At 39.3% G+C, this 56,262-nt stretch carries 66 protein-coding genes and 13 tRNA genes (1 of these 79 only partly in view); 6 read left to right on the plus strand and 73 right to left on the minus strand.

The features are described 5' to 3' along the window. Window positions 1-6: 6 nt before the first annotated feature. The 17 genes from D8Q48_RS11995 to D8Q48_RS12075 form a co-directional block, all read right to left on the minus strand. Window positions 7-80: transfer RNA gene (locus tag D8Q48_RS11995), tRNA-His, on the minus strand. A 5-nt stretch (window positions 81-85) separates the two neighbouring features. Further along, a tRNA-Arg gene (locus tag D8Q48_RS12000) sits at window positions 86-159 on the minus strand. A 49-nt stretch (window positions 160-208) separates the two neighbouring features. After that, window positions 209-279: transfer RNA gene (locus D8Q48_RS12005), tRNA-Gly, on the minus strand. A gap of 4 nt (window positions 280-283) precedes the next feature. Continuing rightward, window positions 284-358, minus strand: a tRNA-Pro gene (locus D8Q48_RS12010). Window positions 359-422: 64 nt separating this feature from the next. Beyond that, window positions 423-503 (minus strand) — tRNA-Leu (locus D8Q48_RS12015). A 61-nt stretch (window positions 504-564) separates the two neighbouring features. After that, window positions 565-637, minus strand: a tRNA-Lys gene (locus D8Q48_RS12020). Window positions 638-668: 31 nt separating this feature from the next. Further along, window positions 669-740, minus strand: a tRNA-Gln gene (locus tag D8Q48_RS12025). 59 nt (window positions 741-799) lie between these two features. After that, window positions 800-873 (minus strand) — tRNA-His (locus D8Q48_RS12030). 5 nt (window positions 874-878) lie between these two features. Beyond that, window positions 879-952 (minus strand) — tRNA-Arg (locus D8Q48_RS12035). A gap of 49 nt (window positions 953-1,001) precedes the next feature. After that, window positions 1,002-1,072 (minus strand) — tRNA-Gly (locus D8Q48_RS12040). A gap of 4 nt (window positions 1,073-1,076) precedes the next feature. Continuing rightward, window positions 1,077-1,151 (minus strand) — tRNA-Pro (locus D8Q48_RS12045). Window positions 1,152-1,635: 484 nt separating this feature from the next. Continuing rightward, on the minus strand, window positions 1,636-2,121 hold the full coding sequence (locus D8Q48_RS12050; RefSeq protein WP_117990146.1) for a metallophosphoesterase: 486 nt from the start codon (window positions 2,119-2,121) through the stop codon (window positions 1,636-1,638). Next, window positions 2,118-2,732, minus strand: coding sequence for an XTP/dITP diphosphatase (locus D8Q48_RS12055; RefSeq protein ID WP_121056626.1), 615 nt, complete (start codon window positions 2,730-2,732; stop codon window positions 2,118-2,120). Before D8Q48_RS12055 ends, D8Q48_RS12050 begins: the two co-directional genes overlap by 4 nt. Window positions 2,733-2,734: 2 nt before the next feature. Beyond that, entirely contained in the window at window positions 2,735-3,901 is a 1,167-nt protein-coding gene (locus D8Q48_RS12060; protein WP_117990144.1) for a class I SAM-dependent RNA methyltransferase, read from the minus strand. Window positions 3,902-4,108: 207 nt separating this feature from the next. Then, the gene (locus tag D8Q48_RS12065) at window positions 4,109-4,303 is read right to left on the minus strand and encodes a hypothetical protein (RefSeq protein ID WP_117990143.1); all 195 of its coding nucleotides are present in this window, start codon (window positions 4,301-4,303) and stop codon (window positions 4,109-4,111) included. Between the two features lie 340 nt (window positions 4,304-4,643). Then, window positions 4,644-5,108, minus strand: coding sequence for a DUF1700 domain-containing protein (locus D8Q48_RS12070; protein WP_118688250.1), 465 nt, complete (start codon window positions 5,106-5,108; stop codon window positions 4,644-4,646). A gap of 145 nt (window positions 5,109-5,253) precedes the next feature. Continuing rightward, entirely contained in the window at window positions 5,254-6,033 is a 780-nt protein-coding gene (locus tag D8Q48_RS12075; protein WP_121056628.1) for a hypothetical protein, read from the minus strand. A gap of 327 nt (window positions 6,034-6,360) precedes the next feature. Between D8Q48_RS12075 and D8Q48_RS12080 the strand changes: the two genes are divergently transcribed. Continuing rightward, window positions 6,361-6,434 (plus strand) — tRNA-Arg (locus D8Q48_RS12080). A gap of 430 nt (window positions 6,435-6,864) precedes the next feature. On the opposite strand, the gene trpS is transcribed toward D8Q48_RS12080, so the two are convergent. From trpS to D8Q48_RS12130, 10 genes are all read right to left on the minus strand, one after another. After that, window positions 6,865-7,950 carry a tryptophan--tRNA ligase gene (trpS, locus tag D8Q48_RS12085; protein WP_117990140.1) on the minus strand — a complete coding sequence of 362 codons (1,086 nt, stop codon included), beginning with the start codon at window positions 7,948-7,950 and terminating at the stop codon, window positions 6,865-6,867. A 26-nt stretch (window positions 7,951-7,976) separates the two neighbouring features. Continuing rightward, window positions 7,977-8,654 carry a phosphatase PAP2 family protein gene (locus D8Q48_RS12090; protein ID WP_121056630.1) on the minus strand — a complete coding sequence of 226 codons (678 nt, stop codon included), beginning with the start codon at window positions 8,652-8,654 and terminating at the stop codon, window positions 7,977-7,979. Window positions 8,655-8,813: 159 nt separating this feature from the next. Then, window positions 8,814-9,743, minus strand: coding sequence for a diacylglycerol kinase family protein (locus tag D8Q48_RS12095; protein ID WP_117990138.1), 930 nt, complete (start codon window positions 9,741-9,743; stop codon window positions 8,814-8,816). A gap of 17 nt (window positions 9,744-9,760) precedes the next feature. Continuing rightward, window positions 9,761-10,363, minus strand: a complete 603-nt coding sequence (locus tag D8Q48_RS12100; RefSeq protein WP_117990137.1) for a TetR/AcrR family transcriptional regulator — start codon at window positions 10,361-10,363, stop codon at window positions 9,761-9,763. A gap of 140 nt (window positions 10,364-10,503) precedes the next feature. Next, on the minus strand, window positions 10,504-11,607 hold the full coding sequence (gene mutY, locus D8Q48_RS12105) for an A/G-specific adenine glycosylase (RefSeq protein ID WP_118688245.1): 1,104 nt from the start codon (window positions 11,605-11,607) through the stop codon (window positions 10,504-10,506). Between the two features lie 160 nt (window positions 11,608-11,767). Beyond that, window positions 11,768-12,514, minus strand: coding sequence for an amino acid ABC transporter ATP-binding protein (locus tag D8Q48_RS12110; protein ID WP_121056632.1), 747 nt, complete (start codon window positions 12,512-12,514; stop codon window positions 11,768-11,770). Beyond that, window positions 12,504-13,193, minus strand: coding sequence for an amino acid ABC transporter permease (locus tag D8Q48_RS12115; RefSeq protein ID WP_118688243.1), 690 nt, complete (start codon window positions 13,191-13,193; stop codon window positions 12,504-12,506). The genes D8Q48_RS12110 and D8Q48_RS12115 overlap by 11 nt, the downstream gene beginning before the upstream one ends. A 28-nt stretch (window positions 13,194-13,221) precedes the next feature. Continuing rightward, window positions 13,222-13,995, minus strand: a complete 774-nt coding sequence (locus tag D8Q48_RS12120; RefSeq protein WP_117990133.1) for a basic amino acid ABC transporter substrate-binding protein — start codon at window positions 13,993-13,995, stop codon at window positions 13,222-13,224. Between the two features lie 190 nt (window positions 13,996-14,185). Then, a complete protein-coding gene (locus tag D8Q48_RS12125) occupies window positions 14,186-15,013 on the minus strand; it encodes an undecaprenyl-diphosphate phosphatase (protein WP_121056634.1) in 828 nt (275 codons plus the stop codon). Continuing rightward, on the minus strand, window positions 15,007-15,846 hold the full coding sequence (locus D8Q48_RS12130; protein ID WP_243116292.1) for a Cof-type HAD-IIB family hydrolase: 840 nt from the start codon (window positions 15,844-15,846) through the stop codon (window positions 15,007-15,009). The genes D8Q48_RS12125 and D8Q48_RS12130 overlap by 7 nt, the downstream gene beginning before the upstream one ends. A gap of 143 nt (window positions 15,847-15,989) precedes the next feature. On the opposite strand from D8Q48_RS12130, the gene D8Q48_RS12135 reads away from it, so the two are divergent. Then, complete coding sequence (locus D8Q48_RS12135; protein WP_118688242.1) at window positions 15,990-17,159, plus strand: cell wall hydrolase; 1,170 nt, start codon at window positions 15,990-15,992, stop codon at window positions 17,157-17,159. Between the two features lie 96 nt (window positions 17,160-17,255). On the opposite strand, the gene D8Q48_RS12140 is transcribed toward D8Q48_RS12135, so the two are convergent. The 43 genes from D8Q48_RS12140 to selA all read right to left on the minus strand — a co-directional run bounded on the left by D8Q48_RS12140 (window position 17,256) and on the right by selA (window position 45,156). Continuing rightward, complete coding sequence (locus D8Q48_RS12140; RefSeq protein ID WP_121056636.1) at window positions 17,256-18,011, minus strand: aminoglycoside phosphotransferase family protein; 756 nt, start codon at window positions 18,009-18,011, stop codon at window positions 17,256-17,258. Between the two features lie 281 nt (window positions 18,012-18,292). Continuing rightward, window positions 18,293-20,911 carry a bifunctional acetaldehyde-CoA/alcohol dehydrogenase gene (gene adhE, locus D8Q48_RS12145; protein WP_117990130.1) on the minus strand — a complete coding sequence of 873 codons (2,619 nt, stop codon included), beginning with the start codon at window positions 20,909-20,911 and terminating at the stop codon, window positions 18,293-18,295. A 270-nt stretch (window positions 20,912-21,181) separates the two neighbouring features. Further along, complete coding sequence (locus D8Q48_RS12150; protein ID WP_022074471.1) at window positions 21,182-21,718, minus strand: L17 family ribosomal protein; 537 nt, start codon at window positions 21,716-21,718, stop codon at window positions 21,182-21,184. A gap of 116 nt (window positions 21,719-21,834) precedes the next feature. After that, on the minus strand, window positions 21,835-22,794 hold the full coding sequence (locus D8Q48_RS12155; protein WP_121056638.1) for a DNA-directed RNA polymerase subunit alpha: 960 nt from the start codon (window positions 22,792-22,794) through the stop codon (window positions 21,835-21,837). Between the two features lie 59 nt (window positions 22,795-22,853). Beyond that, window positions 22,854-23,447, minus strand: a complete 594-nt coding sequence (gene rpsD, locus D8Q48_RS12160; RefSeq protein WP_117990129.1) for a 30S ribosomal protein S4 — start codon at window positions 23,445-23,447, stop codon at window positions 22,854-22,856. Between the two features lie 33 nt (window positions 23,448-23,480). Then, window positions 23,481-23,876, minus strand: a complete 396-nt coding sequence (rpsK, locus tag D8Q48_RS12165) for a 30S ribosomal protein S11 (RefSeq protein WP_022074468.1) — start codon at window positions 23,874-23,876, stop codon at window positions 23,481-23,483. Window positions 23,877-23,912: 36 nt separating this feature from the next. After that, the gene (gene rpsM / locus D8Q48_RS12170) at window positions 23,913-24,281 is read right to left on the minus strand and encodes a 30S ribosomal protein S13 (RefSeq protein ID WP_022074467.1); all 369 of its coding nucleotides are present in this window, start codon (window positions 24,279-24,281) and stop codon (window positions 23,913-23,915) included. A 362-nt stretch (window positions 24,282-24,643) separates the two neighbouring features. Next, window positions 24,644-24,757, minus strand: a complete 114-nt coding sequence (gene rpmJ / locus D8Q48_RS12175) for a 50S ribosomal protein L36 (RefSeq protein ID WP_003497809.1) — start codon at window positions 24,755-24,757, stop codon at window positions 24,644-24,646. 118 nt (window positions 24,758-24,875) lie between these two features. Beyond that, the gene (gene infA / locus D8Q48_RS12180) at window positions 24,876-25,094 is read right to left on the minus strand and encodes a translation initiation factor IF-1 (RefSeq protein ID WP_005613024.1); all 219 of its coding nucleotides are present in this window, start codon (window positions 25,092-25,094) and stop codon (window positions 24,876-24,878) included. A gap of 82 nt (window positions 25,095-25,176) precedes the next feature. Beyond that, a complete protein-coding gene (locus D8Q48_RS12185; protein WP_118688240.1) occupies window positions 25,177-25,422 on the minus strand; it encodes a KOW domain-containing RNA-binding protein in 246 nt (81 codons plus the stop codon). A 3-nt stretch (window positions 25,423-25,425) separates the two neighbouring features. Continuing rightward, window positions 25,426-26,070 (minus strand): adenylate kinase, encoded by a 645-nt coding sequence (locus D8Q48_RS12190; RefSeq protein WP_022074465.1) that lies wholly within the window; start codon window positions 26,068-26,070, stop codon window positions 25,426-25,428. Between the two features lie 108 nt (window positions 26,071-26,178). After that, complete coding sequence (secY, locus tag D8Q48_RS12195) at window positions 26,179-27,531, minus strand: preprotein translocase subunit SecY (RefSeq protein WP_118688239.1); 1,353 nt, start codon at window positions 27,529-27,531, stop codon at window positions 26,179-26,181. Beyond that, entirely contained in the window at window positions 27,531-27,971 is a 441-nt protein-coding gene (gene rplO / locus D8Q48_RS12200; protein ID WP_022074463.1) for a 50S ribosomal protein L15, read from the minus strand. Before rplO ends, secY begins: the two co-directional genes overlap by 1 nt. A gap of 27 nt (window positions 27,972-27,998) precedes the next feature. Continuing rightward, window positions 27,999-28,181 carry a 50S ribosomal protein L30 gene (gene rpmD / locus D8Q48_RS12205; RefSeq protein WP_022074462.1) on the minus strand — a complete coding sequence of 61 codons (183 nt, stop codon included), beginning with the start codon at window positions 28,179-28,181 and terminating at the stop codon, window positions 27,999-28,001. Between the two features lie 44 nt (window positions 28,182-28,225). Next, window positions 28,226-28,735, minus strand: a complete 510-nt coding sequence (rpsE, locus tag D8Q48_RS12210) for a 30S ribosomal protein S5 (RefSeq protein ID WP_118688238.1) — start codon at window positions 28,733-28,735, stop codon at window positions 28,226-28,228. Between the two features lie 15 nt (window positions 28,736-28,750). Beyond that, a complete protein-coding gene (gene rplR / locus D8Q48_RS12215) occupies window positions 28,751-29,119 on the minus strand; it encodes a 50S ribosomal protein L18 (protein ID WP_022074460.1) in 369 nt (122 codons plus the stop codon). 18 nt (window positions 29,120-29,137) lie between these two features. Continuing rightward, entirely contained in the window at window positions 29,138-29,680 is a 543-nt protein-coding gene (rplF, locus tag D8Q48_RS12220; RefSeq protein ID WP_117990126.1) for a 50S ribosomal protein L6, read from the minus strand. Window positions 29,681-29,848: 168 nt separating this feature from the next. After that, window positions 29,849-30,250, minus strand: coding sequence for a 30S ribosomal protein S8 (gene rpsH, locus D8Q48_RS12225; RefSeq protein ID WP_022074458.1), 402 nt, complete (start codon window positions 30,248-30,250; stop codon window positions 29,849-29,851). An 18-nt stretch (window positions 30,251-30,268) separates the two neighbouring features. Continuing rightward, window positions 30,269-30,454: a type Z 30S ribosomal protein S14 gene (locus D8Q48_RS12230; RefSeq protein WP_004074866.1), complete on the minus strand. Its 186-nt coding sequence runs from the start codon at window positions 30,452-30,454 to the stop codon at window positions 30,269-30,271. Between the two features lie 13 nt (window positions 30,455-30,467). Continuing rightward, window positions 30,468-31,007 carry a 50S ribosomal protein L5 gene (gene rplE / locus D8Q48_RS12235; protein ID WP_022074457.1) on the minus strand — a complete coding sequence of 180 codons (540 nt, stop codon included), beginning with the start codon at window positions 31,005-31,007 and terminating at the stop codon, window positions 30,468-30,470. A 23-nt stretch (window positions 31,008-31,030) separates the two neighbouring features. Further along, window positions 31,031-31,342, minus strand: a complete 312-nt coding sequence (rplX, locus tag D8Q48_RS12240) for a 50S ribosomal protein L24 (protein WP_022074456.1) — start codon at window positions 31,340-31,342, stop codon at window positions 31,031-31,033. Window positions 31,343-31,355: 13 nt separating this feature from the next. After that, on the minus strand, window positions 31,356-31,724 hold the full coding sequence (gene rplN / locus D8Q48_RS12245) for a 50S ribosomal protein L14 (protein WP_117990125.1): 369 nt from the start codon (window positions 31,722-31,724) through the stop codon (window positions 31,356-31,358). 75 nt (window positions 31,725-31,799) lie between these two features. Next, a complete protein-coding gene (gene rpsQ, locus D8Q48_RS12250; RefSeq protein ID WP_022076247.1) occupies window positions 31,800-32,057 on the minus strand; it encodes a 30S ribosomal protein S17 in 258 nt (85 codons plus the stop codon). 16 nt (window positions 32,058-32,073) lie between these two features. Further along, entirely contained in the window at window positions 32,074-32,274 is a 201-nt protein-coding gene (gene rpmC / locus D8Q48_RS12255; RefSeq protein ID WP_022076246.1) for a 50S ribosomal protein L29, read from the minus strand. After that, the gene (gene rplP, locus D8Q48_RS12260) at window positions 32,264-32,701 is read right to left on the minus strand and encodes a 50S ribosomal protein L16 (RefSeq protein ID WP_117990124.1); all 438 of its coding nucleotides are present in this window, start codon (window positions 32,699-32,701) and stop codon (window positions 32,264-32,266) included. Before rplP ends, rpmC begins: the two co-directional genes overlap by 11 nt. Continuing rightward, entirely contained in the window at window positions 32,701-33,357 is a 657-nt protein-coding gene (rpsC, locus tag D8Q48_RS12265; RefSeq protein ID WP_117990123.1) for a 30S ribosomal protein S3, read from the minus strand. The genes rplP and rpsC overlap by 1 nt, the downstream gene beginning before the upstream one ends. Window positions 33,358-33,368: 11 nt before the next feature. Beyond that, window positions 33,369-33,755 carry a 50S ribosomal protein L22 gene (rplV, locus tag D8Q48_RS12270; protein ID WP_005612994.1) on the minus strand — a complete coding sequence of 129 codons (387 nt, stop codon included), beginning with the start codon at window positions 33,753-33,755 and terminating at the stop codon, window positions 33,369-33,371. 33 nt (window positions 33,756-33,788) lie between these two features. After that, complete coding sequence (rpsS, locus tag D8Q48_RS12275) at window positions 33,789-34,070, minus strand: 30S ribosomal protein S19 (protein ID WP_009267280.1); 282 nt, start codon at window positions 34,068-34,070, stop codon at window positions 33,789-33,791. A gap of 25 nt (window positions 34,071-34,095) precedes the next feature. Next, window positions 34,096-34,938: a 50S ribosomal protein L2 gene (rplB, locus tag D8Q48_RS12280; protein ID WP_117990122.1), complete on the minus strand. Its 843-nt coding sequence runs from the start codon at window positions 34,936-34,938 to the stop codon at window positions 34,096-34,098. Window positions 34,939-35,101: 163 nt separating this feature from the next. Next, complete coding sequence (rplW, locus tag D8Q48_RS12285) at window positions 35,102-35,401, minus strand: 50S ribosomal protein L23 (protein ID WP_022075339.1); 300 nt, start codon at window positions 35,399-35,401, stop codon at window positions 35,102-35,104. Then, on the minus strand, window positions 35,401-36,021 hold the full coding sequence (rplD, locus tag D8Q48_RS12290) for a 50S ribosomal protein L4 (RefSeq protein ID WP_022075338.1): 621 nt from the start codon (window positions 36,019-36,021) through the stop codon (window positions 35,401-35,403). Before rplD ends, rplW begins: the two co-directional genes overlap by 1 nt. A 29-nt stretch (window positions 36,022-36,050) precedes the next feature. After that, a complete protein-coding gene (gene rplC / locus D8Q48_RS12295; protein ID WP_117990121.1) occupies window positions 36,051-36,731 on the minus strand; it encodes a 50S ribosomal protein L3 in 681 nt (226 codons plus the stop codon). A gap of 94 nt (window positions 36,732-36,825) precedes the next feature. Further along, window positions 36,826-37,143, minus strand: coding sequence for a 30S ribosomal protein S10 (gene rpsJ, locus D8Q48_RS12300; protein ID WP_022075336.1), 318 nt, complete (start codon window positions 37,141-37,143; stop codon window positions 36,826-36,828). Window positions 37,144-37,383: 240 nt separating this feature from the next. Continuing rightward, a complete protein-coding gene (locus D8Q48_RS17240; protein ID WP_172696962.1) occupies window positions 37,384-37,521 on the minus strand; it encodes a hypothetical protein in 138 nt (45 codons plus the stop codon). A 482-nt stretch (window positions 37,522-38,003) separates the two neighbouring features. After that, complete coding sequence (locus tag D8Q48_RS12305) at window positions 38,004-38,240, minus strand: DUF3343 domain-containing protein (protein ID WP_022075334.1); 237 nt, start codon at window positions 38,238-38,240, stop codon at window positions 38,004-38,006. A 54-nt stretch (window positions 38,241-38,294) separates the two neighbouring features. Next, on the minus strand, window positions 38,295-38,498 hold the full coding sequence (locus D8Q48_RS12310) for a sulfurtransferase TusA family protein (protein ID WP_022075333.1): 204 nt from the start codon (window positions 38,496-38,498) through the stop codon (window positions 38,295-38,297). A gap of 20 nt (window positions 38,499-38,518) precedes the next feature. Further along, window positions 38,519-39,613: a YedE family putative selenium transporter gene (yedE, locus tag D8Q48_RS12315; RefSeq protein WP_117990120.1), complete on the minus strand. Its 1,095-nt coding sequence runs from the start codon at window positions 39,611-39,613 to the stop codon at window positions 38,519-38,521. A gap of 17 nt (window positions 39,614-39,630) precedes the next feature. After that, window positions 39,631-40,779, minus strand: coding sequence for an aminotransferase class V-fold PLP-dependent enzyme (locus D8Q48_RS12320; RefSeq protein WP_243116293.1), 1,149 nt, complete (start codon window positions 40,777-40,779; stop codon window positions 39,631-39,633). 126 nt (window positions 40,780-40,905) lie between these two features. Beyond that, window positions 40,906-41,955 (minus strand): selenide, water dikinase SelD, encoded by a 1,050-nt coding sequence (gene selD, locus D8Q48_RS12325; RefSeq protein ID WP_191855125.1) that lies wholly within the window; start codon window positions 41,953-41,955, stop codon window positions 40,906-40,908. Between the two features lie 19 nt (window positions 41,956-41,974). Next, window positions 41,975-42,583, minus strand: coding sequence for a sulfurtransferase-like selenium metabolism protein YedF (gene yedF / locus D8Q48_RS12330; RefSeq protein WP_117990118.1), 609 nt, complete (start codon window positions 42,581-42,583; stop codon window positions 41,975-41,977). 19 nt (window positions 42,584-42,602) lie between these two features. Further along, window positions 42,603-42,700: transfer RNA gene (locus D8Q48_RS12335), tRNA-Sec, on the minus strand. A gap of 101 nt (window positions 42,701-42,801) precedes the next feature. Further along, on the minus strand, window positions 42,802-43,707 hold the full coding sequence (locus tag D8Q48_RS12340) for a selenium metabolism-associated LysR family transcriptional regulator (RefSeq protein WP_117990117.1): 906 nt from the start codon (window positions 43,705-43,707) through the stop codon (window positions 42,802-42,804). Between the two features lie 39 nt (window positions 43,708-43,746). Continuing rightward, window positions 43,747-45,156: an L-seryl-tRNA(Sec) selenium transferase gene (gene selA / locus D8Q48_RS12345; protein ID WP_117990116.1), complete on the minus strand. Its 1,410-nt coding sequence runs from the start codon at window positions 45,154-45,156 to the stop codon at window positions 43,747-43,749. Window positions 45,157-45,360: 204 nt separating this feature from the next. Between selA and D8Q48_RS12350 the strand changes: the two genes are divergently transcribed. From D8Q48_RS12350 to hydF, 4 genes are all read left to right on the plus strand, one after another. Continuing rightward, window positions 45,361-46,221 (plus strand): class I SAM-dependent methyltransferase, encoded by an 861-nt coding sequence (locus D8Q48_RS12350; protein WP_117990115.1) that lies wholly within the window; start codon window positions 45,361-45,363, stop codon window positions 46,219-46,221. A 26-nt stretch (window positions 46,222-46,247) separates the two neighbouring features. After that, complete coding sequence (locus D8Q48_RS12355; RefSeq protein ID WP_121056640.1) at window positions 46,248-48,449, plus strand: DNA topoisomerase III; 2,202 nt, start codon at window positions 46,248-46,250, stop codon at window positions 48,447-48,449. A 106-nt stretch (window positions 48,450-48,555) separates the two neighbouring features. Next, window positions 48,556-49,977 (plus strand): [FeFe] hydrogenase H-cluster radical SAM maturase HydG, encoded by a 1,422-nt coding sequence (gene hydG / locus D8Q48_RS12360; RefSeq protein ID WP_118725094.1) that lies wholly within the window; start codon window positions 48,556-48,558, stop codon window positions 49,975-49,977. Between the two features lie 10 nt (window positions 49,978-49,987). Beyond that, window positions 49,988-51,187 carry a [FeFe] hydrogenase H-cluster maturation GTPase HydF gene (gene hydF / locus D8Q48_RS12365; protein WP_121056642.1) on the plus strand — a complete coding sequence of 400 codons (1,200 nt, stop codon included), beginning with the start codon at window positions 49,988-49,990 and terminating at the stop codon, window positions 51,185-51,187. Between the two features lie 94 nt (window positions 51,188-51,281). On the opposite strand, the gene D8Q48_RS12370 is transcribed toward hydF, so the two are convergent. From D8Q48_RS12370 to D8Q48_RS12380, 3 genes are all read right to left on the minus strand, one after another. Continuing rightward, window positions 51,282-52,778, minus strand: coding sequence for a hypothetical protein (locus D8Q48_RS12370; RefSeq protein ID WP_121056644.1), 1,497 nt, complete (start codon window positions 52,776-52,778; stop codon window positions 51,282-51,284). Between the two features lie 93 nt (window positions 52,779-52,871). After that, window positions 52,872-55,466 (minus strand): DUF4982 domain-containing protein, encoded by a 2,595-nt coding sequence (locus D8Q48_RS12375; RefSeq protein WP_121056646.1) that lies wholly within the window; start codon window positions 55,464-55,466, stop codon window positions 52,872-52,874. 20 nt (window positions 55,467-55,486) lie between these two features. Next, window positions 55,487-56,262: the 3' portion of an MFS transporter gene (locus D8Q48_RS12380; RefSeq protein WP_117990109.1), read on the minus strand. It continues 607 nt past the right edge of the window; 776 of the gene's 1,383 nt are visible here — the last part of the coding sequence; its start codon lies off the right edge, out of view — the gene reads right to left on this strand; the stop codon is at window positions 55,487-55,489.

The following is a 56,262-nucleotide window of genomic DNA, read 5'->3' on the forward strand; positions in this document are numbered from 1 at the left end:
GAAAAGGGTGGGTAGTGGGACTCGAACCCACGATATCCGGAACCACAATCCGACGCGCTAACCAACTGCACCATACCCACCATACCGAGCCTGGGGGGATTCGAACCCTCGACCTACGGCTTAGAAGGCCGTTGCTCTATCCAGCTGAGCTACAGACTCATATCATATTCCCCTTTTCTCTGGTTTCCTACGAAAACTCCGTAAGAAAAGCGGGTGATGGGAATCGAACCCACGTATCCAGCTTGGAAGGCTGGTGTTCTACCATTGAACTACACCCGCAGAGTCGGGGTGACAGGATTCGAACCTGCGACCTCCTGGTCCCAAACCAGGCGCTCTAGCCAAGCTGAGCCACACCCCGATATTAACATTTTTATTCAGATTCGCAACGTTCTTATAAACTCTATGTCACAAATCTGGCTTAGTGCGGATGACAGGACTTGAACCTGCACGTCGTAAACACTAGATCCTAAGTCTAGCGCGTCTGCCAATTCCGCCACATCCGCATATCTCCTCTAATATGTGATGGAGAAAAAAATAGAACAAACAGCACACTGCTTGTTCCAGTGAGCGTGCGGGGATTCGAACCCCGGACAACTTGATTAAAAGTCAAGTGCTCTACCACCTGAGCTACACGCCCTCATAAAACTATCCTAATTATTCAGGTAAAACTGGGCTAGCTGGATTCGAACCAGCGAATGCAGGAGTCAAAGTCCTGTGCCTTACCGCTTGGCGATAGCCCATCAAAGACTTCTATCGACACCGCTTATTTAACTGGTGTTTCATCCATTCTTAAGAAAAGGGTGGGTAGTGGGACTCGAACCCACGATATCCGGAACCACAATCCGACGCGCTAACCAACTGCACCATACCCACCATACCGAGCCTGGGGGGATTCGAACCCTCGACCTACGGCTTAGAAGGCCGTTGCTCTATCCAGCTGAGCTACAGACTCATATCACATTCCCCTTTTCTCTGGTTTCCTACGAAAACTCCGTAAGAAAAGCGGGTGATGGGAATCGAACCCACGTATCCAGCTTGGAAGGCTGGTGTTCTACCATTGAACTACACCCGCAAAGTCGGGGTGACAGGATTCGAACCTGCGACCTCCTGGTCCCAAACCAGGCGCTCTAGCCAAGCTGAGCCACACCCCGATATTGTGCTTTGTTTTCGTCTCATCCGTAAGACAAGAGTTATTATATTGCAAGTAAAAAGAAAAGTCAACACCTTTTTTTATTTTTTTTGTTTTTTGTTTTTCTGGCGTCTAATGTATCTATATCCTGGGTTTATTCATCGTCGTAGATGTTCTTTTGGCAACCGATGTATCTGCACTGCCTTGATATTTGCTTCCGCAGATACTCTTTTTCAGGCCAATGTATCTACAACTTGCTTTTCTTTGAACTTACAGATGCCTTTCAACTGGTCTGTCATGTACAATTGCATCTGCATTTTTCCCTTTCTAGGACTTGAGGATGCTTCTCATTGAAATTATGCATCCGCAACCTGCTCTTTCCATAACTTGCAGATACTCCCTTTCAAAATTTTGCATCCCCAATTTCCGAAAATCCATTGTCGCAGATATCCCCACAAAAATTCATATCTGATGTTTCTTATAAGACCTTATCGCTACTTAATACCCTAAATATCAAGATAACGCTCTTCAAAATTCATCTTCCCATCCGGTTTCACATCAAGAAGCATATAACTTCCCTTTCTTCCAATCTGTCTTGGGTACGACAGACTTCCCGGATTAAGAAGCGTAATTCCATCTTTCTGTTCAAAATACGGTTGATGCGTATGCCCGAACATTACAATATCCGCGCCTCGCACCTTTCCTTCTTCGAGAATCTGCTCTTTTGTCATAGATACAGAATAATTATGCCCATGCGTAATAAATGCTTTTTTCTTTCCTATATAGAACTCATCCTCTCGTGGCAGTTGTGAAAAAAAATCATTATTTCCTGCCACAATATGTTTTTCACATTCTACTACTGCTTCAATATAATCTTCTCCACCCTCTACATCACCAAGGTGGATAAACATATCAATTTTGCCTGCCTCTTCCAGTGCCCGGTCAAGATTGTAATGTTTTCCATGTGTATCACTGACAATTAATACTCTCATTCTGTTACCTTTCCGTATTTCTTTTCAATCACTTCACGCATTTTACGAAGTGCTTTCCCTCTATGACTCAATTCATTTTTCATCTCCGGATCCATCTGGGCTGTTGTACATTGACACTCCGGATAATAGAAAATCGGATCGTAACCGAATCCATTTTCACCCATAATTTCATGTGCAATTCTTCCCTCAATAGTTCCTCTGGCTGACTCTACTGCCCCATCAGGGAACACAGCGCAAATAACACATACAAAACGTGCAGTACGCTTCTCATCCGGAACGCCTTTCAATTTGTCCAGCAACAGATTATTTTTAATATCATAAGAAGTATCTTCTCCCGCAAAACGAGCCGAATAAACACCGGGAGCTTTATCCAGAAAATCAATTTCCAATCCAGAATCATCTGCCAGAATAATATCATTTGGCAAATGTTTCGCAATTGCTCTTGCTTTAATCTCTGCATTTGCTTCAAATGTTTCTCCGTCTTCTACAATATCTTCCTCAATTCCTAATTCCTTCATCGAATAGATTGGCATTCCCAAATCTTCCAGTATCATACGGATTTCTTTCATCTTATTTTGATTTCCTGTTGCAAAAACAATTCTTCTTTCCATATTTACGCCTCTCCTTCGTTCTTTACAGTACGTTTTGGTGGTCTTGGTCCAATAAACTGATAAAAATATGTCTTCAACATACCGTTATAAATTTTTCTATTCTTATCTGCTTTTCTTCCAAAATATCGTTCTGTATCTTCATAGCTTGTAATCATATAGGCAGACCAGCTATCCAGCTTCTGAAAACTTTCCCCAAATTCACTGTACAACTTCGGAAGTGCCTCTTTTTCTTCAAGACGCTCTCCATAAGGCGGGTTCGTAATTACAAATCCATATTTTTTCGGATGCCTAAGCTCACTGACCGGTCTTTGCTGGAAATGTATCAAATGTGCAACACCTGCATCTTCTGCATTTTGTCTTGCAGCACGAATCACATCTGCATCAATATCATATCCCTGAATATCCACTTCGATATCATCATTTACTAATTCATTTGCCTCATCAATCGTATCATACCACAGCTTTTTCGGAATCAGATTCGTCCAGCTCTCCGCTGTAAATGAACGATTCATTCCCGGAGCGATATTGGCAGCCATCATTGCCGCCTCTATTGGAAATGTTCCGCTTCCGCAAAATGGATCCACAAGAATTCTGTCTTTCTTCCATGGTGTAAGCATGATTAATGCTGCTGCCAGCGTCTCCGTAATCGGTGCTTTGCTTGAAAGCTGACGATATCCTCTCTTATGCAGAGATACTCCCGATGTATCAAGACCGATTGTCACAACATCCTTCATTAAGAATACACGCACCGGATAAGATGCTCCTGTTTCCTCAAACCACTTTTTATGGTATTGCATTTTCATTCTCTCAACCATCGCTTTTTTCATAATAGACTGAATATCCGATGGACTGAACAATTTACTCTTTACTGAAGCGGCCTTTGTAACCCAGAATTTTCCATCCGCAGGAATATAATTCTCCCATGGCAGACTCTTTGTTTTTTCAAATAATTCGTCAAATGTTCTCGCTTCAAATTCACCAACCTTCAGCAAAATTCTTTCCGCTGTTCTTAAAAATACATTTGCACGGCAAATTGCCTCAGCATCTCCTATAAATGTAACCCTTCCATCTTCTACTTTTGAAATCTCGTATCCAAGATCTATGATTTCCCTTTTCAGAACTGATTCCAGCCCAAAATGACAAGGGGCAATTAATTCTACTCTCTTCATTCGTTCCTCCACATCTAAATACATGCTCTTTTATGTGTGTTTATTTTGTTACTGTTCACTCCCAATGAACTGTAAACCCATTTTACTATAAAAAAAGGGCATAGTAAAGATTTCGCTTTATTCCTTCACAACCTTTACCATGCCCTTATCCTTTTTACATTTTCTTCTAGGAAATCACTCTCAGTAGTTTTTATTCTGATTCTCTACCTAATAGTTATCACGTACATCATACGCATTTTTACTCTGTGTATTTGATGCATTCTTGTTTTTTGAATTCACACTATTTTTGCTCTGTGTATTCGATGCATTCTTATTTTTGGATGATGTGTTACTTGCATTTTTGTTCTGTCCATCTGAAACATCATTTCTGCTTGTTTTTGGGTCACTATAATTTTTTGTCATTGTTTTTTCCTCCTAAAATATTGGTACATTGCTATTATGTCTTTTTTTACAAATATTATTCTCAACTTTACATATCTCTTTTATTTTTCACTCTTTTTCCTTTTTTTTCATATTTTGTCAAACTTTTCATGTTTTACTTGCATTTTTGAAAACTGTATATTATACTTAAACTCGTAGAAAGTTCACTTTCTACAACCCCTTATTAATTATTTATACTCCCCTCAAAAGACCGATGGCTCCCCCATCGGTCTTTTATTATTTTAAAATAAGACAAAAAAGCCCGGTATCACTTTTTTCAAAGAAATACCGAACTTTCATGTGTTTCACTATATTCTATTGTTCACGATCGAAGTCTTCCAATCAACCGAATAATAATCATCGCGATCAACAATGGTATCAAAACCGGTGCCAGAAAACTTACAATTCCGCTGACAATTGCTACGACCAATACAACAATCATCACAACAAATAAAACCAATAATAATTTCTTCCACCATGTATCAATTCCAAAAATATGAACATTTTGTCTAACATATGAATCCTCTTGTTCCGGTTCCGAATAATAACTTTTACGTCCGGACTCATATACAATCTCCTCATCCGTGCCATCTGATGCCGCGATAATCGTTTTCGCAAGGATCCATGGGTCCCCTAACATCTGAAGTACTTCTTCTTCACTTTTCCCCTTCTGCACTTCTTCGGATATATATTGATTATAATATGCCACATTTTCCTGAACTACATGCTCCTGCACATTTCCACTCAGAGCACTTCGCAGCTGTTCTAAAAATTCTGCTCGCGTCATATTTTCCGCCTCCTTCACTTTCGTTTAGAATAACATACTCTCGTATGCTTTCCAATAAAAGTTTTCTTAATTTTTCATAATATCTTAGATATTTGTTACTGCTCACAGTAACTGTGACTATCAACAAGTGTTTTTCCAAATCTTTTTATCGAACTTTTTCTTCCTGTGGTTCATTATACAGCACATTATTTTTTTCTTCTCCATTAATTGTTTTTTCTTTCATCTGTAATATTAATTTATCTCTCTGCTGTCGAAATACATTTGCCTGGATTGTCATAAATGTCCCATATCCTATTAATGATAATGTTATAATTCCCATCACTGCATATTTTCTTACCTGCTGCCCGCTTCGTTCTTTTATAACCGGGATGTCCCTCCTCACCTGAGAAAAATCATCATACTGCCTTTGTGCATTTTCTCCGATACACTTATCTATCATTTTTCCTATCTGATATATTTCTTTCCTGGTCAATGCAGGTTTAATCTCCGTATTTGCCATAATAAACTGAACTGTCTTCCCGTATCCATATAAATCCATGGATACTTGCGCATTTTGCTTCATCCGTACAATTGGCTTTACAAAATGACTTCTTACTGCCCGCTTCTGCAAATTTTTCATAACAAAAGCATTGCTCTCTGCCTCAAGATCCAACATTAATAATTTATCTTCCGCTGTCACAAGCACACTATACGGATTTAAGTAGCGATAGCCTTTATTATTTCTGCATCTTTGATATTGCTCTAATTGTACACCCAATTCCTTCAGCCAGGAAAATAACATTGCTTTCTCAATAACAGGCTCTCCCCGTAGTCTTTGTAACAGTAATTGTCCTTTCACGCAATCCATTGTTGGCCAACATCTTCCTCCATGCTCCACAAAACGAATCACCTCATAATTTGCCTCGATGTTAATCTCTCCTTTCATATTCTATATCAATTGTTCAAACTTGAAATTAGCTCGAATAATAAGCCAGATTACTATATTCAGTAATAGATCTTTAAAATGTTTAGACTGTACTATTCACATCATCTTGTAAATAGACTTCTAGTTTTATAATCAGAGTATTTGTATCATACTTTATTTACATGCCTTTTGCAATCGCTTTCACCAAATTCACATGAAAAATATATAGTGAAGGTCCCTCAAAATCCCGCTCAAAAAAATTTTTGTAATTTTTTTATTTTTTCTATTGACAAAACCATTCTTATGCACTATACTAGTTTTTGTTGTGAGCGACAAGTTCAACAGCATGTGCGATTAGCTCAGCTGGATAGAGCGTCTGGCTACGGACCAGAAGGTCGGGGGTTCGAATCCTCTATCGCACGTATTTAACCGTCTCTTCGGAGGCGGTTTTTTTGTATTCGATTGCAATACTATCCCTTCTAGAAAATATAGGCTGTGAATTTTTGTTCAGATTCCGTCAGAGGGAAATACATAAGGGTGTAAAATTTTGCTAAAAGCAATGAATTTGAACTCAAACTTGCTGCCTCGCAGCTTCAAACACGTTCGTTCAAATTCATTAACGCAAAATTTTACACCCTAAGTATTTCCAGCTCTTCCTTCATATTCACTAAAATTCACAGCCTATATTTTCTATCAGTACATTATCACAAACTTCATAAACAAAAGTGGAACCTTATTGGCAAGCGCTGGAAGGATTATGTATGTGATAGACTTCCTGTGCCATTACACGACTTGCAGAAATTATTATATAATAATTTCCGCAAGGACCATATAGGCAGTCAATCTCGTAAATTAAATAGAAAATCTCTCTGCCTGACTCTGAATCAGCTCTGCATCATCAAAATAATTAATCTTCATTGCAGCCTTTACTTCACTCAATGTCTGTGCTGCACGAGCTTCTGCTTTTTCACTACCTTTTTTAAGAATCTCATATACATACGGAATATCTTTCTGATATTCTTTTCTACGATTGCGGATTGGCTCAAGCTCTGCCTGGATCACATTATTTAAGAAACGTTTTACCTTCATATCCCCAAGACCGCCTCTTGTGTAGTGATCTTTTAATTCCTGTAAACATGCATACTCTGGAAGAAATTCTTCAAAATACTCTGGTCTGCAGAATGCATCCAAATATGTGAATACTGTATTTCCTTCCAATTTACCCGGATCTGATACCTTAATATGTGTAGGATCTGTAAACATACTAAATACTTTTCTCTGAATTTCGTCTGGCTCTTCTGACAGATAAATACAGTTTCCAAGTGATTTACTCATCTTTGCCTTACCATCAATTCCAGGCAGTCGCAAACATGCCTGATTCTCCGGAAGTAAAATATCCGGCTCAATCAAAGTATCGCCATATACAGAATTAAACTTTCTTACAATCTCTTTTGTCTGTTCAAGCATTGGAAGCTGATCCTCACCAACCGGAACTGTTGTAGCTTTAAATGCTGTAATATCTGCTGCCTGGCTAATTGGATATGTAAAGAATCCAACCGGGATACTCGCCTCAAAATTACGCATCTTAATCTCTGATTTTACTGTAGGATTTCTCTGTAATCTTGATACTGTTACCAGATTCATATAATAAAATGATAATTCACATAATTCTGGAATCTGTGATTGAATAAACAATGTCACTTTCTCAGGATCGAGTCCACATGCAAGATAATCCAATGCAACCTCAATAATGTTCTGACGCACTTTTTCCGGATTGTCCGCATTATCTGTCAATGCCTGTGCATCTGCGATCATGACGAACATATCGTCAAATCCTCCCTGATTCTGTAATTCCACTCTTCTTCTTAAGGAACCTACATAATGTCCCACATGTAATCTACCTGTAGGTCTGTCCCCTGTCAACATAATCTTTCCCATTAGTCTTTTTCTTCCTCCTAGTAACTTTATTTCACAAATAATGTCTGGCGTGCCGGCTTTCTGACTCCATTCGCCTCTGGTGCATATACGAATTGATACAATGTATATGCCATCAAAAATCCTGCCATAACATCAAGCACTGAATGCTGTTTCAAAAACATTGTCGCCATAATGATCAATGCAGTCAAAATATATGCTCCCATACATATAGCTTTATGTTCATTTAACCTCTTACTATTCCTGATCGCTATACATGCAGCAAGAGAATTAAACACATGAAGGCTTGGAAATACATTTGTCGGTGTATCTGTCTGATACAATGTCTTTACCAGATCAACAAATACATTCTCTCTCTCAAATACAACTGGACGGATTGCAAGTCCATTCGGCATAATTGTTGATATGATCAAAAATATGGTCATACCCGCAAAACTAAGCTTGGCAAGCTTGTAGAATCCATCTACATCTGTAAAAAAGAAATACGCAAAAACTACAGCTATGAAAACGAACCATAGTAAATAAGGTACAATGAAATATTCAATAAATGGTATCTTATCATCAATTGGTGAATGAATGATATGATATCCACTTGTCACATGTGTCTCTAAATAATAGAACCACGGTCCATAAAGCAGTGCATAGCTGAAAACCCAAGCATGTTTATATTTTTTGAAAAGATCCCCTATTTTTCTTTTTATGTTCATAACGAACACCCCTTTTTAATACACAAATGGATTAATCTGCTCTTTTACTGCTAAAGATTATAGCATGATTTTTATCCAACAACAAGGCGATTCATAAAAGCTTAACAATTCTTTTATACTCTATTTGTTACTGTTCACAGTACCTGTGAACAGTAACCTCTACTTTTCATCTGGGATTATAATTTTCACCTGTTTGTCAAGCAATCCCGCTTTTAGCTTACTTCCAATCGCAATCGGCTCTCCGTCTGCATGTATCGGAAATTCTGCTTCCATGCTGATTTCAACGTTTTTGCAACGGAATATATCAATTCCTTTTACCCCTACATGCTTCCCTTTAAACGCCAGAGGAAGCAAAAAAACAACTTTCCATCTCGGCAGTCCTGATACAACAATAACATCTAAATATCCATCGTCAACCTTTGCCTCCGGACAAAAGAAAAAGCCTCCGCCTTCATATGGATGATTCATAGCTGCTACAAAGTATGTATTTTCAAAGCTCTTCGTTTCTCCTCCATCCAGACACACACACGCTCTCGTATGTGCATCCCTGAACAATCTGCGAAGTGCTACTGCCAGATAACTCAGCTGTCCCAGCTTCACCTGATTCAATATTACCTTCAATTTAGAAACTGCTACCTGATGACATACCGCTGCATCAAATCCGATTCCGCTGCTGACTGCAAACCGATGCGTCATATCCTTGCAAGACATTACTCCAACATCCATCGACACTCTTTTTTTCGAATTCAAAATGTTATTCAATGCTTCCTGCGGATCTGTAGGAAGTTTCAACGCTCTCGTAAAATCATTCCCCGATCCGGTTGGGATATATCCAAGCGTAACCTTTGAGCAATCCCTAATTCCATTGATCACTTCATCCATCGTCCCATCCCCACCAAGGACTATAATCGTATATTCTTTCTCATCTTTCGTCAATTCCGAAGTAATCTTCGTTGCCTCTTTTTCATACTTTGTAAATCTCACCTGATACTGTATTCTTCGTTTTTTCAGTTCTGGCTCTACCTGATTCCAAATCAAACCCCCACGTCCTGATTTTGATTTTGGATTTACAATAAATGTATATTCCACTCTTTCACCTCCAGAGCTTATTCCATTGTACTATCCAGATATTTTCCAAGAGATCTTCTCATGTTCCCTGCAAAATCTGCCTCTCCCTTTCGTAAACACCATTCAAATACATTTCCTATTACGATCATTCGAATGTCTGTCGTAAACTCTTCCAGCTCTACATTTAAATGAACAACACCTGCCACAATTGCCCGCTCAATATAATTCTGTACCGTAACAATCGGATAAGGTCTTTCTGTACGGCTCACCGGATTCAATGCCTGATTCTTCGGATCATAGTATCCGGTCATAAATTCCACACCAAGTTCCTCGCAATATTCTACATAATTCAGATAAACTCTGATAACCGCAATTTTCGCCTCTTCCACACTGTTTGGTATATCCAGTAAATCCGGATTGATACTTGGCTGTTCTTCTATATAATATGATAACAGATCATCTTTTGTTTTAAAATGATGATAAAAACTTCCATTCGACACACCGGCTTCTTCACAAATGTTCTTAATAGATAATTCTTCGTATCCTTTTTTCTGTAATATATGCTTTGCCGCCCGAAAAATCCTCTCTTTTGTCTCTTTCGATTTCTGCTGTTGTTTTCCGAGTTCTATCTTTTCATCCATGTCTATAATTCCCTTCTGACGACCACTGCTTATTTCTTTATTATAGTAACACAAGCTGCACTTTTATTCAAGAAAACCGAGCGTACTCTACAGCTTTCATTTTACATCAAATACCTGATTATAATATCTTGGCAATTATCTTAGTTTTCCATGATTGAAAGTGCATATTGTGTGAATGCCGAAAATGCTGTCGGAATAGGATATTTTCCCATAACTTCTTTTTTATCAGCAAATATCATATCCGCACAACATGTTTTTTCTAATTCGTCAACAATAATCTCATATCCCGTCATATGCCATTCTACATGACTGAAAATGTGTTTTGCATTTTCCAGCTTCTTGATGCGAACCGGCATCATCCCAATAGATTTTGTATATTCGATAAGCTGCTTTCTTGTCAAATATCCCTCCAGATTTGGAAATTCATATAACCCTGCAAGGAGTCCTTTTTCCGGTCGTTTTTGAATCGCAATCTTTTCTTCGTCTTTAATGATCAATATCGTTCTTTTCTCAATCCTTCTGTCTTTTGCTTTTTTCTTCACCGGAAGCTCCATCTGTACCGACTTTTGATTTGCTTTACAAAGTTTTGCTATCGGACAAATATCACATTTTGGTTCTCCGTTTGGTACGCAGACTATAGCACCAAGTTCAATCAAGCCTTGATTAAAATCACTGGCTGCATTTTCCGGGATAACGCTCTCTATCTCTTCTTCAATATTTTTCCTTGTGGATGCTTTCATTATGTCTTCATAACTTGCATGAAATCTTGAAATAACACGCAAGACATTTCCATCTACTGCCGGTTTGGGAATCCCAAATGCAAATGAACTAATGGCCCCTGCCGTATAATTTCCAATCCCAGATAATCCTTTTATCTGTTCATAATCCTGTGGCATTTGTCCATTATACAGCTCAACAATCTGTACAGCTGCTTTTTGCATATTTCTTACTCTGTTATAATATCCAAGCCCCTCCCACATTTTTAACAGGCGTTCTTCCGGTGCGTTCGCCAAATCTTCTATCGTCGGAAATGCTTCAAGAAATGCCGCATAGTAAGACTTCACTGCTTCTACACGTGTCTGCTGCAGCATAATTTCAGATACCCATATATGATATGCGTTCGCTCCGTTTCTCCATGGCAAATCTCTTTTATTATTCTGATACCATTCTACTATAAACGGTACGGCTTTTTCTAAATTATCACTTTGAGAAAACTCTACTTTTTTTACTTGATTTCGTTTCATTTTATTCTATATCTCTTTCTATTGTGTTTATCTCCACATCATTCCTGCATTCAAGTCGAACGTTTGACTTTAATGCATCTTAACATAATTCCTGGTGAAATAGCAACAAGACAGTCCCTTTACCAGAAACTGCCTTGCATTTTTTTATATTCAATTTAATTTATAAAATTTTGGACAAGAATTCTTTTAATCTCTCGTCTTTCGGATTTCCAAAGAACTCTTCCGGTGTCCCCTGCTCTTTTATCTGTCCTGCATCCATAAATATGACACGAGTTGCAACTTCCTTCGCAAAGCCCATCTCATGAGTAACAACAGCCATTGTCATTCCTTCATGTGCCAAAGCCTTCATCAATTCCAGAACCTCTCCAACCATCTCCGGGTCGAGTGCTGATGTAGGTTCATCAAACAGCATTACATCCGGCTTCATTGCCAATGCTCTTACGATAGCAATACGCTGCTTCTGTCCACCGGATAAATGTGATGGATATGCGTTTGCTTTCTGCTCCAATCCAACCTTTTTGAGCAGTTCCATCGCCTCTTTTTCAGCTTCTTCCTTGCTCTTCTTTAATAATTTAATAGGAGCAAGTGTGATATTTTCAAGAATCGTTTTATGTGGAAACAGATTAAAATGCTGGAATACCATTCCCATCTTCTGACGATGTTCATTAATATCTGTCGCTTTGCTTGTGATATCTACTCCTTCAAAATAAATATGTCCGCTTGTCGGAACCTCAAGTAAGTTTAATGAACGAAGAAAAGTAGATTTCCCTGAACCGGACGGTCCGACAATAACAACCACTTCCCCTTTGCTGATTGTCTCAGACACACCGTTCAAAGCATGAAGATTATTTGCATACACTTTATGCACATTATCAACTTTAATTAATACTTCCCCTTTAGTGGTCACTGTTTCTCAGTCTCCTTTCCAGCAAATTCACACATTTTGTAAATACCATTACCATAACAAGATAAATCAATGCTACAGCAATCAATGGCATAAATGCATCATAAGTACGGCTTCGAATGATATCGCCACCCTTTGTCAGATCCTGTAATGCAATATATCCTGACACTGAAGTTTCTTTTAATAATACGATGAACTCATTTCCCAATGCCGGTAAAACATTCTTAAATGCCTGTGGCATAATAATGTAAAACATTGTCTGTGCATAGTTGAAACCAAGACTGCGTCCTGCTTCCATCTGTCCATCGTCGATTGACATTATACCAGAACGGAAAATCTCAGCTACATAAGCTGCTGAGTTGATTCCGAATGCCATAATAGCAACCAGCACTTTACTAATCTGTGTACTTCCAAAAATTACAAAATAAATGATCAATAACTGTACAACAACCGGAGTTCCTCGAATCACTGTCAGATAAATCTTACATACTAAATTTAAAATTTTTAATTTACCTGTTTTATCATAAGTAGCTCTGACCATTGCAATTAAGAATCCAAATACAATTCCTATCAGCACCGCAAAAAAGGTAACTTTTAAAGTAACTACAAGACCATCTGCCAAGTATTTCCAACGGTCATCTGTTATAAAATTCATTATGAATCTTGTTTTCAAATCTGCCATAAGCCCCAACCTTCTCTTTTATCGCTGATTATTCAGCATCTGCGTTGATATATTTTTCAACGATTTTATCAAATGTTCCATCTTTCTTCAACTCTGCAATTGCATCATTTACTTTTTCTGTAAGGTCACTTCCCTTTTTGAAACAGAATGCATAAGCTTCCTCTACATACTCAGTATCCAGAATTTTAAGTCCTTCATTCTCTTTTACAAATGTCTGTGCCGGCTGATCATCGATGATAACTGCATCAATCTTACCCTGCTGAAGTGCCTGTACAGCCTCAACACCTTTGTTATAACGCTCTACATTTTCATCACCATAATCATCTGATGAATAAAGATCTCCTGTTGTTCCAAGCTGAACACCAATCTTCTTTCCTTCTAAATCTTCTGGCTTTGTAATATCGTTATTATCTGCTGAAACAATAATCACCTGACGTCCTGTGTAATAGCTGTCTGAAAAATCAACCTGTGTTTTTCTCTCATCTGTAACTGTGATACCTGCTGCTGCAAAATCTGCTTTTCCACTCTGAACAGCTGGGATAATAGAATCAAATGCCATATCTTCAATAGATAATTCTGCGCCAAGTTTATCTGCGACTGCTTTCGCAAATTCAGCGTCAATACCTACGATTTCGTCTCCTTCATAGTACTCATATGGCGGGAACTCTGCATTTGTTGCCATTACAAGTTTGTCCTTACCTTCTCCCTCACTGCTGTCTGAACTTTTATTGCTTGAACCACACGCTGCCATAGAAACCATACACATTGCTGCTAATACAACACTTAATACTTTTTTCTTCATTTTTAACTTCCTCCTAAAATCTATTTCTTTTGCATAACCATACATAATTTCTTACATATTCTATCATATTTATACAGAATTTCAAGTATATATGCAAAATTATTCTAATTTTTTTGCATAATCTCGAAAAAAACAAGAGACTATTGAAATTTTATATCCCAATAGCCCTTTATAAGTCATGTATTCACTTTTATGCAAGTAGCCCTGAAACTGTAAAATATAAGAATACAATTACTCCAAGTACGATTCTATAATATCCAAATACTTTGAAATCATGTTTTTTAATATACTGCATCAGGAATTTAATTACAAAGATAGATACGACAAATGAAACCACGCATCCTAGCAATAGTAAAAAGAACTCCTGTGCTGTAAATGCGAAACCAAACTTGAGCATCTTCAGAAAGCTCCATCCAAACATGACCGGAATCGCAAGGAAAAATGTAAATTCTGCTGCCACACTTCTGGATGCTCCAATGATCAATCCCCCCAAAATTGTTGCACCTGATCTTGATGTTCCCGGAATCATCGCCAATACCTGGAAACCGCCGATTGCAAGTGCCATCGGGATTGTAAGCTGTGAAAGCTTTGTTGCCTGTGGTGTAACACCTTCATGCTTCTTCTCAATTATAATAAATAAAACACCATAAATAATCAGCATCGCTGCAACAACATACGCATTCATAAAATGCTCATCCACAAAATCATCAAACAACAATCCGATAACCATAGCCGGAAGCGTTGCAATAATTACCTTGATCCATAACTGAATTGTCATCTTCTTCTGTTTTTCTGATTTCTTAGCCGAAAATGGATTCAATTTATTAAAATAAATCAATATAACTGCCAGAATTGCTCCAAACTGGATCACTACATTGAACATCTCAACAAATTCATGCCGTAAACTCAGCTTCACAAATTCTTCTACCAGAATCAAATGTCCCGTACTACTAATTGGAAGCCACTCTGTGATTCCCTCAACGATACCTAAAAATATAACCTTTAATGCTTCTAACATGCTTCTCCTCCCTCGAGAACATACTTCACAATTGCTCTGGCCGCGCCGTCCTCATCATTCGTTCCCGTCACATAATCTGCATTACACTTCACTGCTTCTTCCGCATTGCCCATCGCAACACCAACACCAGCTTCTGTGATCATCTCTATATCATTATCGCCATCACCAATTGCCATAATCTCTTCCCGTTCGATTCCCAGCATCTTACCTAATGCAATCAAACCGTTTCCTTTATTTACACCGGCTGCGTTAATTTCAATATTATATTTCAATGAACTGACGAGGTTCAAATCTTTACACTTGCTTAGTTCTTCCCAGGCCGCTTTCCGCTCTTCCATATCCGCAAACAACACCTGTACCTTATCGAGATTCTCTTCTCTGGAATTAAACAATTCCCAAATATCCAAAACTGCAATTCTGGATGCACGTACATACTCCCACATATTACAATCCTTGTGATATCTTTCTACATGAGCCAGTTTTTCATCCTTCGCATACCCCTGTCCATCAAAATAGATCTCTTGTAGCGTATCATATTTTTCTGTGATTTCCAATGCTTTTTTTGCACTTTCTTTTGATAATAAATGTTCGATCAATATCTCGCCTGTCGCTGTGTCCAGGATCCTTGCCCCGTTTGCTGTAAGTGCATATCGCATCCCCGGAAATTCTCTCAATTCCAATGGTACACCTGTAAACGGACGCCCTGTTGCTACCAGCACATGAACACCTTTTTCTATCGCCTTTGCGATTACTTCTTTTGTAAACGGAGTCAGTTCTTTTTTGGAGTTTAATAATGTTCCGTCTAGATCCAGCCCCACCATCTTAATTTGCATTATTCTATTTCCTTCCTTATTCACTGCTCCTATTGTATCAAAATTTGCTTAATTCTGCAATTTATAGTATACTATACAGATGAAACTTTTTTAGACAAAATTTCATTTAACTTAGAAACAAAAAAACAGAAAGGATTTTATTTATGAATTTGCATACAAAACGCAGGCTCAAGGCCGGTGTAGCTTTGCTTTGTTCCGCCACAATGACCTTCGCACTTGCAACTCCATATAGCTTTGCCGATGAGAAAGAAACTTTGGAAAATAAAACTTCTGATCTGCAATCACAGCTGGCAGGGATCAATCAAGACCTTCTCAAGATCAGTGATGAGATTTCTAACACCCAGATGCGTGTGACTATTGTAAACAGTGAAATTCTTCGAAGCGAAGATGAGCTTGCTATTTCTCAGCAGAACGAAGATCAGCAATATGAAAATATGAAATCCCGTATAAAATATATGTATGAGAACGGGAACTCAAGCATGTTAGAATTATTATTTTCCGCTGAAAGCATGAGTGACTTTCTGAACAAGGCTGATTTTATTCAAAATATCAGCCAGTACGATCGTGATATGCTAAGTGAACTTCAGAATATTCATGCAGACATTGAAAACCAGAAAATGGCTCTGCAGAACCAACAAGATTCTTTAAATAACTTAGAAAATGAATTACAACAACAGCAGGCCGCACTACAGCAAAAGGCGGATGAAACTTCTACCGACCTTGCACAATTTCAGGCACAGCTCCAACAGATTCGTGAGCAGGAGGCTGCAAAAGCCGCTGCTGAAGCTGCCGCAAAGGCTCAACAGGAAGCTGCTGCAAAAGCTCAGCAACAAGCACAGGCATCTGCCAATGCTTCATCATCCGGCAATAATACTTCCTCAAACACTACGACTAGCAATGGAAGTTCTAACTCTGGAAACAATAGTTCCGGAGGCGTGATAAATAATGGCGGAACCTCTGCCAGCAAGTCGGATTTGGATTTATTAGCTGCCATTATTCAGTGTGAAGCATATCAGAACTATGACTCACTTTTAGCAGTTGCTACAGTTATTATGAATCGTGTATATGACTCTCGATTCCCTAACAGTATAAGCGGTGTTGTTTATGCCGCAGGACAATTTGAACCTGCATTCTCCGGCCGTCTTGAATACGTTTTAAATGCCGGTCCGACCTCCCTTTCATATCAGGTTGCGCAGGATGCAATAAATGGTGCAAGACTTGCAGAAGTTGCCGACTGCTATTATTTCTTATATGCCGGCACCGGTCATCCTGGAATTAATATCGGTGGAAATGTATTTTTCCCTAGCTGGTGATTTATACATAATCACAATTTAGATTAAATCTGTTTACTATTCAAGTCAAAGTTCCGCAGTTCATGTGAATTGCGGAACTTTTTTTAATCTCTATTCCTACTGATAATCTACAACATCGATCCATTTCATAAGGAATTCTTTTTCTAATTCATTCTCCTTCGCAAGCTGAGCTGCTGCAACGATTGGAAGCCACTGTTCTACATACTGTCTTGCCGTATCGCTCTTCTTACAATAAATCTTCATATACAGATCAGCTTTTTTCTGGTCTTTCAATGCAAATAATAAATATGTCATAGCAGCATCTGCACCTGCATTACCCTGTGTTGCATGTGCCCAATCGACAATTGTCATCTTACCATTCTTGCCATAAATCACATTCGATGGATTGAAATCTCCATGACAAAGCTTATCGTGTTTTGGCATACTTTCCAGTCTGGTCATCAGTTCGTATCTTGTCGTTGCATCCAAATCTTTCAGTCCATTAATCTGGCTTGCCAGCTTATCTTTTAATTTATTTAATCGAGGCGACTTTTTGCTATGAACTTCTAACTGCAGCTTTACAAAATCTTCCATATATTTCTGCAAATTCTCTTTGTCAGATTCCATCATCTCTTCAAGAGTTGTTCCATTCTTGTATTCAATAAGCAGAGCCCACTTTCCACCCACTTCAGATACTTCTTTAATCTTTGGAATATCAAGTCCTGTTGCTTCTACTCGCGCTGTATTCAAAGCCTCATTAAACACATCTGCTTTCGGATGATCCTTCTCAAATATCTTAACAATTCCTTCATCACATTTATAAACCTCTTTGTAGGAACGTTTTACGATTAATTTTTTGTTTTCAAGTTTCATAAGCCATGCCTCCTATTTATAAATTGATTCCCCATAACTGTTCAGTATTTTAGCAGTTATATTTTGTTTTTTCTTAACTTGGTTTTATTATACTACAACTTTTCTGAAAATAAAAGACTTTTTAAATATTTTTTAACAATCTTTTTTATCACAAAATAATTGTCTAATAATTAACAATAGTTATATTTAACTTATTCTTTTATTGAATAAAAAAAGAGAAGTACAGCACAAATAAGTGCTGTACTTCTCATCGGAATATATAATCTGTCTAGACAAAGATATTATTTACCATAATAGCATTTCAGATAGATTTCTTTCATTTCTTTCATCAATGGATATCTTGGGTTAGCTCCTGTACACTGGTCATTAAATGCCTGCTCTACCATGTCATCCAATGTATCAAGGAAGTATTTCTCATCGATACCATAATCTTTAATTGTTTTCTTAATACCAATCTTATCTTTGAGTACTTCAAGTTTAGCAATGAAGTTTTCAAATACTTCTGCATCTGTATTTCCTGTACATCCTGCAAAACGTCCTAATTCAGCATATCTTGCAAGTGCATGTGGATACTGATACTGTGAGAATGTTCCCATCTTAGTTGGTACTTCTGCTGCATTGTATCTCATAACTTCTGTAAGGATTACTGCGTTTGCAACACCATGTGGTAAGTGGTGGAATGCTCCAAGTTTGTGAGCCATTGAGTGGTTCAGTCCAAGGAATGCATTTGCAAATGCCATACCTGCCATACAAGAAGCGTTTGCCATTTCTTCACGAGCCTTAGGATCATTTGCTCCGTTTTCATATGCTGATGGAAGGTTGTCAAATACCATCTTAACAGCTTTCATAGCAAGACCATCTGTATAATCTGTAGCCATGATAGAAACATAAGCCTCGATAGCATGTGTCATTACGTCGATACCTGATGCACTTGTCAGTCCCTTAGGCTGTGTCATCATATTGTCAACATCAACGATTGCCATATTAGGAAGCAATGCATAGTCTGCGATTGGCCATTTCACACCTGTTTCTGCATCTGTGATGATTGCAAATGGTGTAACCTCTGAACCTGTTCCTGAAGATGTAGGGATTGCTACAAAGTAAGCTTTCTCTCCCATCTTAGGGAATGTAAATACTCTCTTACGGATATCCATGAAGTCCATAGCCATATCTTCGAAGTTTGCTTCTGGATGCTCATACATTACCCACATAATCTTAGCTGCATCCATTGCTGATCCACCACCAAGAGCGATGATTGTGTCAGGCTCGAATGCTCTCATCTGGTCTACACCTTTCTGAGCACACTGTAATGTTGGGTCTGGAGCAACTTCAAAGAAGCATGTATGCTGAATTCCCATTTCGTCTAATTTTGCTTCGATTGGAGCTACATAACCATTTTTGTATAAGAATGAATCTGTTACGATGAATGCTTTCTTCTTGTTCATTACTGTTCCAAGCTCATCAAGTGCAACTGGCATACATCCTTTCTTGAAGTATACCTTTTCAGGTGTTCTGAACCAAAGCATATTTTCTCTCCTCTCAGCAACTGTCTTGATATTGATCAAATGTTTTACTCCAACGTTCTCAGATACAGAGTTTCCTCCCCAAGAACCACATCCAAGTGTAAGTGATGGTGTCAGTTTGAAGTTATAAAGATCTCCGATTCCTCCCTGTGAAGAAGGTGTGTTGATCAATACACGACATGTCTTCATTGCAGCTGCATGTTTTGCAATTTTTTCTTTCTCTGCCGGATGAACATACAGTGATGATGTATGACCATATCCACCGTCAGCTACAAGCTGTTCTGCCTTAGCAAGTGCTTCATCAAATGTTTTTGCTTTATACATAGCAAGTACTGGAGATAATTTCTCATGAGCGAACTCTTCTGAAATATCTACTGATTCAACTTCACCGATAAGAATCTTTGTACTTTCAGGAACTTTCACACCTGCAAGTTTTGCGATCTCATATGCTGATTTTCCAGGAATCTTGCTGTTTAATGCCCCGTTAATAATGATTGTCTTACGAACTTTATCGAGCTCCTCGCCTTTTTTAAGGAAGTAGCATCCACGATATTCAAATTCTTTCTTAGCTTCTTCGTAAACACTTTCAAGTACTGTTACTGACTGCTCTGAAGCACAAATCATACCATTATCAAATGTTTTTGAATGAATAATTGAGTTAACAGCCATTCTTACGTCAGCTGTATCATCAATGATTACTGGTGTGTTACCAGCTCCAACACCAAGTGCCGGTTTTCCTGACGAATAAGCTGCCTTAACCATTCCAGGACCACCTGTTGCAAGGATGATATCTGCATCTTTCATAACTGTGTTTGTCAGTTCAAGTGATGGTGTATCGATCCATCCGATAATTCCTTCCGGAGCTCCAGCTTTTACAGCTGCCTCAAGAACAACTTTTGCTGCTGCAATTGTACATGCTTTTGCTGCTGGATGTGGGCTGATGATGATTGCATTTCTTGTCTTCAAGCAGATCAAAGTTTTGAAAATTGCTGTTGAAGTTGGGTTTGTTGTAGGAATTACTGCTGCTACCAATCCGATTGGTTCTGCAACTTTTTTAATTCCAAATGCTGGATCTTCTTCGATTACTCCGCATGTCTTTGTATTTTTATAAGCATTGTAAATATACTCTGCTGCATAATGATTCTTAATTACTTTATCTTCAACGATACCTCTCTGAGTCTCCTCTACTGCCATTTTAGCGAGTGGTATACGCTGTTTATTTGCTGCCATAGCAGCTTCATAAAAGATTTTATCTACCTGCTCCTGACTATAAGTTGCGAATACTTTCTGTGCTTCGCGCATTGCTTTCATTTTTGCTTCAAGTGTTTCTACACTATCTACGATCTCAGGTACTACAACTTCTTTTTTCTTTGCCATTTTGATTATTCCTCCGTAATTGAATGTCTCTTTCTTAATTACAGGTACAGTATAACTTTTTGTTAAATATTTGTCAATGTATATTATGTTAAATATTTAACGTTAAATTCTTAACTTCTTTTGTGCTAATTTCACAATTTTTCGAATTCAGAACAAAGAATATATCTTTTTGCATTCCCCAGGAAGATTTTTATTACATAGGAAATTTCATTTCCTATGTAATAAAAAAAGAGGACGGAGATTCTTATCTCTATCCTCTAAATGTTCTAATTAAACTAACTCAATCAAAACTTCCATAGCTGCATCACCTTTACGCTGGCCAATCTTAACGATTCTTGTATAACCACCGTTACGGTCTGCATACTTAGGAGCGATCTCTGTAAACAATTTGTCTACAACGTCAACTTTCTTAGTATTTTTCTTCTTTCCTGCAGCTGCTGTAGGAACTTCTGTTACAGAATACAGAACTTTAGCCATCTGTCTTCTTGCATGAAGTCTGCTAGGCATATCTTTTTTGATTGTCTTTTCAACTTCATCATAAACTGTAACTTTCTTGCCGTCTACAACTTCTTTAACTCTCTTGCCATTCTCGTCTTTACGAGCAACTTTAGCTGTTACAGTAACTTCTTCGAAGTTATCTTTCTCTTTTACAGCCAGAGCGATCAGCTTCTCAGCTTCTTTACGAATCTCTTTAGCTTTTGCTTCTGTTGTAATGATTTTACCATTGTTTAACAATGCTGTTACCTGGTTTCTGATTAAGGCTTTTCTCTGAGCAGAAGTTCTGCCGAGTTTTCTATATTTTGCCATTGTACTTATCCTCCATAATTTACATTTGGTTATGCGTCTTCGGGCTTATTAATCAAATGCTCTGTCCGCGCACATCGGTCTTACCGGACAGAAATTTAAATATTAAGCAAATCTAATTATTCCTCACCGGAATTAAGCTCAAGTCCAAGTTCCTTAAGCTTAGCAAGTACTTCTTCCAAAGACTTACGTCCAAGGTTACGTACTTTCATCATATCTTCTGATGTTTTATTTGTAAGTTCTTCAACTGTATTGATTCCTGCTCTCCTCAGACAGTTGTAGGAACGTACTGACAATTCAAGTTCGTCGATGCTCATCTCAAGAACTTTTTCTTTCTCATCATCCTCTTTTTCGATCATAACTTCTGCAGCCTGAGCTACTTCTGAAAGATCGATGAAGAGTTTCAAATGTTCGCTGAGTACTTTCGCAGCAAGGCTGACAGCCTCGTCTGGAAGCAATGTACCTTTTGTCCATACATCCAATGTCAGTTTATCATAATCTGTAACCTGACCTACACGAGTATTCTGAACAGTCATATTGACACGTTCAACCGGAGTATAAACAGAATCAATCGGAATTACACCAATCGGTAAATCATCGCTCTTGTTCTTGTCTGCGCTCACGTATCCTCTGCCTTTTGTAATGGTCATTTCCATGTACAATTTGCTGTCTTTACCACCACTTAAAGTAGCAATGACCTGCTCAGGATTCATAATCTCAATATCAGAGTCTGCCTGGATATCAGCACCTGTTACAACGCCTTCTCCTTCAAATTCGATATAAGCAGTTTTCACTTCATCAGATTCAGATGAATTTTTGATTGCAAGAGATTTCAAGTTCATGATAATCTCTGCGACATCTTCCTTTACACCTGGAATGGAACTGAATTCATGTAAAACACCATCAATCTTTACAGAACTGATAGCAGCTCCCGGAAGAGAAGAAAGCATAATTCTTCTCATGGAGTTACCTAATGTGATTCCATAACCTCTTTCAAGTGGTTCTACAACGAATCTTCCGTATTTCTTATCTTCTGAAATATCAGTAATTTCAATATTCGGTTTATTAAAATCAAACACTACACAGACCCTCCTTATGGGTTTAAAAATGTTGAGGGATACGATATTAATTCCAACTATTATTTAGAATATAACTCGACGATCAACATCTCATCAACAGGAACATCGATTGCTTCTCTCTTAGGAAGTTCTTTTACTTCACCTTTGAGGTTTTCAGCATCAACTTCCAACCAATCAGGAACCATGTTTCCAGCTGTTACTTCAAGAATGTCTTTGTATCTCTGAGAACCTTTGTTTTTCTCTTTGATTTCGATAACATCACCAGCTTTTACAAGGTAAGAAGGAATGTTCACCTGTTTACCGTTAACAAGTACATGTTTGTGGTCAACAATCTGTCTAGCTTCTTTTCTTGTTCTAGCAAATCCCATACGGAACATTACGTTATCCAGTCTGGATTCAAGAAGAACCATAAGGTTTTCACCTGTCATTCCTTCCTGCTGTTTTGCTTTTGCGTAGTAGTTTCTGAAAGGTTTTTCCAGAACACCATAGATAAATTTAGCTTTCTGTTTTTCACGTAACTGAAGACCATACTCGCTCATTTTTCTACTAGATCTTTTTAACTGTCTGTTAGATTTTTTATTAATTCCTAAATAGATTGGGTCCATACCTAATGAACGGCATCTTTTAAGAACTGGAACTCTATTTACTGCCATTTTCGCTTCCTCCTAATTAATCGCGTTTAATCACTAGACTCTTCTACGTTTCGGTGGACGGCATCCGTTATGTGGTACCGGAGTAACGTCTTTGATACTTACAACATCGATTCCGCAAGCCTGCAATGCACGGATTGCTGCTTCTCTACCTGATCCTGGTCCTTTAACGAAAACGTCTACTGTCTTCAATCCATGGATCAATGCTGCTTTAGCTGCTGTCTCAGCTGCCATCTGTGCTGCATATGGAGTAGATTTTCTTGAACCTTTAAATCCCAGACCGCCTGCACTTGCCCATGAAAGAGCATTTCCCTGTGCATCTGTTAATGTAACGATTGTATTGTTAAAAGATGCCTGAATATGAGCCTGTCCTCGTTCAACGTTTTTCTTGACACGTTTCTTTGTCACTTTTTTTGTAACTTTTTTAGCCATTATAAACTAACCTACTTTCTTCGAATCTTTAATTAATTATTTTTTCTTGTTTGCTACAGTTCTCTTAGGACCTTTACATGTTCTTGCATTAGTCTTAGTTTTCTGTCCACGTACTGGAAGTCCTTTTCTGTGACGGATTCCACGATAGCATCCGATTTCTTTTAATCTCTTGATGTTCAGCTGAATCTCTCTTCTAAGATCACCTTCTACAACCTGAGTTGCATCGATTACTTCACTGATTTTCTTTACATCTTCACTTGTTAAATCTCTTACACGAGTGCTTGGATCAATTCCTGCCTCTGCTAAGATACGGTTTGAACTTGTTCTTCCAATTCCATAGATATAAGTTAAACCGATTTCTACACGTTTGTCTCTTGGTAAGTCTACACCTGCAATACGAGCCATGTGTCTTTCCTCCATTTTGAATCATTTTTAATATTGTCTTTAACTGGAACAATAATCCTATCGGACTATCATTCAGGCCGATGATATTCATCTGCCCTTTCCCGGTACGTCAATCCTCACGCAATACTCCGGGTATTAGAAGCAATATACAATCGCACTCTGACAGTTCTGTGAGCGAACCGGACTTCCTGCTGTGAACGACATTCCATCCCTCGGCCAGATGCTTCGAACACCGCTCTATCGGTACCTGTATGATAGAGGACCGGTGTATCCTTACTGTATATTAAACAAGTTCACACACATCCTGGTGTGTCCCTCGTCAGCCGTCTAATTAATAAAACACTATTGAGAATTGGTATTAATTAACCCTGTCTCTGTTTGTGTTTCGGATTTTCGCAGATTACTCTGATACTTCCTTTTCTCTTAATAATCTTGCATTTTTCACAAATTGGTTTTACTGATGATCTAACCTTCATGTTAAATCCTCCTTCCATCCTTTGCTAAAACTTTGGTTACTTCATTTTTGGACATACATATCCAAAAACGACCATTTCATAGTATAGCACCAAGTCATCCTAAAAGTCAACACTTTTTTTATTTATCTCTCCAAACAATTCTTCCTTTGCTCAGATCATATGGTGACATCTCTAATGTAACCTTGTCACCTGGTAAAATCTTAATGAAATTCATACGAAGTTTTCCACTGATATGTGCAAGTACAATATGTCCATTTTCAAGCTCTACCTTAAACATTGCGTTTGGCAATTTTTCAACTACGACTCCTTCGATCTCGATTACGTCAGTTTTTGACATATTAAATCCTCCCGTGCTCATGCACTTTACAATTCCTGTTATATTTATTTCAATTATTCCTTACATTATATATACGTCAGCATCAGTATGCTTTTTGTATATAGTTTTGTATCGTTTCTTGGATTGCTGCATCATCTGTGCAGTCTTCACATTGCATCTTATATATAATCTGCACATGTCGTCTGTTTTTTTTCTTTAAATTACTGACAGAGCGTTTCGCCCCGTCAGCCAGATATACATATTCATCATTGACAGAAATTATGACATATATACAATCTTTATCCCGCCCTGCCTTAGATTTGGCAAGCATTCCAGGTTCCATGAACATAAATTACTCTCCCAGAATCTTAACGATCGCAGCAAATACATCATTGATATCGATTGTTCCGTCTACTTCTTTCAAAGCTCCGGATTTTGTATAATAATCAATCAATGGCTGTGTCTGCTCATGATAAACACCAAGACGTTTTGTAACTGTCTCCGGCTTATCATCATCACGCAGAATTAATGTGCCGCCACATTTATCACAAATGTTTTCTACCTTTGTAGGAGCGTAAACAATATGATATGTTGCTCCACAATCTACACACGCACGTCTTCCAGACATACGATTTACAATATTTTCATCCGGAACTTCCACATTGATAGCATAGTCTACTTTCTGTCCCAGCTTAGCAAGTGCTGCATCTAAAGCTTCTGCCTGTGGAATTGTTCTCGGGAAACCATCAAGAACATAACCGTTTGCACAGTCATCCTGATTTACTCGGTCTACAACAAGATCTACAACCAATTCATCTGGTACAAGAAGTCCCTGGTCCATGTATGTTTTTGCTTTTTTTCCAAGCTCTGTTCCATTTTTGATGTTTGCTCTGAAAATATCTCCTGTAGAAATGTGTGGAATCTGATATTTTTCAGAAATCTTCTTCGCCTGAGTTCCTTTTCCCGCACCCGGTGCACCTAACATAATAATTTTCATAATATGCCTCCTTTGTTTTTACCGAAAATTTTATAATTCTCTGAATAGCACATTAACCCGCCGCACTCCATCCTCTAAGGATAAAGTACAACGAGCTAAATATTATCATTAATATCCAAGAAAACTATTCTTCATAGAACCGCCCTTGGTATTCAAAAATCCTGTGTAGTTACGTACTAACATCTGGGATTCAATCTGCTTTAATGTCTCAAGAACAACACCAACAATAATAATGATTGATGTTCCACCAAACGAAACATTTGCTCCGAATACACCATTAAAGAAGTACGGAATCACCTGAATGATTACAAGACCACATGCTCCAACAAAAATAATATAATTTAAAATCTTTGTCAAGTATTCTACTGTTGGCTTACCAGGACGGATTCCCGGAATAAAGCCTCCGCTCTTCTTCATATTATTTGCAATCTCTAACGGATTAAAAGTAATCGATGTATAGAAATATGCAAAGAAAATTGTAAGTACGATATAAACAACCAGACCGATTGAATATATTAAGTTATTTGGATCACACCAGTTATTTGAGTTCATACACTTCAGAATCTGACTTCCGATTCCAGTACCATTTCCTTTTCCAAGGAATTGAGCAATAACAATCGGGAACTGCATCAGTGATGATGCAAAAATTACTGGTATAACGCCTGCTGTATTTACCTTTAACGGAATATGTGAAGACTGACCACCATAAGTCTTTCTTCCTTGAACTTTCTGTGAATACTGTACTGCAATTCTTCTTTCGCCGTCTTGCAAAATCACTACAAGAAAGATAACAACGAGCACTACAGCGAGAATGATCACTGCTGAGAGTAAACCTTTTGCAAGAGTCTTACCTTTGATAAACTGCTCAAACAGAGTCACAAAATCACTTGGTACACGTGAAATAATATTGATTAACAGCACAATGGAAATACCATTTCCAACACCTTTTTCCGTAATACGCTCACCGATCCACATTAAGAATGCAGAACCGGCAGTTAATGTACATACAACAATTGCAGCATTTACAAAATTATATTCAACAAGTAGTCCCTGACGTCCGAATCCGACAGCCATAGCTGTAGACTGGATTAATGCAAGTGCTACGGTTACATAACGTGTAATTGCTGCTAACTTCTTTCTACCATCCGGACCGTCTTTCTGCATTTCTTCTAGTTTTGGAATTGCAATTGTCAACAGCTGTATGATGATAGAAGATGTGATGTACGGTGTTATGCTCAATGCAAACACCGACATCTGTGTAAAGGAGCCTCCGGTAAATGCATCAAAAAAATTGAATGCATCTCCGGTCTGACTCGCGAAAAAATTCTGAATATAAGTTGGATCCACACCCGGTGTAGGCAGTTCGGAACCAAGTCTAACAACGATAAGCATCATGAATGTATAGAAAAGTCTCTTTCGTACGTCCTCTATTTTAAATGCTCTTCGTACTGTATCTAGCATTAGATCACCTCTGCTTTTCCACCAAGGGACTCAATCTTCTCAGCTGCTTTTGCACTGAATGCATTAGCCTGAACTGTGAGTTTCTTAGTAAACTCTCCATTTCCAAGAATTTTTACACCATCTTTTGGGTTTTTAACGATTCCGTTTTCGATTAATGTCTCAACGGATACTGTAGCGCCATCTTCAAAAATTTCTAATGCGCTCAGGTTGATGCCAACGATCTCTTTAGAGTTTCTGCATTTGAAACCTCTCTTTGGCAATCTTCTGTATAAAGGCATCTGACCACCTTCAAAGCCTGGTCTTGTAGCTCCTGAACGAGCTTTCTGACCTTTATGACCCTTACCAGCTGTCTTACCATTTCCAGAACCGTGTCCACGGCCTCTTCTGAAATTATCACTATGTTTAGAACCGTCTGCCGGTCTTAAATTTGATAAGTCCATGATATTACCTCCTTATCGATTTATGCTTTACGCTTCTTCTTCAACTTTCACTAAGTGTCTTACCTGCTGTACCATACCTCTTGTTGCTGCATTATCTGGTAATACAACTGTTTTGTTCAGCTTTTTCAGTCCCAAAGCTTCTACAGTTTTTCTATGCTTTGGTATAGCACCGATAGTAGACTTAACCAGTGTAACTTTTAAATTTGCCATTTAACCTTACCTCCTATTATGTGACAGAGCACAAGCCCTATCTCTTAGCCTACGATCTCTTCTACTGATTTACCACGAAGTCTAGCAACAGCCTCTGGAGTTTTAACTCCTCTAAGACCTTCGATTGTAGCAAGTACTACGTTCTGTTTATTGTTAGAACCTAATGATTTTGTACGGATATTTTTGATTCCTGCCAACTCGATAACCGCACGCGCTGGACCACCAGCGATTACTCCAGTACCTTCTGGAGCTTTCTTTAACAATACAGAAGCGCTTCCAAATTTTCCGATAACATCATGCTGTACACTGTCGTTCTCATCAAGTGAAACCTCAATCAGTTTCTTTGTTGCATCTTCTTTACCTTTACGGATAGCTTCCGGGATTTCAGTAGCTTTTCCTAAACCTGCACCAACGTGGCCTTTTCCGTCGCCTACAACTACTAAAGCTGTGAATCTCATGTTACGACCACCTTTTACGACCTTGGTAACACGTTTAATTGATACCACTTTTTCTTCTAACTCTAACTGACTAGCATCAATACGTTCCTGTCTCATATGTGTTCTCCCTTCCTAGAAATTCAGTCCAGCTTCTCTAGCTGCGTCTGCTAATGCTTTAATTTTTCCCTGGTAGATAAAGCCGCCTCTATCAAAGACAACTTCTGTAATACCTTTTGCCATTGCTTTTTCAGCAATTACTTTTCCAAGATATGCTGCTGCATCAACGTTGTTAGTTTTCTCAAGCTCAGCTTTCACGTCTTTCTGAAGAGTGGAAGCGGATACCAGAGTATTTCCAACTGTATCGTCAATGATCTGAGCATACATGTGATTATTACTTCTAAACACTGCCAAACGTGGTCTTTCAGCTGTTCCGCTGAAACGGTTACGCAATTTCATGTGTTTTTTTCTACGAACTTCAACTCTTGATTTCTTACTAACCATTATTCACACCCTCCTTAATTATTTCTTACCAGTCTTACCAACTTTACGTCTGATAACTTCATCAGCATATTTAATACCTTTACCTTTGTAAGGTTCTGGTCTTCTCTTATCTCTGATTTCAGCTGCGTACTGGCCAACTTTTTCTTTGCTGATACCTTTTACAGTAATCTTATTCTGACCTTCCAGAACTGTTTCTATACCTTCTGGATCTGTCATTTCTACTGGATGTGAATATCCAAGATTCAATGTAAGTTTATTTCCAGACTTAGAAGCTCTGTATCCAACACCGTTTACTTCCAGAACTTTTTCGTATCCGTCAGTTACACCGATTACCATGTTGTTGATCAGTGTTCTTGTAAGACCGTGAAGGGATTTCATTCTCTTCAGATCGTTTGGTCTTGTAACGATTACTTCTTCGCCTTCCTGTTTGATTTCCATTTCTACTGGAAGCTCTTTTGTAAGAGTTCCTTTAGGACCTGTTACAGTCACTACATTATTCTCAGCAATTTCAACTTTTACTCCAGCTGGAATTGTGATTGGCAGTCTTCCTATACGTGACATACCTTTATCCTCCTATAACTTAAATTTTCGGAGCGGATCCTTTGTCCGCTCTGTTTTCAGTTGCAATGAGCACTTGGCGAGGTTTCCCTCAAGCCTAGTGCGAAAGCACACCTCGACACTTGATGCGGTTCTTTCGAACCTAGTGACGAGCGTGTTTCCTTTTTCAGGCTACCAAACGAAGCAGAGTACTTCTCCACCAACGCCTAATTTTCTAGCTTCTTTATCTGTGATAACACCTTTGTTTGTAGAAACGATAGCTGTTCCAAGTCCGCCAAGTACTTTTGGCATCTCTTCGCTGTTAGCATACACACGAAGTCCTGGTTTAGAAATTCTCTTCAGACCAGAAATAACTTTTTCATTCTTGTCTGCGCCATATTTCAATGTGATATGCATTGTCTTGAAGTTTCCATCTTCTACGATATCATATTTTGCAATGTATCCTTCATCCAAAAGAATATCAGCAATCGCGATTTTCATCTTTGATGCAGGTACATCAACTGTATCATGTTTAGCAGTATTTGCATTACGGATTCTTGTAAGCATATCTGCGATTGGATCACTCATAGTCATGGTGTAAAATCCTCCTTCTTACCAACTTGCTTTCTTAACTCCCGGAATCTCACCTTTATATGCCAGTTCACGGAAGCAGATACGGCAGATACCATATTTTCTTAAATATGCATGTGGACGACCACAAATTCTGCAACGGCTATATTCTCTTGTCGAGAATTTTGGTTTGCGCTGCTGTTTAATTTTCATAGATGTCTTAGCCATGAAATTCTCCTCCTTATTTAGTAAATGGCATATTGAACTGAGTCAATAATTCACGTGCTTCTTCGTCAGTTTTAGCAGTTGTAACGAAAATTACATCCATACCTCTGACTTTATCAATTTTATCATACTCGATCTCTGGGAAAATTAACTGCTCTTTAATTCCAAGTGCATAGTTTCCTCTTCCATCAAATGCATTAGGATTTACACCTCTAAAGTCACGTACACGAGGAAGTGCAAGGTTGATCAGACGATCAACGAACTCATACATCTTTTCTCCTCTTAATGTAACTTTACATCCGATTGGCATACCTTCTCTGATTTTGAAGTTAGCTACAGAATTTTTTGCTCTTGTCAGAACTGCTTTCTGTCCAGTGATTTTTTCCATATCAGCTACAGCAGATTCTAAAACTTTTGCATTGTCTTTTGCCTCGCCTACACCCATGTTAATAACAACTTTGTCAAGCTTAGGCACTTCCATAATATTTTTATATCCGAATTTTTTGATCATTGCGTCAACGATCTCATTCTGATACTGATCTTTCAGTCTACTCAACGTTTAAGTCCTCCTTCCTTGAATTAGTCAATTACTTCGCCTGTTGATTTAGCAACACGAACTTTTTTGTCGCCATCCATTTTGAAACCAACTCTTGTAGCTTTTCCTTTGTGAACATACATCACGTTAGAAATATCGATTGGTCCTTCCTGGTGGATGATTCCACCATTCTGATTAGCAACGCTTGGTTTTGTGTGCTTTGTCAGCATGTTGACACCTTCAACCAGAACTTTTCCGTCTTTCTGATTAACGGCAATAACTTTGCCTTCTTTGTCTTTATCTTTACCAGCGATAACTTTAACTGTATCACCTTTTTTAATTTTCATAGTTGACATTCTCGGCACCTCCCTACAGTACTTCCGGAGCCAGAGAAACGATCTTCATAAAGTGTTTCTCTCTAAGCTCTCTGGCTACTGGTCCAAAAATACGTGTTCCACGTGGGTTCAAATCGTCTTTTATAATTACAGCAGCATTTTCATCGAATCTGATATAAGATCCGTCTTTACGACGAGCACCTTTTACAGTACGAACAACTACAGCTTTCACAACGTCACCTTTTTTAACAACGCCGCCTGGTGTTGCATCTTTAACAGTCGCAACGATAACATCTCCGATATTGGCATATCTTCTTGTAGAACCGCCAAGTACACGGATACACAGTAATTCTTTAGCACCTGTGTTGTCTGCTACTTTAAGTCTACTTTCCTGTTGTATCATGCAGGTAAACCTCCTTCAATATACATTCGTTGAACTTCTAGTTCAATTATACTCTTGTAATATGCGAAACCAATATTATTTTGCTTTCTCCATAATCTCAACAAGTCTCCATCTTTTGTTTTTAGACAGTGGTCTTGTTTCCATAACTTTTACTGTATCTCCAATGTTGCATTCGTTGTTCTCATCGTGAGCCTGCAGTTTATAAGTTCTCTTAACGATTTTCTTATAAAGTGGGTGTTTCACGTGGTCCTCAACTGCTACAACGATAGTTTTATCCATTTTGTCGCTGACAACTTTGCCAACACGAACTTTTCTCAAATTTCTCTCTTCCACAGTTGCTACTCCTTTCCTATCGGCCTGCCTCTGTAATCAGAGTCTGAATACGTGCGATATTCTTTCTTACTTCTTTGATTCTGCTTGTATTGTCAAGCTGATTTGTTGCGTTCTGGAATCTTAAGTTAAAAAGCTCTTTCTTAGCAGCTACTAATTCTTCATTCAATTCCTCTACGGATTTTCCTCTTAATTCGTTTACAAATGTATTAATTTTCACTGTTGTCACCGCCTTCTAATTCTGCGCGAGAAACGATTTTGCATTTGCAAGGTAATTTGTGCATTGCAAGACGAAGTGCCTCTCTTGCGATTTCTTCTGAAACACCTGCGATCTCGAACATTACACGACCTGGTTTAACTACTGCTACCCAGTACTCTAATGCACCTTTACCACTACCCATACGAGTTTCTGCTGGTTTTGCTGTTACCGGTTTATCTGGGAATATTTTGATCCAAACTTTACCACCACGTTTGATATAACGAGTCATAGCGACACGGGCTGCTTCGATCTGGTTAGAACGAATCCAGCATGGTTCTGTTGCGACAATACCATATTCACCATATGAAATCGTGTTACCTCTGAGGGCTTTACCCTTCATAGTTCCACGGAACTGTTTACGACGTTTTACTCTTTTTGGCATTAACATTATTTATCGCTCCCTTCCTTTTCAGCCTTAGTTGGAAGAACTTCGCCTTTGTAAATCCAAACCTTTACACCGACTTTTCCGTAAGTTGTATCAGCTTCTGCGAATCCATAATCAATGTCAGCTCTTAATGTCTGAAGTGGAATAGTTCCTTCGCTGTAGAACTCTGTACGAGCCATATCTGCTCCACCAAGACGTCCTGATACAGATGTCTTAACACCAAGTGCTCCTGATTTCATTGTTCTTGACATGCAAGATTTCATAGCACGTCTGAATGAAATACGATTCTCAAGCTGCTGTGCAATATTTTCAGCTACAAGCTGTGCGTCTTTATCTGGTCTCTTAACTTCTTTGATATCAACGATAAGCTTTTTGTCTGTGAACTGTGCAAGCTCTGCTTTCACTTTCTCAATTTCTGCTCCACCTTTACCGATTACTACGCCAGGTTTTGCTGTATATACGATGATCTTAACACGATCAGACGCTCTTTCAATTTCAATTTTTGAAATTCCAGCGCTGTATAATCTTTTCTTTAAGAATGTTCTGATTTCATGGTCTTCTACCAGATTATCAGCGAAATCCTTTTCAGCATACCACTTGGAATCCCAGTCTTTAATAACTCCGACTCTTAAGCCATGAGGATTAACTTTCTGTCCCATTGTGTTCCTCCTTATCTTTCATTCAGCACGATAGTGATGTGGCTCATTCTCTTTTCGATTCTGTAAGCTCTACCCTGTGCTCTTGGTCTGATTCTCTTCATTGTTGGTCCTTTATTTGCGTAACACTCTTCAATATAAAGGTTCTCAACGCTCATACCGTTGTTGTTCTCAGCATTAGCGATTGCTGATTTTAATAATTTTTCTATAACACTTGAAGCATATCTTGGATTGTAAGCTAAAATACCAAGTGCTGTCTGTACATCCTTACCTCTGATGGCATCTAATACGAAACATGCTTTCTGAACAGATACTCTAGCGTAAGAAATCTTAGCTGATGGTCTTGTATCTTTCTGTGCATTTCTTTCTCTCTTGATTTGGGATCTATGTCCTTTAGCCATGGATGAACCCTCCTTTCGAAATATGTTGATCTATTATCTAACTCTTGACTTCTTCTCGTCTTTTCCATGTCCTCTGTATGTTCTTGTTGCAACGAACTCTCCGAGTTTGTGTCCAACCATATCTTCTGTAACATATACAGGCACATGTTTTCTTCCATCATGTACGGCAAATGTATGCCCTACGAATGATGGGAAGATTGTAGAACGACGTGACCATGTCTTAATAACTGATTTATCACCTGCAGCGTTCATAGCGTCTACTTTTTTAAGTAAGCTTTCGTCTGCAAATGGTCCTTTTTTAAGTGAGCGAGCCATAGGTTCTAACCTCCTTGTAAACTAATTATTTGATACCTTTACCGTCTCTTCTTCTTACGATTAACTTGTTAGAAGATTTGTTTTTCTTACGTGTCTTAAGACCAAGTGCCGGTTTACCCCATGGAGTACATGGACCTGGACGACCGATGCTTGTCTTACCTTCACCACCACCGTGTGGATGGTCATTCGGGTTCATAACAGAACCACGAACTGTAGGTCTGATACCCATGTGACGTTTACGTCCTGCTTTACCGATGTTGATCAGGTTGTGCTCTCCATTTCCAACAACACCAACAGATGCTCTACAAATGATTGGCACCATTCTCATCTCTCCTGATGGAAGTCTGAGTGTAGCATATTTTCCTTCTTTAGCCATCAACTGAGCGCTGTTTCCTGCTGAACGAACAAGCTGTCCGCCTTTTCCTGGATAAAGCTCGATGTTGTGGATCTGTGTACCAACTGGGATGTTAGCAAGTGGTAAGCAGTTTCCTACTCTAACCTCTGCGTTCTCACCATTCATAACTGTCATTCCATCTTTTAATCCTTCTGGAGCAAGGATGTAAGCTTTCTCACCATCTGCGTAGCAGATTAAAGCGATATTAGCTGTTCTGTTTGGATCGTATTCGATACCAACAACTTTTGCTGGAATTCCGTCTTTATTTCTCTTAAAGTCGATAATTCTATATTTCTTTTTAGCTCCGCCTCCGCGGTGTCTTACTGTAATTTTACCCTGACTGTTACGACCAGCTGTTCTCTTCTTAGAATCTAATAAAGATTTTTCAGGAGTTGTTTTTGTGATTTCAGAGAAATCAGAGCCAGTCATCTGTCTTCTGGAAGGTGTATATGGGTTATATGTTTTGATTCCCATTACTTTTTCTCCTTTCGCAATACCTAATTATTCGTTTCACGGATTTGCACCGTCTATGCTGTTCACACTTGACGAGGTCTTCTCGAGTTTAGTGTGAACGTACACCTTTGCACTTGACGAGGTTTTCTCGAGCCTAGTGACAATGGTGATTCATCAGCGCGATTTACAGACCTTCAAAAATCTCGATATCTGCGCTTTCTTCTGTAAGCTGTACGATAGCTTTCTTTGTCTTAGCAGTTTTTCCGATTGTCATTCCACGTCTCTTGTTTTTTCCATCAAGATTCATTGTGTTAACGCTTTTAACTTTTGTTCCAGCGAACATTTTCTCAACTGCTTCTTTGATCTGAGATTTTGTAGCCTCTGTGTGTACAAGGAATGTGTATTTCTTGTCAGCCATAAGCTCCATGCTCTTCTCTGTGATCACTGGTTTAAGGATTACATCATAATACTGAATGTTTGCCATTATGCGTACACCTCCTCAATAGTTGCAACAGCAGCTTTTGTAGCGATTACTGTGTTGTATTTTAAGATGTCGTATACATTGATTGTATTTGTTTTTGCTGTTTTTACTCCAGCAATGTTTCTAGCTGAAATCTCAACGTTTGTATTTCCATCTTCAAGAACTACCAATGCTTTGTTTACATTCAGGTTGTTCAGAACTTCCTGGAATTTCTTTGTTTTGATTTCATCAAAGTTTAACTCATCAACAACGATGAATTTGTTCTCTTCTACTCTTGAAGTAAGTGCTGACTGAAGTGCAGCTCTCTTCTCTTTCTTATTCATCTTGAATGAATAATCTCTCGGAACTGGTGCGAATACAACTCCGCCGCCTGTCCACTGTGGAGCTCTTGTAGAACCCTGTCTTGCATGACCTGTTCCTTTTTGTCTCCATGGTTTTCTTCCGCCTCCAGAAACTTCTGAGCGAGTTTTCGCTTTCTGTGTTCCCTGACGATTATTTGCAAGCTGGCTTACAACTGCCATGTGTACAAGATGTTCGTTAACCTCAACACCAAATACAGCATCGTTCAAATCGATTGTACCAACTTCTTTACCTTCGATATTATAAACAGATACGTTTGCCATCTGTGTGTTCCTCCTTTCCTGTTGTCAGACTAGTTTGCCTTTACTGTTTCTTTGATTGTTACCAGACTCTTCTTTGGTCCCGGTACAGAGCCTTTAACTAACAACAGGTTGTTATCAGCGTCAACTCTTACGATCTCAAGATTCTGAACAGTAATCTGTTTGTTACCCATCTGACCTGGCATCTTCTTTCCTTTGAATACTTTACTAGGATCGGATGCAGAACCATTAGAACCTGCGTGACGGTGGAATTTAGAACCATGAGTCATAGGTCCTCTGCTCTGTCCGTGACGCTTGATTGCTCCCTGGAAACCTTTACCTTTTGAAATTGCAGTAGCATCAATTTTGTCTCCTGCTTCAAAGATATCAGCTTTAATTTCCTGAGCTAATGTATATTCTTCAGCATTTTCAAATCTGAACTCTTTTACATATCTCTTACCAGAAACGCCGGCTTTATCGAAATGTCCTTTCTCAGCTCTTGTGATACCGTTTCTGTGTGCGATTTCTTTTTTGCCGTTTCCATCTTTTGTGACAATCTTTTCTTTCTTGTCTACAAAACCAACCTGGACTGCGCTGTAACCGTCGTTCTCAACTGTTTTAACCTGTGTTACTACACAAGGACCAGCCTGAAGTACAGTTACCGGAATCAATGTTCCATCTTCGTTGAAGATTTGAGTCATTCCGACTTTAGTAGCTAAAATAGCTTTCTTCATTATAATTACCTCCTGTGATTTACAGCGGAACACCACTTGGGTGCTCATCCTAAATTATAGGAATTACTGTTTCTTAATTTCTTGTGCTGTCAGCTTATTTGTTTTTCATCTTGATGTCGATGAATACACCAGCTGGCATTTCCAATCTTGACAGTGCATCAACTGTTTTCTGTGTTGGTGCAGCAATGTCGATGAGTCTCTTATGAGTTCTCTGCTCGAACTGCTCTCTAGAGTCTTTATATTTGTGTACGGCTCTCAGAATTGTAACTACTTCCTTCTTAGTTGGAAGCGGTACCGGTCCGCTCACCTGTGCTCCGTTTTTCTTAACAGTTTCGATGATTTTTTTAGCAGATGCATCAACTAACTGATGATCATATGCTTTCAATGTGATTCTCATTACTTGACTTGCCATAAAAAAAGTCGCCTCCTTTTCGTACTTTTAAACCCAGTACGACAAGCGGTGACTGTACACTCTCCCGTGTGTGTCATGCAGACTTACACGTTGTTTCATACTTTTACCTTTAGTGGTAAGTTGTAATCAGTTATGATTCGTACAGTGACTTGTCGCCAGTTTCCTAACTTGACATTCGCTCCACGGAAAACCTGCCATCATGTATTTACATGTCAGCAGCAACCTCTCGCTTCACAGCTATCATGCCACAGCTCTCTTAGTATAACCAATCATCGTCCATATTGCAAGTACTTTTTTATATTTTTTTGTATTTTTTTCTTTTTTATGATTTTTGTTATTTATCTCAATTCCCAACCAATTCTTCTGTGCTATTTGCACAACGCCACTCCATCCTATACGTTCAAAACATTTTCATTATATATAGGAAGAAACTCTTTTTATAAATAATTCTTTTTTCACCTCTTGACATTACCACACTAAAGTAGTATATTGAAAAAGACTTATAGATAAATGAAACCAAGGGCGGTTTTCCAAGAGGGGGAGACTGTCTTTTTTGTATTTGAGACTCATCATTTATCGCAGAATTATTAAAAATACATTTTTCGTTGTTTATAAGTCAAGTCCTATCAACATAGGACCCCCAACCATTTTTGTTGCTCTTGCAGTTACATTGACGCCGTTCATTTCCCCCAAAGATGATCCTGCGCCGATGAACTCCAATTAATATATACGCCCTGTTTATCAGGGTTTTCCCCAGATTTGTATACATTATTGACTGCGGAGCAGCGAGAAGTTAACCTCTCAATGACATACCAAAAAAGACAAAGGACACAGCGAAAACTGTGTCCTTTGTTTTTGCATTAAACCATAACCTGATGCAATGCTTCTTCTTCAATTCCAACTTTTTTCATTTCTTCTCTTATTGCGTCTTCTTCCCCCGGCAATGCGCACCAGGAAAGTCCGCACCCTGCGGATATAGACCGTGGAACCGGTATCAGTCTTCCCGGTATCTGATCTGCTTTACAGGCTTTTTCCATCGCCATAGCATCTGCCGTTGTATGAAATGTTACAACGAGCTTTAATTCTTTCTTTCTCATAATCCAAATCCTTCTCTTTATCCGATCCGCTCAGTTTATCTCCGCCCTTTTATTTTACTCAATCGTCACTTCAAATCCATCATCAGTCTGTACTGATGTTGCTTTCTTTCCATGATTCTGAGCATATTTTTCTACATTTGTCTTTTGATGTGGCTCTGTCACCAATACCTTTACTGCTCCATCCATATTTTTCATAGCTTCGGCAGTTAACATTAATGGCTCCGGACAAGATAAACCTCTCGCATCTACTGTTTTCATATGAATCCCTCTTTTCTATTTTAAGCTGTTTTACGACGATTTGTAAATGCAATTACAAAACAAGCAACAATACATATAATAACTGCGATTTTACCATTTGCTGTCACTGCACCTGCAACCACTTCTTTTGTTTCTGGATTCAAAGCTGTTCCGCTTGATGCGAGTCCAAGATTATGGCTCAATGCTGCTCCAACAAACATTCCTACAACTGTAACGGCTGAATCAGATGATCCCTGTCCTGCAAGAACAAGCTGACGCAGCGGGCATCCTCCTGCAAGAACTGCTGCGAAACCAACCGCATACATACCAAGGATATTCCACAAATGTTCTGAATGTGCAATTACACCAGGTGTATTAAAGCTAAGTGCAAAGTTTCCTGTTATCAGATTGTAAATGAGCATAACTACAAAGAATCCACCGATCACTGATACTAACTCAAAATTTCTCATTAAAATAATATCACGGACACTTCCTGCGAAGCACATTCTTGATTTCTGTGCAAATGCTCCGAACAAAAGCCCTCCAATCAGAGAAATTGCAACGGGTGCATGCATACTTCCAGGACCTGCTTCACTGGATTTTAATAATGTTGTAAATAAAGCTAATAATAAAATTCCTACTGCAATCACAGAAATGATCATTCCTGAAGATTTCTTTGCCGGATAAGCTCTTCCAAGCGAATATCCCTGTTTTAAAACAATTACACCTGTTCCTACTCCAAGAACAAATCCAATCAGTGCAACCCATGCATTCAAGTCACCTGCTGACATACGAATTACCATACGCAGTGGGCATCCTAAAAATACAAGTGCTCCGATTGTAAGAATCATACCTAATATAAAACGTGTCATTGTAGCTGAACCGGCTGTCGCACAATATTCCTTTGTAGCCAGTGAAATTATCAATGATCCAAGTATAATTCCAACTATCTCCGGTCTCGCATACTGTACAACTGCTGCCTGATGCATTCCAAGCGCACCTGCTGTATCACGAATGAAACATGCAACACAGATTGCCATGTTTGCCGGATTTCCAAAATATGCCAGACATGCTGCAACTAATCCACAAAGCACTCCGGCTAATGCCATTTTCTTCTTTGAACCTGCAAAATTCATACTAAACCTCCCATTTCTCACTCCTCGGACAATTCACATACTGCCCGAATCGCAATTTCTACTTCTTCCTTTGTGTTGAAATGAGAAAAACTAAAGCGAACCGCCCCCTGCTTGGCATTGTGTAGGGATTCATGCATCAGTGGAGCGCAGTGTCCTCCCGCTCTTGTAGAAATACCATACGACATCAAAAGTTCATCACTAACCTCTGCCGAATCATAATCATACAAATTAAATGAGACAATCGGGCATCTCTCTCTTTTAGAAAAATCTCCATATATGGCCACTCCCGGGATTTTCTTGATGCCATCGTAAAATTGCCAGGCTCTCTGCAATGCAACCTCTTTAATTACATCCATCCCCTTTTCTTCCACATACTTTAAAGCTGCATTGAGTCCTGCGATCCCATGACCATTCAAAGTTCCTGCCTCCAGTGCTGTCGGCATCTGTTCCGGATGATTGTGATTGTAAGTATCAACCCCACTCCCACCTCGTTTCAGCGGTCTGATCTTTATGCCATTTCTCACATAGATTCCGCCCGTTCCTTGCGGACCATACAAACTCTTATGCCCGGTAAAACAAAGCACATCAATCCCCATCTTCTGTACATCTATTGGAAATACACCTGCTGTTTGAGATGCATCTACAATAAATAACAGCTTGTGCGCTTTCGCAATCTTCCCGATTCGTTCAATATCATTGAGATTTCCCGTAAGATTCGAACCGTGCGTGCAAATAATTGCTTTTGTCTCTTGTCTCACCGCCGCTTCCAGCATATCATATGAAATATTACCATCCTCGTCAGCCGGCAAAATCGTCAATGTTGCTCCCGCCTGCTGCCGCTCATATAATGGTCTGAGAACCGAATTATGTTCCATCACCGTTGTGATCACATGATCTCCGGGATTGATCAGCCCTTGGATCGCAATGTTCAGACTTTCCGTTGCATTGCTTGTAAAGGCAATCTGCTTTGGATTCTCTGCATGAAACATTCTTCCAAGGCGTTCCCTCGTATCATAAATAACTCTCGCTGCATCCAACGACGCCTCCGTACTTCCTCTTCCTGCATTACCAAGATGATTTATTGCCTGTACGATTGCTTCTGCCACTTCTGGTGGCTTAGGCAGTGTGGTTGCTGCATTGTCCATATAAATCGTATGTTTTTCCATTGTTTATCCTCTTGTTTTTCTCTAAAAAATATTATACTACCTAAAATTTTTTCAGTCTAATTGAAACCTATAATAAATGAAAGAACTTATAGATTTTTTCTATAAGTTCTTTCGCATTTTTCGATACTATTTTTTTAGATATATCCACTTTTCGTCTGCTTCCCTCACCGTACCGATTCGCGAAGCTCTCGTTTCCAGACCATGTGCTTCAAATGCATTCATAATATCATCTGCATACTCCGGTGCCACACTAATCAGCAGACCACCTGAAGTCTGCGGGTCATAGAGAAGATCAATATCTGTCTCCGTTGCATCACCTGTATCTACCATATGACCGGAATATTCCCTATTCTTATAGGAACCTGCCGGCACAAGTCCCATCTGTGCAAGCTCCACGGCTCCGTCAATATATGCTACATCATCCACATAAATGTCAAAGCTCACCTCACTTGCCGATGCCATCTCCGCACAATGCCCCAGTAAACCAAAACCGGTTACATCCGTACAGGCTGATATTGGATATTTTTCAATCACTTCTTTTGCCTTTTTATTTAAAGAAGACATCACTTTAATTGCTTCCTGCATCGAACTTTCAAAAGCCATCTCTGCTTTCACTGCTGTGTTTACTACTCCACTTCCGATTGGCTTTGTCAAAATCAATGCATCCCCCGGTCTGCAGCCATAATTTTTAAATATTTTTTTCGGATGCACAAACCCGGAAACACACAATCCATACTTCGGTTCATTATCCTGAACAGAATGTCCTCCTACAAGAACAGCTCCCGCTTCTTTTACCTTGTCTGCACCACCTCTTAATATGTCTGCAAGGATAGACGGATCAAGGCAATTTGGAAATCCAACGACATTCAAAGCAATCTTTGGCTCTCCGCCCATTGCGTAGACATCACTAAGTGAGTTTGCTGCTGCGATCTGTCCAAACGTATATGGATCATCTACTACCGGTGTAAAAAAATCCACCGTCTGTATCATTGCGATTTCATCTGTAATTTTATAAATTGCGGCATCATCCGATGTCTCAATTCCTACCAGGAGATTCTCATCCTGGAATTTTGGCAGCTTGCCCAGAACCTGGGCAAGGGTCTCAGGACCGATTTTAGCCGCTCATCCGGCGGTATTCGTCATATGAGTGAGTCTGATCTCATCTCTCGTTTTCATTCCATTTCCTCCCCTCTGCTTATGGACGAAGAATTTTGTCTGCATTATTCATAGTTTCTACAATACTATACATATTTGTCACAGTTCCAACCTTGAGTTTTTCTTTCAGTCCATAGTAGTCAAGGCAAGTTCCACATGTCATAATCTCAACGCCCTGTGCTTCCAAGGTCTTCAAATCTTCCAACGATTCAGAACCCTCTGCTGTGATTTTTGCACCACCATTATAAAATAAAATTGTCTTTGGAAGTTCTTCTAGCTGTGTCAGTGCAAAAATAAATCCTTTAATTAAAACTTTGCCAAGATCTTCTTTCCCTTCACCCATATGATCTGCTGCAATCACAACAACTGTATTTCTTCTGCTGTCAGGTATACATGTGACCGGCGCAGCTTCTGTATCCTTCGCAACTGCGCCACTAAGCTGAATCGTAACTTTAAATTCTTTTTCAGCTAATTTTTCAGATGTTACTGTTCCCCCTGAACTCTGTGCCATCTTTGTCACATTCTGAACTGCAATCTCATTATCAACCAATACTTCAATTGTCTCTGCACCGGTTACTTTCTGTATTGCTTTTTTTGTTTTTATAACTGGAATCGGGCATGCATCGCCCATTGCATTTACTGTAATCATATCATTTTCTCCCTTCTTTTGGCGGATACGTGTGGGAATCGAACCCACCCAAGACGTTCCACACGCCTCACACTGGTTTTGAAGACCAGGGGACACACCAGCTGCCCAGCCGCACCCAGATTAAAGCAATTCGTTCAACTTAAATATATCGAATGCACTATCTCTTAGTATATACTGTTTTCTGTGAAAATTCTAGTTACTGTTCACAGTAACACATTCTATTCTAATTCACTTTTGAATGTTTCCGCTATTTTCATCATCTTTTTCACAGCCTTTGTGCGAGGATATTCTTTATTATATACGACATACAATTTTCGAACCCTCTTTTTTTCTCCCAGCGGATATGCCAGAACATTCTCCCATTTCAAATCCTCCGCTGCTGCAAGCTTTGAAATGATTGTTACACCAATTCCTTTTTTTACAGATTGTTTTATCACCTCCGTATTTTCCATATTTGCAACTACGTTTAGTTTTCGAATATCAATCCCTTCCCGCTTTAATTGCTTTTCTGCCTCTTTTCTTGTTCCGGAACCTTGCTCCCTCATTATAATTGGAACTCGTTCCAGCCACTCTATCCCGGTTTCTGTCTCCTTTATCTGACGATATTTCTCGTTGTTTGGCATGACAATAATCAATTCATCATCAAAAAACGGAACATATTCACAAGATTTCTTATCTAATATCGTTCCCGTAAATCCAATATCTACCGTACGCTCCGAAACAGCCCTTATCACCCCGGCACTATCCGACTCAACCAATTCAAACTGTTCCTTCGGATACATACTACTATAACGACTTAATATGTCCGGCAAGAGATACTGTGCCGGAATCGTGGAAGCAGCAATCTTAATACAAGAATTAGAAGCTACATCACTGTCAAAAGCCTCATATATCAATTGTTCCAGATTCAACATCTGTCTTGCATATTGATATAACTTTTCGCCTTCATCTGTAAGGCCTACTTCTCTTGTATTTCGCAAAAACAATTTGATATTCAATTCTTTCTCCAATGCGGAAACATGTGCACTGACCGTTGGCTGTGTCAGATACAGCTCTCGCGCTGCTTTTGAGAAGCTGCGCTTTTCTGCCACATTCACAAACGCCTCTAACTGTTTTAAATTCATTTCTGCTTCTTATCCTTTTCCTTTTTTTCTGTCATTGATTCAAATCCTGCAACTGTTCAGCACATTTTGTATACAATCGACAATGTAAGGAATCTTTTCTTCCTCTATTGTCCGCATATCCATAGCCCAGACACCGTTTATCATTCTCCCGATAATCGGTGTCGCCAAAGCTCGCATTCTCTTTTCCATCTCTGATGCCGAACATATTTCCGAACGTATTGCAACTGCTGTACTGGAAATCTTTTCAAGCGGAAGCGCCCCTCCGCCAATCTGCGACTCACAATCTTCTAACACGATCTGAGCAGGAAGCTTGTGCTGTTCTAACTGAGATTTCAACTTTTGTGCACGCTGTTTCACAGTATCTGGCATCTCAGATATCATCTTTAAGACAGGTATCCTCTGCATCGCTCTCTCTTCCGATAAATATTCCTCGAGTGTCATCTCCAATGCAGCTGTAGTAAATTTATCCACGCGCAATGCACGTGTCAGTGGAGCCTTCTTCATCTTATCGATATAACATTTTCTGCCGACTATGATTCCTGCCTGCGGACCGCCCAACAACTTATCACCACTAAAGCAAACAACATCTGCACCGCCGCAGATTGCCTCCTGTATCATCGGCTCATGAGAAATACCATACTTACTTAAATCAACCAATGCTCCACTTCCCAAATCTTCGATTATCGGAATCTCATGCTCTTTCGCAATTGCTTTCAGCTCTGGTACCGCAACAGATTCTGTAAAGCCGACAATCTGATAGTTGCTTGTATGGACCTTTAGAATAGCCTTTGTCTCTTCTGTGATCGCTTCCTCATAATCTGACAGATGTGTTTTATTTGTCGTCCCGACCTCAACTAAAACTGCACCGCTTTGCTCCATCACATCCGGTATGCGGAACTTTCCGCCAATCTCCACCAGTTCTCCTCGCGACACGATCACCTCGCCTGATTTTGCAAGCGTACTCAGACACAAAAGAACTGCTGCCGCATTATTATTTACAACAAGGGCTGCCTCTGCACCTGTCAGACGGCAAAGCAAGGATTCAAAATGTGCATTCCTCTCTCCCCGTTCTCCTCGCTGCAAATCATACTCCAGATTGGAATACTGCGTTGCGATCAAAGCCAGTTTTTCTGCATGTTCTCGATTAAGTGGTGCTCGCCCCAGATTCGTGTGTAAAATAGTACCCGTTCCATTAATAACACTTCGTATATTCGGTGTATACAGCAGTTCCAGACTTTTACTGATACGATCCGGCAACTGCTCAACCGCCTTTAACACGTCTGTCTCATCCACAGATTCTCCAATCAGGATACGAACTCGTTCCAGTTCATCCTGTACAACACGTTTGACACAGGATCTGCCATATCGTTCTTCTAATTTTCGAATCCCGTCCTCTTCTAACAAAACATCTACCTTCGGGATTCTGCGATACAGCTGATTCTTATCCATAATTCTCGAATAACCTCCTTGTGTCTTTTTATTTATCTTATATAGTATCAACTTTTCACATAAAAAGAAAGGACATATGGGAACATCTTACAGAAAATTTCCAAGGTTTCAATATGAACTAGTTCTTTTCTCTCTGTCATGCTATAATAAGTCCACGATAATATTTTAGATTTTATTTCAATAAATTCAGAAAGGATTATATTTATGTGGATTGCAGATAATTGGAAAGATTATGAAGTAATAGATTGTTCAAAAGGTGAAAAACTAGAGAGATGGGGCGACTATATTTTGGTTCGTCCAGACCCACAGGTCATCTGGGACACTCCGAAAAATGATTACGGATGGAAGCACCGCAACGGACATTACCATCGCAGTAAAAAAGGTGGCGGAGAGTGGGAATTCTTTGATCTTCCACAGCAATGGCAGATTCATTACGGTTCTCTGACATTTAACCTGAAGCCATTCAACTTTAAACATACAGGACTTTTCCCTGAACAGGCAGCAAACTGGGACTGGTTCTCTGATATCATTAAAAAAGCAAACCGTCCTGTAAAGGTCTTGAACCTTTTTGCATACACAGGAGGAGCTACACTTGCCGCTGCCGCTGCCGGAGCTCAGGTTACTCATGTTGACGCTTCAAAAGGTATGGTCGGATGGGCTAAAGAGAATGCTGTATCTTCAGGACTTGCCGATGCTCCTATCCGTTGGCTTGTAGACGACTGTGTCAAATTTGTAGAGCGTGAGATCCGCCGTGGCAATACTTACGATGCCATCATTATGGACCCGCCTTCTTATGGACGTGGCCCAAAAGGCGAGATTTGGAAGATTGAAGACATGATTCATCCATTGATCAAGCTTTGTACTAAAATCTTATCAAAGGATGCCATTTTCTTCCTTGTGAATTCATATACAACCGGTCTTGCTCCTGCCGTATTAACTTACATGATTGCAACAGAACTCAAGGCATGGAACGGACACGTAGAATCTCAGGAAATCGGACTCCCGGTTAAAAACACCGGTCTGGTACTTCCTTGCGGAGCATCCGGACGCTGGCAGAGAGATTAAATACTATTTATTCAGGAGATTAACTCATGAGCAAACACTTAGTAATTGCAGAAAAACCTTCAGTAGCGCGGGATATTGCCCGCGTTCTTCACTGTAATAAGAAAACGAATAATTATATTGAAGGAAATGATTATGTTGTAACCTGGGCACTCGGCCATCTTGTCACATTGGCAGACCCGGAAGAATATGGAAAAGAATATCAAACATGGAGTATGGATACTTTGCCGATGCTCCCAAAGCACTGGAAACTGGTAGTCATCAAGCAGACCGGAAAACAGTATCATGCAATCAAGGATCTCATTTACCGAAAAGATATCAGCGACATCATTATCGCCACAGATGCCGGACGTGAAGGTGAACTTGTTGCCCGCTGGATTCTTGAGAAAGCAAACAATAAAAAACCACTAAAGAGACTCTGGATTTCTTCCGTTACAGATAAGGCCATTCTGGATGGATTTGCCCACCTTAAACCAGGAAAAAGCTACGAGCCGCTTTATCATGCAGCTGTCGCACGTGCCGAATCCGACTGGATCGTTGGCATCAATGCCACACGTGCACTGACATGTAAATATAATGCCCAGCTCTCCTGCGGCCGCGTCCAGACACCTACACTCGCCATGATTGCTGCCAGAGAACAGGAGATCCGCTCTTTCAAGCCAAAATCCTACTACGGATTAAAAACCATTGCAGACGGAATCACATTTACATGGACGGATAAAAAGTCGCATTCTCCTCGCACTTTTGACAAGGAAAGATTACAGAAACTCCAATCTTCCGGGAAAAATGATTTCGTGATTACAGATATTCAGAAAAAGGAAAAACATTCTTTCTCACCGGCACTTTATGACCTGACTGCATTACAGCAAGAGGCGAATCAGCGCTATGGTTATTCCGCAAAGCAAACGCTGAATATCATGCAGCGGCTCTACGAGAATCACAAGGTTCTTACTTATCCAAGAACAGATTCCCGTTATCTGACCGAAGATATGGTTGGCACATTAAAAGAGCGTCTGCTCTCCTGCGCTGTCGGACCTTACAAACGCGTTGCTTTAAAGCTCGCAAACAAACCGATCAAGGCAAATAAATCATTTGTAAATAATAAAAAAGTAAGTGACCATCATGCGATTATACCAACTGAACAATTTGTACAGCTGGAAAATATGAGCAACGAAGAGCGTAAAATTTATGATATGGTCGTGCGTCGTTTCCTTGCCGTTCTTTGCCCGGCTTCCGAATACGAAGACACCACCGTCACCGCTTCATACAATAATGAAACATTTCTCGCAAAAGGAACTATTTACAAGACTCCTGGCTGGCGCGAGGTTTACGAAGACAGCAATTATTCTGATGTCGACTGTGATGAAGAGGAACTTCCTATGCAGACTGCCTCGGATTCCTTAATGAAATTAAAATCCGGCATGCAGCTTTGTGTAAAAACATTTACCATTACAGAAGGAAAAACAAAGCCACCGGCATATTTTACAGAAGGTACTTTAATCGCTGCAATGGAAAACCCGGTGAAATATCTCGCAAACCGAGATAAAACAATCGTAAAAACGCTCGGTGAGACCGGTGGACTTGGAACAGTTACAACCAGAGCCGATATCATCGAAAAACTATTTAACAGTTTTCTCATGGAGAAGAAGGGAAATGAAATCCACATCACTTCTAAAGGAAAACAGCTTTTGGAACTTGTACCGGAAGATTTGAAGAAACCTGAGCTTACAGCATCCTGGGAATTACGCCTTCAGGCCATAGCCAAAGGAACGCAGTCTGACAAACAGTTTATGGATGAAATCCAGAACTATACAGAACAATTGATTTCCGAGATCAAATCTGCCGACGGAACCTTCCGTCACGATAATATGACTCGTACAAAATGTCCTGACTGTGGAAAATTTATGCTGGAGGTAAATGGAAAACACGGTAAGATGCTCGTGTGTCAGGATCGTGAATGTGGCCACCGCGAAACCATTTCCCGGCATACAAACGCCCGATGTCCTGTATGCCATAAGAAAATGGATTTAATTGGAAAAGGAGATGGGCAGCGATTTGTCTGTGTATGCGGTCACAAAGAAAAGCTAAGTGCCTTTGAAGAACGCAAAAAGAAAGAGGGAAAAGGTGCCAACAAACGAGATGTAAATCAGTATTTAAAAAAGCAGGCAAAAGAAGCAAAAGAGCCAATCAATAACGCATTTGCGGAAGCATTTGCAAAATTGAAGCTGTGATATTGACTACATTTTATCAATTGTTGACTTTGCCAAATTCAGTCCATATAATCAAATTTAAGAGACATTTTTACAATAACGTCGCGACTACTAAGGGGGCTATACTATGTATGACGTAAATTCAAAACATGCTGATGACTTTATCAATCACGAGGAGATTTTAGACACACTTGCCTATGCAGACGAGAACAAGCACAACGAGGCTCTGATTAACTCTTTGATTGAGAAGGCAAAGCTTAGAAAAGGACTGTCACACCGAGAAGCGTCTGTTCTTCTTGCTTGTGATATTGAAGAAAAAAATCAGGAGATTTATAAACTGGCTGAACAGATCAAGAAAGATTTTTATGGAAATCGTATCGTTATGTTTGCGCCGCTTTATTTATCAAATTATTGTGTCAATGGCTGCACCTACTGTCCATATCATATGAAGAACAAGCATATTGCAAGAAAGAAGCTTACTCAGGATGAGATCCGCAAGGAAGTGATTGCTCTACAGGATATGGGACACAAGCGTCTGGCTTTAGAAGCCGGAGAAGATCCGGTACATAACACAATGGATTATTATCTGGAATGTATTAAGACTATCTATAGCATTAAGCATAAGAATGGTGCTATCCGTCGTGTCAATATCAATATTGCGGCAACAACTGTTGACAATTACCGCTTGTTGAAAGAAGCCGGCATCGGAACTTATATCTTATTCCAGGAAACTTATCATAAAGAGAGCTATCTGGAATTGCATCCGACAGGACCAAAACATGATTATGACTACCACACAGAGGCTATGGATCGTGCTATGGAAGGTGGCATTGACGATGTCGGAATCGGTGTACTCTTTGGCCTGGACAAATATCGTTACGAATTTGCAGGTCTTTTAATGCATGCTGAACACCTTGAAGCAGCATTTGGGGTTGGACCTCATACGATCAGTGTTCCTCGACTCCGTCATGCAGATGATATTGATGCAGATTCTTTTGATAACGGAATTGATGACGATACATTTGCCAAGATCGTTGCCTGCATCCGAATTGCCGTACCTTACACAGGTATGATTATTTCTACAAGAGAAAGTCAGAAAACAAGAGAACGTGTTCTTCATCTCGGTGTCTCTCAGATCAGTGGCGGTTCTAGGACAAGTGTCGGCGGCTATGCTGAGCCGGAGCCGGACGATGCCAAATCAGAACAGTTTGACGTCATCGATACACGTACATTGGACGAAGTTGTCAAATGGCTGATGGAACTTGGTTATATTCCAAGCTTCTGTACTGCATGTTATCGCGAAGGACGTACCGGTGACCGTTTTATGTCACTGTGCAAGAGTGGACAGATTCAGAACTGCTGCCATCCGAATGCATTGATGACATTGAAAGAATATTTAATGGATTACGCAAGTCCTGCCACCAAAGCAATCGGTGATAAACTCATCGAAAGAGAAGTGTTCAATGTACCAAACGAAAAGGCTCGTGCAGTTGTGCGTGAAAATCTCCGATTGATCGAAGAAAATAATCGCCGCGATTTCCGTTTTTAGGAGAATTATTATGAGTTTAAATGCAACACCTTCTTCCAACCGTATCCATATTGGAATTTTTGGCAGACGCAACGCTGGAAAATCCAGCATTATCAATGCAATCACAGGACAGAATCTGGCCATCGTATCAGATATAAAAGGTACTACTACAGATCCTGTCCTCAAGGCTATGGAACTGTTACCTCTCGGTCCTGTGGTTATTATCGATACTCCCGGACTTGATGATATCGGGGAACTCGGAGAACTTCGAATCCAAAAAGCATATCAGATGCTAAACAAAACCGATATCGCTGTTCTTGTTATCGACAGCACTCTCGGTGCCACGGGTGAAGATTTAAATATCCTTACCCGTATTATGGATAAGCACATACCCTATATTGTTGTATGGAATAAGTGTGATATATCCAAAACTGATGTTCCATCCACACTGCCAGATACCATTTCTCCGAAACAATGTATCTCTGTCAGTGCGAAAACAAATACGAATATCCACGAACTAAAAGAATTAATTGCCGCACAGCTTCCTAAAACTATAAATGAGAAACACATCGTTGGTGATTTAATAAAACCTCTGGACACTGTGGTTCTGGTTATCCCGATTGATTCCTCTGCTCCTAAGGGAAGATTAATTCTCCCACAGCAGCAAACCATTCGTGACCTGCTGGAATCCAATGCAATTTCTATCGTAGTAAAAGAAACTGAATTAGAGGACACTCTCAAAAAGTTGCCAGCTCCTCCACAGCTTGTCATCACAGATAGTCAGGCATTCAAAAAAGTAGCTGCAATCGTACCAAAAGATGTGCCTCTCACTTCGTTTTCAATCTTGTTTGCACGATATAAAGGCAATTTAAAAACAGTCGTAAACGGAGCACACACATTAGATTCTCTGCTAGATGAAGACATCCTTCTCATATCAGAAGGATGCACTCATCACAGACAATGCGAAGACATCGGTACGGTCAAACTGCCAAACTGGATTCGAAGCTATACCGGCAAAGATATTCAATTTGAATTCACAAGCGGAACAGAATTTCCGACAGATTTAAGTAAATATCGTATGATCATTCATTGTGGTGGATGTACACTAAATGAAAGAGAAATGAAATACCGGATACAATGTGCCGAAGATCAGAATATTCCTATTACCAATTACGGAACAGCAATTGCACATATGAATGGGATATTAGAGCGAAGTATTGAAGTTTTTTGAAGAAGATAGTGCCGGTTGGGGACGGGGTTGAGGCCATTGGGGACCGGCTTTTTTTGCTCGCAAAAAAGCCAGAAAACTCCGTCCCTATTTGGTCTCAGTAATCAATATATCCATCAATTGGTCTTGTATACATGCTATCATCTGTCACAAGCTTGAATCTGTCATCTGCATATTTATCACTCCACCCATTTGTAGCTTTATATATTTTATCTTTCTCCGTATCATAAATTCTCTCAAAACCAAGCGTTGCATCGCTCTGCTTCTGACGAATAATATCATCGCTTGTATTTCTTGTTTCCCACGAAGACATAATCATATCAGATGTATCACTCAATGTCTGACTCAGCTGTCTGGAATTCGCCACTGTCTCATTGCTCTGTGCAATCGCATTACTGACAAAAGCATCTGTAAAGTCGATACTAGCAAGGCACTGACACAAAATACTTTTCCAGTCAATAAAACTGTTTTCTTCTGCAGTGACTGCCATGATATTGTACGCCATATAATAACCTGTATCAAATCCAAACATCCACGATGCATCCTGCAGATTTCCTGAAAAATCTACAACATCCGCCGTAAACATTCCTTCTCCTCTTCTTCCGCTTTCATCCGTGAAACTTGCACGTAGCAATGCAGGATTAATTGCAATAGATTTCATATCCGAATTACTTTCAAACGCCTCCATCACAGTAAAATCATGGAACCTTGGAAATGTATATCCATAATAAGATGGTTCATCTTTCTCCGCAAACGATGCATAGCTTGAGAAAATCTGATAGAAATTTTCTGTGGACGGATTCTCCAACGCCGGTGCGTCTGCCATAATATAATAGTTTCCGCCATACATTTGCTGGGATTGTTCATAATAACTTCTGCTATTCGGATCATGCATCAGTGGCATTGCTTTTAAAAGTACAAATACTTGATTGACCGGGTTCTGTGGATCGTATGCACAAAGACTAAAGGCCATCCCATCACCTCCGGAATTTACCACCCAGCCTGTTGGAAGTTTCATACTGAATTCTGAAGTCTGATGATCTTCCAATACGACCTGTTCTGCCGCTGTAGGAATAACTTTAATTTTCTCTTGCTGCGATTCTTCTTTCTTCTGATAATCTTCCATCTGACCTTTTACCTCTCCTTGCGCGTTCTCACTTGACGAGATTTCTTTTGCAATTTTCCATAGTTCCTCATTGCCTTGAACATAATAAGCATCATTTCCAATTACCAGATGGTGCTGATTGAACGCAAATGTAAATGCCTGCGCTGTTCGCAGAGTAAAAATAAAAATATAATCATAATCAGATGCTCTCTCTTCTGTCTTTTCCAATACCTCCACTTTACAAAGTGCCTGAAATAGTTTGTTGATCTGCTTTTTGTCTTCCTGAATAAATTTTTCCGACACCTCATGGTTCTTCTGATAAATCATTGTTACAATTTCTGATGTATCAAAGGACTCTGCAAAGTTCTGGACTTCCAGATCATAGCATGAAAAAATCTCTTTTCCCGCTGATTTTGTTTTTTCACTTCCACAAGCACATACAGAAACTACCATAATTGCTGCTAAACTCAATGCAATAAACTTTTTCATTTTGCTCGTCCTCTCTCTTTCATGATTGGGCCAACAACGTATTTTTCACACGATCTTATCTCAGCCTCTTTACCTTATAAATATCTACAATCATTAATTAAATGTATATAAGGGAAGTCCGCCAAAACAAAAAAGAAACAAATTTCTTTCCTTCGAAGTTAAATAGGGACGGAGTTTTCTGGCTTTTTTGCGAGCAAAAAAGCCAGAAAAAACCCGCCCGAATTGTGAGTAAATATTTACACCAGACGCAAATTGAAAGACCGTCCACAACCGAAGGACCGCAGGTTCTTTCGAATTTAAATCTTTCCATCTAACCACAGCTAATGCACTTCCTTCAAAAGTTGTTACTGTATCTGAAAAATAATCTTCTTCGCTTGAAGGATTTGCTGTACCAAATCCCTCTAACACACCATTTCCCGTAACCTTAGCATGAATAATTCTCCTCTGTGTTTCTTGTGGGTTACAAATACCATGTTCATCTTCTAACCACACTTTTACGTATGCTACATCACGTTCATTCTCGGTAACACGACAAGCCTTTAGCCTTTTTACCGAATCAGCAGTGACAAGTTCATACTTTCCTATCACTTTTCCTGACTCATATGCTACTGCCTTTAAAGTCCCTGATTCATATGCCACTTCATATGTTGCTGTGTAATGAGATTTTTTTCCAGCCGACTTCCTGCCAAGAGATTTACCATTTAAAAACAATTCTACTTCATCTCCTGATGAATATACATCAACACTGGCCTTTTCTCCTTCATACCCTTTCCAAGTCCAGCTACTGATATTATCTTTAAACATCCATGCGGTTTTGCTTGCTGTCTGTCCCCTATGCTCCATACGTTCTACCGCAATGTATGGCTGATTTGTCAATCCATATACAATCTCCCTGAAATAACTGATTGGTCTGCGATTTCCAATTAAATCTATATCTCCGATATACCCCAGTCTTTCCGGATAGATACTTGTAAAATTCTCTTTTCCATCATAATGGAAAATTCCTACTCCTGCTTCGCCGATATAGTCATAACCTGTCCAGGTAAAATCGCCAATAACATGTGGATATTTTGTAACTTTCTCCCACAGATTTTCAATATCCGCTGGATATGTTTCTGTCCCAAGCACCGTTTTTCCCGGATGCAGCTCATGCTCAAGTTCATATCTTCCACTCAAATAATTAAGTCCGGTGATATCACAGCTCTGAGCACATTCTTCCAGGGCTTCTGTAACAAGCGAATGCTTTGCAAAAAACTCGCCCTTTTCTCCAGACATAAGACTCATGAAACTATTGAGAGCATTACTTCCCCCACCACTTCCATTGCCTTGTGTGTCCATTCCAAACTTTTCAATAACTTCCTTCATAATAACCTTGAGTCGTTTTCCAGCACAATTCAATCCATTTAAAGCATTTGTAGTGAATCTTGTGGCATCTAGTTCATGAAACCTATTACACAAAGAACGATTAATCCATGAACCCTGCTTTGTTCCTGCTTCCTGTATCTCATTTCCTACAGAATAGATAACTACCGATGGATGATTATAATCCTTATCTACCATGTGGTGAATCCATTTTGGTGCTTCCTCTTTGAAAATATCTGAAAAATCATAGGTGTTTTTACCTCGATTCCACATATCGGTCAACTCATCCATCACAAGCATTCCTAAATGATCGCAAGCATCGAGCATTGCTCTGCTCATAGGATGATGCGAACTTCTTATCGCATTGAACCCTGCCTCTTTTAGTCTTTTACACCGGTACCATTCCGCTTCTGGGAATGTCTCTGCTCCTATCACACCATTATCATGATGAATGCAGGTACCTCTTAAATTCACTGTTTCCCCATTGATCTGAAACCCATTTACCGGATCAAGTGCAAGCGTCCTAATGCCGAAATCCACTGTATATTCATCACACATTTCGTCTCCTATATATGTTTTGACACAGCACTGATATAAATTCGGATGATCTGTACTCCATTTTTTCGGACATTTCACAGGAAGGTGTACTCTTACAGTTTCTGTTCTTTCAGAATAAAATACAATATTCTGTTTTTCTGTTGCAACTGTTTTTCCCTCAAATATCAATTCAACATAGCATTTTGCTTCCATGCCGCATTCTTTCGTATTCTTTAATTTGGCACAAACTTCCACAACTGCTACATCATCATTTACAGATAACGTAGTTATTTTCATCTCATCATGTGGAATATAGACACCTTTCCCTGTCCATAAATTCACATCACGATAAATTCCAGAACCCGTATACCATCTGCTATTTGGCTGATTACTGTTATCTACATCAATTTTTATTAAATTTTCCTGTCCATAACAAATCCACGGCTTTAAATCTACAGGAAAACCCATATATCCATTTTTGTTTACAGTTGCAAGAGCCCCATTTATCCAGATTCTTGCTGTTCCGTAAATTCCTTCAAACTCTAACACCACATCCTGGTTTTTCCATTCTTCTGGTGCTAAAAATGCTTTTTCATAAGTATAAACTCCCCCAGGATAAAAGCCGCTCTGGGCACCTGCCGGACACTCTTTATCCCTTTTTTCCCGAATCATAGCATCATATGGGAGTGTAACAATTATTTTATTGTCATCACCATAAAAAGCCTTTAATCTATCATCCTGACCTACTTTTTCAAATGTCCAGCAATCATTAAATTTCTGACACTGCATACTTTGTTCCTCTTTCTATTTTAATTATTCGCTTCTCTTTTCATATCGATTCTCTTATTTTCTTTTTCTACTGTCATAAGTCCTAAAAGAACAGTGATTACAACTCCAAGGATTACAGGAATTGTAATATACATGCTAAATATCATATTAATTGCCCCACTCGTCTGAGTTGCTGCTGTTCCAACATAGCCGGAAGCATTTAACAGCCAGCCCACTGCTGCTGTTCCGATACCACCACCTACTTTTACTCCAAGTGATGAGCAGCTAAACATCATACCATCAATATGTACACCTTTTGTACGATATGTGTATCCACTGATTTCTGCAATCAATGCATTTAATGTACCTGACATTGTTCCTGCAAAAGTTCCTTTTAAGAACATAAATAGAAGCATCATTGGCAAATTCTTCTGCATTGCAAAGAAGATTAAGAAAATACCTAAAATATCACTAATGACATATCCCCAGAAGTTAACTTTCTGCATACTTCCGGTCTTCTTTACTAATATAGGTGTAAAAATCAATGCAATAATAACTGGGAACATCTTCATCATTGAGAATAAACCAAGTAATGAGCCATCACCAAGTACTTGTTTCATAAAGTAAACAGCTGAACCCGTTGTCAGGTTACTCATAAAATAATATACAATATAAATGGCTACTATTAAAATATAATATTTATTGCTAAAAAGAAGTTTTAAAGATTCTCCAAAACTAATCTTATCATCTTGTGTCTTTGACTCTGCTTCAACTACAATATTTTCATCCTCTGGTAATTCTTTTACACAAAGACAAC

This window comes from Ruminococcus sp. B05, from assembly GCF_003628495.1.
GTDB classification, from domain to species: Bacteria; Bacillota; Clostridia; order Lachnospirales; family Lachnospiraceae; genus Schaedlerella; species Schaedlerella hominis.

Bases quoted from the DNA above. Each gene is read 5' to 3' on its own strand.
- D8Q48_RS12050 (WP_117990146.1), bottom strand. From the start codon at position 2,121: ATGAGAGTATTAATTGTCAGTGATACACATGGAAAACATTACAATCTT.
- D8Q48_RS12055 (WP_121056626.1), bottom strand. From the start codon at position 2,732: ATGGAAAGAAGAATTGTTTTTGCAACAGGAAATCAAAATAAGATGAAA.
- D8Q48_RS12060 (WP_117990144.1), bottom strand. From the start codon at position 3,901: ATGAAGAGAGTAGAATTAATTGCCCCTTGTCATTTTGGGCTGGAATCA.
- D8Q48_RS12065 (WP_117990143.1), bottom strand. From the start codon at position 4,303: ATGACAAAAAATTATAGTGACCCAAAAACAAGCAGAAATGATGTTTCA.
- D8Q48_RS12070 (WP_118688250.1), bottom strand. From the start codon at position 5,108: ATGACGCGAGCAGAATTTTTAGAACAGCTGCGAAGTGCTCTGAGTGGA.
- D8Q48_RS12075 (WP_121056628.1), bottom strand. From the start codon at position 6,033: ATGAAAGGAGAGATTAACATCGAGGCAAATTATGAGGTGATTCGTTTT.
- trpS (WP_117990140.1), bottom strand. From the start codon at position 7,950: ATGGGAAAGATTATGTTGACAGGGGACAGACCTACAGGTAGATTACAT.
- D8Q48_RS12090 (WP_121056630.1), bottom strand. From the start codon at position 8,654: ATGAACATAAAAAGAAAAATAGGGGATCTTTTCAAAAAATATAAACAT.
- D8Q48_RS12100 (WP_117990137.1), bottom strand. From the start codon at position 10,363: ATGGATGAAAAGATAGAACTCGGAAAACAACAGCAGAAATCGAAAGAG.
- mutY (WP_118688245.1), bottom strand. From the start codon at position 11,607: ATGAAACGAAATCAAGTAAAAAAAGTAGAGTTTTCTCAAAGTGATAAT.
- D8Q48_RS12115 (WP_118688243.1), bottom strand. From the start codon at position 13,193: ATGGCAGATTTGAAAACAAGATTCATAATGAATTTTATAACAGATGAC.
- D8Q48_RS12120 (WP_117990133.1), bottom strand. From the start codon at position 13,995: ATGAAGAAAAAAGTATTAAGTGTTGTATTAGCAGCAATGTGTATGGTT.
- D8Q48_RS12125 (WP_121056634.1), bottom strand. From the start codon at position 15,013: ATGTTAGAAGCATTAAAGGTTATATTTTTAGGTATCGTTGAGGGAATC.
- D8Q48_RS12130 (WP_243116292.1), bottom strand. From the start codon at position 15,846: ATGCAAATTAAGATGGTGGGGCTGGATCTAGACGGAACATTATTAAAC.
- D8Q48_RS12135 (WP_118688242.1), top strand. From the start codon at position 15,990: ATGAATTTGCATACAAAACGCAGGCTCAAGGCCGGTGTAGCTTTGCTT.
- D8Q48_RS12140 (WP_121056636.1), bottom strand. From the start codon at position 18,011: ATGAAACTTGAAAACAAAAAATTAATCGTAAAACGTTCCTACAAAGAG.
- adhE (WP_117990130.1), bottom strand. From the start codon at position 20,911: ATGGCAAAGAAAAAAGAAGTTGTAGTACCTGAGATCGTAGATAGTGTA.
- D8Q48_RS12150 (WP_022074471.1), bottom strand. From the start codon at position 21,718: ATGGCAAAATATAGAAAACTCGGCAGAACTTCTGCTCAGAGAAAAGCC.
- rpsD (WP_117990129.1), bottom strand. From the start codon at position 23,447: ATGGCAGTAAATAGAGTTCCAGTTCTTAAAAGATGCCGTTCATTAGGT.
- rpsK (WP_022074468.1), bottom strand. From the start codon at position 23,876: ATGGCTAAAAAAGTTACAAAAAAAGTGACAAAGAAACGTGTCAAGAAA.
- rpsM (WP_022074467.1), bottom strand. From the start codon at position 24,281: ATGGCTCGTATTGCAGGTGTAGACTTACCAAGAGACAAACGTGTAGAA.
- rpmJ (WP_003497809.1), bottom strand. From the start codon at position 24,757: ATGAAGGTTAGATCATCAGTAAAACCAATTTGTGAAAAATGCAAGATT.
- infA (WP_005613024.1), bottom strand. From the start codon at position 25,094: ATGTCAAAAACTGACGTAATCGAGATCGAAGGAGTCGTAGTTGAAAAA.
- D8Q48_RS12185 (WP_118688240.1), bottom strand. From the start codon at position 25,422: ATGTTCATGGAACCTGGAATGCTTGCCAAATCTAAGGCAGGGCGGGAT.
- D8Q48_RS12190 (WP_022074465.1), bottom strand. From the start codon at position 26,070: ATGAAAATTATTATGTTAGGTGCACCGGGTGCGGGAAAAGGAACTCAG.
- secY (WP_118688239.1), bottom strand. From the start codon at position 27,531: ATGCTAGATACAGTACGAAGAGCATTTAAAATAGAGGACGTACGAAAG.
- rplO (WP_022074463.1), bottom strand. From the start codon at position 27,971: ATGGACTTATCAAATTTAAGACCGGCAGACGGTTCTAAACATAGTGAT.
- rpmD (WP_022074462.1), bottom strand. From the start codon at position 28,181: ATGGCAAATTTAAAAGTTACACTGGTTAAGTCTACTATCGGTGCTATA.
- rpsE (WP_118688238.1), bottom strand. From the start codon at position 28,735: ATGAGACAGGAACGTATTGATGCTAGTCAGTTAGAGTTAGAAGAAAAA.
- rplR (WP_022074460.1), bottom strand. From the start codon at position 29,119: ATGGTTAGTAAGAAATCAAGAGTTGAAGTTCGTAGAAAAAAACACATG.
- rplF (WP_117990126.1), bottom strand. From the start codon at position 29,680: ATGTCACGTATAGGAAGACTGCCAATCACAATTCCAGCTGGAGTAAAA.
- rpsH (WP_022074458.1), bottom strand. From the start codon at position 30,250: ATGACTATGAGTGATCCAATCGCAGATATGCTTACAAGAATCCGTAAT.
- D8Q48_RS12230 (WP_004074866.1), bottom strand. From the start codon at position 30,454: ATGGCTAAGACATCTATGAAAATTAAACAGCAGCGCAAACCAAAATTC.
- rplX (WP_022074456.1), bottom strand. From the start codon at position 31,342: ATGTCAACTATGAAAATTAAAAAAGGTGATACAGTTAAAGTTATCGCT.
- rplN (WP_117990125.1), bottom strand. From the start codon at position 31,724: ATGATACAACAGGAAAGTAGACTTAAAGTAGCAGACAACACAGGTGCT.
- rplP (WP_117990124.1), bottom strand. From the start codon at position 32,701: ATGTTAATGCCAAAAAGAGTAAAACGTCGTAAACAGTTCCGTGGAACT.
- rpsC (WP_117990123.1), bottom strand. From the start codon at position 33,357: ATGGGACAGAAAGTTAATCCTCATGGCTTAAGAGTCGGAGTTATTAAA.
- rplV (WP_005612994.1), bottom strand. From the start codon at position 33,755: ATGGCTAAAGGACATAGATCCCAAATCAAGAGAGAAAGAAATGCACAG.
- rpsS (WP_009267280.1), bottom strand. From the start codon at position 34,070: ATGGCTCGCTCACTTAAAAAAGGACCATTTGCAGACGAAAGCTTACTT.
- rplB (WP_117990122.1), bottom strand. From the start codon at position 34,938: ATGGGAATCAAAACATATAACCCATATACACCTTCCAGAAGACAGATG.
- rplW (WP_022075339.1), bottom strand. From the start codon at position 35,401: ATGGCAAACATTCAGTATTATGATGTAATCCTTAAACCAGTGATCACA.
- rplD (WP_022075338.1), bottom strand. From the start codon at position 36,021: ATGGCAAACGTATCTGTTTATAATATCGAAGGTAAAGAAGTTGGTACA.
- rplC (WP_117990121.1), bottom strand. From the start codon at position 36,731: ATGAAGAAAGCTATTTTAGCTACTAAAGTCGGAATGACTCAAATCTTC.
- rpsJ (WP_022075336.1), bottom strand. From the start codon at position 37,143: ATGGCAAGTCAAGTAATGAGAATCACATTGAAAGCATATGATCATCAG.
- D8Q48_RS12305 (WP_022075334.1), bottom strand. From the start codon at position 38,240: ATGAGAAAGAAAGAATTAAAGCTCGTTGTAACATTTCATACAACGGCA.
- D8Q48_RS12310 (WP_022075333.1), bottom strand. From the start codon at position 38,498: ATGAAAACAGTAGATGCGAGAGGTTTATCTTGTCCGGAGCCATTAATG.
- yedE (WP_117990120.1), bottom strand. From the start codon at position 39,613: ATGAATTTTGCAGGTTCAAAGAAGAAAATGGCATTAGCCGGAGTGCTT.
- D8Q48_RS12320 (WP_243116293.1), bottom strand. From the start codon at position 40,779: ATGGAAAAACATACGATTTATATGGACAATGCAGCAACCACACTGCCT.
- yedF (WP_117990118.1), bottom strand. From the start codon at position 42,583: ATGATTACAGTAAATGCAATGGGCGATGCATGCCCGATTCCAGTTATA.
- D8Q48_RS12340 (WP_117990117.1), bottom strand. From the start codon at position 43,707: ATGAATTTAAAACAGTTAGAGGCGTTTGTGAATGTGGCAGAAAAGCGC.
- selA (WP_117990116.1), bottom strand. From the start codon at position 45,156: ATGGATAAGAATCAGCTGTATCGCAGAATCCCGAAGGTAGATGTTTTG.
- D8Q48_RS12350 (WP_117990115.1), top strand. From the start codon at position 45,361: ATGTGGATTGCAGATAATTGGAAAGATTATGAAGTAATAGATTGTTCA.
- D8Q48_RS12355 (WP_121056640.1), top strand. From the start codon at position 46,248: ATGAGCAAACACTTAGTAATTGCAGAAAAACCTTCAGTAGCGCGGGAT.
- hydG (WP_118725094.1), top strand. From the start codon at position 48,556: ATGTATGACGTAAATTCAAAACATGCTGATGACTTTATCAATCACGAG.
- hydF (WP_121056642.1), top strand. From the start codon at position 49,988: ATGAGTTTAAATGCAACACCTTCTTCCAACCGTATCCATATTGGAATT.
- D8Q48_RS12370 (WP_121056644.1), bottom strand. From the start codon at position 52,778: ATGAAAAAGTTTATTGCATTGAGTTTAGCAGCAATTATGGTAGTTTCT.
- D8Q48_RS12375 (WP_121056646.1), bottom strand. From the start codon at position 55,466: ATGCAGTGTCAGAAATTTAATGATTGCTGGACATTTGAAAAAGTAGGT.